At 41.4% G+C, this 57,671-nt stretch carries 58 protein-coding genes, 2 pseudogenes and 1 other annotated feature (1 of these 61 only partly in view); of the genes and pseudogenes, 23 read left to right on the forward strand and 37 right to left on the reverse strand.

Features of this window, described 5'->3' with window-relative positions; all coding sequences use genetic code 11:
* Positions 1–281 precede the first annotated feature (281 nt).
* The 3 genes from IEX94_RS10440 to acpS all read right to left on the reverse strand — a co-directional run bounded on the left by IEX94_RS10440 (position 282) and on the right by acpS (position 3,281).
* Positions 282–1,292, reverse strand: coding sequence for a LolA family protein (locus IEX94_RS10440; RefSeq protein WP_156855995.1), 1,011 nt, complete (start codon positions 1,290–1,292; stop codon positions 282–284).
* Positions 1,293–1,340: 48 nt separating this feature from the next.
* Positions 1,341–2,855 carry an NAD(P)H-hydrate dehydratase gene (locus IEX94_RS10445; RefSeq protein ID WP_188857118.1) on the reverse strand — a complete coding sequence of 505 codons (1,515 nt, stop codon included), beginning with the start codon at positions 2,853–2,855 and terminating at the stop codon, positions 1,341–1,343.
* A 63-nt stretch (positions 2,856–2,918) separates the two neighbouring features.
* Positions 2,919–3,281, reverse strand: a complete 363-nt coding sequence (acpS, locus tag IEX94_RS10450; protein WP_156855997.1) for a holo-ACP synthase — start codon at positions 3,279–3,281, stop codon at positions 2,919–2,921.
* 121 nt (positions 3,282–3,402) lie between these two features.
* Between acpS and IEX94_RS10455 the strand changes: the two genes are divergently transcribed.
* The 3 genes from IEX94_RS10455 (at position 3,403) to IEX94_RS10465 (ending at position 6,154) form a co-directional block, all read left to right on the forward strand.
* A complete protein-coding gene (locus IEX94_RS10455; RefSeq protein ID WP_188857119.1) occupies positions 3,403–4,176 on the forward strand; it encodes a rhomboid family intramembrane serine protease in 774 nt (257 codons plus the stop codon).
* 87 nt (positions 4,177–4,263) lie between these two features.
* On the forward strand, positions 4,264–4,743 hold the full coding sequence (locus IEX94_RS10460) for a PH domain-containing protein (protein ID WP_188857120.1): 480 nt from the start codon (positions 4,264–4,266) through the stop codon (positions 4,741–4,743).
* A complete protein-coding gene (locus tag IEX94_RS10465) occupies positions 4,733–6,154 on the forward strand; it encodes a PH domain-containing protein (RefSeq protein WP_229782666.1) in 1,422 nt (473 codons plus the stop codon). Before IEX94_RS10460 ends, IEX94_RS10465 begins: the two co-directional genes overlap by 11 nt.
* A 60-nt stretch (positions 6,155–6,214) precedes the next feature.
* On the opposite strand, the gene cshA is transcribed toward IEX94_RS10465, so the two are convergent.
* Positions 6,215–7,648 (reverse strand): degradosome RNA helicase CshA, encoded by a 1,434-nt coding sequence (cshA, locus tag IEX94_RS10470; protein WP_229782667.1) that lies wholly within the window; start codon positions 7,646–7,648, stop codon positions 6,215–6,217.
* Positions 7,649–8,147: 499 nt separating this feature from the next.
* Between cshA and IEX94_RS10475 the strand changes: the two genes are divergently transcribed.
* Both IEX94_RS10475 and IEX94_RS10480 read left to right on the forward strand, forming a co-directional pair.
* A complete protein-coding gene (locus IEX94_RS10475) occupies positions 8,148–9,056 on the forward strand; it encodes a DMT family transporter (protein WP_188857122.1) in 909 nt (302 codons plus the stop codon).
* Positions 9,057–9,076: 20 nt separating this feature from the next.
* A complete protein-coding gene (locus IEX94_RS10480) occupies positions 9,077–9,940 on the forward strand; it encodes a DegV family protein (RefSeq protein WP_188857123.1) in 864 nt (287 codons plus the stop codon).
* 129 nt (positions 9,941–10,069) lie between these two features.
* Here the strand turns inward: IEX94_RS10480 and IEX94_RS10485 are convergent, their stop codons facing one another.
* From IEX94_RS10485 to IEX94_RS10515, 7 genes are all read right to left on the reverse strand, one after another.
* The gene (locus IEX94_RS10485; RefSeq protein ID WP_156856115.1) at positions 10,070–10,762 is read right to left on the reverse strand and encodes an alpha/beta hydrolase; all 693 of its coding nucleotides are present in this window, start codon (positions 10,760–10,762) and stop codon (positions 10,070–10,072) included.
* 71 nt (positions 10,763–10,833) lie between these two features.
* Complete coding sequence (locus IEX94_RS10490) at positions 10,834–11,193, reverse strand: YppG family protein (RefSeq protein ID WP_188857124.1); 360 nt, start codon at positions 11,191–11,193, stop codon at positions 10,834–10,836.
* An 84-nt stretch (positions 11,194–11,277) separates the two neighbouring features.
* The gene (locus IEX94_RS10495; RefSeq protein WP_188857125.1) at positions 11,278–11,529 is read right to left on the reverse strand and encodes a glutaredoxin family protein; all 252 of its coding nucleotides are present in this window, start codon (positions 11,527–11,529) and stop codon (positions 11,278–11,280) included.
* Between the two features lie 245 nt (positions 11,530–11,774).
* Positions 11,775–12,512 (reverse strand): PepSY domain-containing protein, encoded by a 738-nt coding sequence (locus IEX94_RS10500; protein ID WP_156856006.1) that lies wholly within the window; start codon positions 12,510–12,512, stop codon positions 11,775–11,777.
* Between the two features lie 25 nt (positions 12,513–12,537).
* On the reverse strand, positions 12,538–12,921 hold the full coding sequence (locus IEX94_RS10505) for a PepSY domain-containing protein (RefSeq protein ID WP_188857126.1): 384 nt from the start codon (positions 12,919–12,921) through the stop codon (positions 12,538–12,540).
* A gap of 108 nt (positions 12,922–13,029) precedes the next feature.
* Positions 13,030–14,394, reverse strand: coding sequence for a sensor histidine kinase (locus IEX94_RS10510; protein WP_188857127.1), 1,365 nt, complete (start codon positions 14,392–14,394; stop codon positions 13,030–13,032).
* Positions 14,391–15,083 (reverse strand): response regulator transcription factor, encoded by a 693-nt coding sequence (locus IEX94_RS10515; RefSeq protein WP_188857128.1) that lies wholly within the window; start codon positions 15,081–15,083, stop codon positions 14,391–14,393. Before IEX94_RS10515 ends, IEX94_RS10510 begins: the two co-directional genes overlap by 4 nt.
* Before the next feature lie 101 nt (positions 15,084–15,184).
* On the opposite strand from IEX94_RS10515, the gene IEX94_RS10520 reads away from it, so the two are divergent.
* Positions 15,185–15,814, forward strand: coding sequence for a VOC family protein (locus tag IEX94_RS10520; protein ID WP_188857129.1), 630 nt, complete (start codon positions 15,185–15,187; stop codon positions 15,812–15,814).
* 284 nt (positions 15,815–16,098) lie between these two features.
* Here the strand turns inward: IEX94_RS10520 and IEX94_RS10525 are convergent, their stop codons facing one another.
* The 3 genes from IEX94_RS10525 to IEX94_RS10535 all read right to left on the reverse strand — a co-directional run bounded on the left by IEX94_RS10525 (position 16,099) and on the right by IEX94_RS10535 (position 18,564).
* Positions 16,099–16,419 carry a thioredoxin family protein gene (locus tag IEX94_RS10525; RefSeq protein ID WP_156856011.1) on the reverse strand — a complete coding sequence of 107 codons (321 nt, stop codon included), beginning with the start codon at positions 16,417–16,419 and terminating at the stop codon, positions 16,099–16,101.
* A gap of 48 nt (positions 16,420–16,467) precedes the next feature.
* A complete protein-coding gene (locus tag IEX94_RS10530) occupies positions 16,468–17,280 on the reverse strand; it encodes a DUF368 domain-containing protein (RefSeq protein WP_188857130.1) in 813 nt (270 codons plus the stop codon).
* Positions 17,281–17,391: 111 nt separating this feature from the next.
* Positions 17,392–18,564: a CapA family protein gene (locus IEX94_RS10535; protein ID WP_229782668.1), complete on the reverse strand. Its 1,173-nt coding sequence runs from the start codon at positions 18,562–18,564 to the stop codon at positions 17,392–17,394.
* A 333-nt stretch (positions 18,565–18,897) separates the two neighbouring features.
* Here IEX94_RS10535 and IEX94_RS10540 point away from each other — a divergent pair, with 333 nt between their 5' ends.
* Positions 18,898–19,131, forward strand: a complete 234-nt coding sequence (locus tag IEX94_RS10540; RefSeq protein ID WP_229782669.1) for a hypothetical protein — start codon at positions 18,898–18,900, stop codon at positions 19,129–19,131.
* A gap of 430 nt (positions 19,132–19,561) precedes the next feature.
* Positions 19,562–19,900, forward strand: a complete 339-nt coding sequence (locus tag IEX94_RS10545; RefSeq protein WP_188857132.1) for a hypothetical protein — start codon at positions 19,562–19,564, stop codon at positions 19,898–19,900.
* A 408-nt stretch (positions 19,901–20,308) separates the two neighbouring features.
* Here IEX94_RS10545 and typA read toward each other — a convergent pair whose 3' ends face one another.
* The 3 genes from typA to IEX94_RS10560 all read right to left on the reverse strand — a co-directional run bounded on the left by typA (position 20,309) and on the right by IEX94_RS10560 (position 24,500).
* Entirely contained in the window at positions 20,309–22,123 is a 1,815-nt protein-coding gene (gene typA / locus IEX94_RS10550; protein ID WP_156856014.1) for a translational GTPase TypA, read from the reverse strand.
* A gap of 328 nt (positions 22,124–22,451) precedes the next feature.
* Positions 22,452–23,810, reverse strand: coding sequence for a sensor histidine kinase (locus IEX94_RS10555; protein WP_188857133.1), 1,359 nt, complete (start codon positions 23,808–23,810; stop codon positions 22,452–22,454).
* Positions 23,811–23,813: 3 nt separating this feature from the next.
* A complete protein-coding gene (locus IEX94_RS10560) occupies positions 23,814–24,500 on the reverse strand; it encodes a response regulator transcription factor (RefSeq protein ID WP_188857134.1) in 687 nt (228 codons plus the stop codon).
* A 346-nt stretch (positions 24,501–24,846) separates the two neighbouring features.
* Here IEX94_RS10560 and IEX94_RS10565 point away from each other — a divergent pair, with 346 nt between their 5' ends.
* Entirely contained in the window at positions 24,847–26,193 is a 1,347-nt protein-coding gene (locus IEX94_RS10565) for a S1C family serine protease (protein WP_188857135.1), read from the forward strand.
* Positions 26,194–26,321: 128 nt separating this feature from the next.
* Here IEX94_RS10565 and IEX94_RS10570 read toward each other — a convergent pair whose 3' ends face one another.
* Positions 26,322–26,987, reverse strand: coding sequence for a TraR/DksA C4-type zinc finger protein (locus IEX94_RS10570; RefSeq protein WP_156856117.1), 666 nt, complete (start codon positions 26,985–26,987; stop codon positions 26,322–26,324).
* A 168-nt stretch (positions 26,988–27,155) separates the two neighbouring features.
* Between IEX94_RS10570 and IEX94_RS10575 the strand changes: the two genes are divergently transcribed.
* Positions 27,156–28,031: an NAD(P)-dependent oxidoreductase gene (locus IEX94_RS10575; RefSeq protein WP_188857136.1), complete on the forward strand. Its 876-nt coding sequence runs from the start codon at positions 27,156–27,158 to the stop codon at positions 28,029–28,031.
* 57 nt (positions 28,032–28,088) lie between these two features.
* On the opposite strand, the gene yxiS is transcribed toward IEX94_RS10575, so the two are convergent.
* From yxiS to IEX94_RS10595, 4 genes are all read right to left on the reverse strand, one after another.
* Entirely contained in the window at positions 28,089–28,388 is a 300-nt protein-coding gene (gene yxiS, locus IEX94_RS10580; RefSeq protein ID WP_156856118.1) for a protein YxiS, read from the reverse strand.
* A 216-nt stretch (positions 28,389–28,604) separates the two neighbouring features.
* Positions 28,605–28,802 (reverse strand): cold shock domain-containing protein, encoded by a 198-nt coding sequence (locus IEX94_RS10585; RefSeq protein ID WP_156856019.1) that lies wholly within the window; start codon positions 28,800–28,802, stop codon positions 28,605–28,607.
* A 333-nt stretch (positions 28,803–29,135) separates the two neighbouring features.
* Positions 29,136–30,101 carry an oxygen-dependent tRNA uridine(34) hydroxylase TrhO gene (gene trhO, locus IEX94_RS10590; protein ID WP_188857137.1) on the reverse strand — a complete coding sequence of 322 codons (966 nt, stop codon included), beginning with the start codon at positions 30,099–30,101 and terminating at the stop codon, positions 29,136–29,138.
* Between the two features lie 146 nt (positions 30,102–30,247).
* Positions 30,248–31,855, reverse strand: coding sequence for a long-chain fatty acid--CoA ligase (locus IEX94_RS10595; protein WP_188857138.1), 1,608 nt, complete (start codon positions 31,853–31,855; stop codon positions 30,248–30,250).
* Positions 31,856–32,024: 169 nt separating this feature from the next.
* Between IEX94_RS10595 and IEX94_RS10600 the strand changes: the two genes are divergently transcribed.
* Positions 32,025–32,504 carry a glutathione peroxidase gene (locus tag IEX94_RS10600; RefSeq protein ID WP_188857139.1) on the forward strand — a complete coding sequence of 160 codons (480 nt, stop codon included), beginning with the start codon at positions 32,025–32,027 and terminating at the stop codon, positions 32,502–32,504.
* 96 nt (positions 32,505–32,600) lie between these two features.
* Here IEX94_RS10600 and IEX94_RS19790 read toward each other — a convergent pair.
* The 8 genes and pseudogenes from IEX94_RS19790 to IEX94_RS10635 form a co-directional block, all read right to left on the reverse strand.
* A pseudogene (locus tag IEX94_RS19790) lies at positions 32,601–32,787 on the reverse strand (DUF6366 family protein).
* 130 nt (positions 32,788–32,917) lie between these two features.
* Complete coding sequence (gene ddlA / locus IEX94_RS10605; RefSeq protein ID WP_188857140.1) at positions 32,918–34,018, reverse strand: D-alanine--D-alanine ligase; 1,101 nt, start codon at positions 34,016–34,018, stop codon at positions 32,918–32,920.
* 390 nt (positions 34,019–34,408) lie between these two features.
* Complete coding sequence (locus IEX94_RS10610; protein ID WP_156856025.1) at positions 34,409–34,801, reverse strand: type II toxin-antitoxin system death-on-curing family toxin; 393 nt, start codon at positions 34,799–34,801, stop codon at positions 34,409–34,411.
* Between the two features lie 3 nt (positions 34,802–34,804).
* Positions 34,805–35,056, reverse strand: coding sequence for an AbrB/MazE/SpoVT family DNA-binding domain-containing protein (locus IEX94_RS10615; RefSeq protein WP_229782670.1), 252 nt, complete (start codon positions 35,054–35,056; stop codon positions 34,805–34,807).
* Between the two features lie 267 nt (positions 35,057–35,323).
* The gene (locus IEX94_RS10620) at positions 35,324–35,749 is read right to left on the reverse strand and encodes a YgaN family protein (protein WP_188857141.1); all 426 of its coding nucleotides are present in this window, start codon (positions 35,747–35,749) and stop codon (positions 35,324–35,326) included.
* A gap of 470 nt (positions 35,750–36,219) precedes the next feature.
* Positions 36,220–37,659, reverse strand: a complete 1,440-nt coding sequence (gene proS / locus IEX94_RS10625; RefSeq protein ID WP_188857142.1) for a proline--tRNA ligase — start codon at positions 37,657–37,659, stop codon at positions 36,220–36,222.
* Between the two features lie 339 nt (positions 37,660–37,998).
* Positions 37,999–38,225: a binding site (T-box leader), on the reverse strand.
* A gap of 55 nt (positions 38,226–38,280) precedes the next feature.
* A complete protein-coding gene (thiD, locus tag IEX94_RS10630) occupies positions 38,281–39,114 on the reverse strand; it encodes a bifunctional hydroxymethylpyrimidine kinase/phosphomethylpyrimidine kinase (RefSeq protein ID WP_188857143.1) in 834 nt (277 codons plus the stop codon).
* 46 nt (positions 39,115–39,160) lie between these two features.
* Complete coding sequence (locus IEX94_RS10635; protein WP_156856030.1) at positions 39,161–39,643, reverse strand: DUF456 domain-containing protein; 483 nt, start codon at positions 39,641–39,643, stop codon at positions 39,161–39,163.
* Positions 39,644–40,238: 595 nt separating this feature from the next.
* Here IEX94_RS10635 and ehuB point away from each other — a divergent pair.
* From ehuB to IEX94_RS10655, 4 genes and pseudogenes are all read left to right on the forward strand, one after another.
* Complete coding sequence (gene ehuB, locus IEX94_RS10640) at positions 40,239–41,114, forward strand: ectoine/hydroxyectoine ABC transporter substrate-binding protein EhuB (protein WP_188857144.1); 876 nt, start codon at positions 40,239–40,241, stop codon at positions 41,112–41,114.
* 139 nt (positions 41,115–41,253) lie between these two features.
* Positions 41,254–41,916: an amino acid ABC transporter permease gene (locus IEX94_RS10645; protein ID WP_188857224.1), complete on the forward strand. Its 663-nt coding sequence runs from the start codon at positions 41,254–41,256 to the stop codon at positions 41,914–41,916.
* Positions 41,913–42,614 carry an ectoine/hydroxyectoine ABC transporter permease subunit EhuD gene (gene ehuD, locus IEX94_RS10650; RefSeq protein WP_188857145.1) on the forward strand — a complete coding sequence of 234 codons (702 nt, stop codon included), beginning with the start codon at positions 41,913–41,915 and terminating at the stop codon, positions 42,612–42,614. Before IEX94_RS10645 ends, ehuD begins: the two co-directional genes overlap by 4 nt.
* Positions 42,615–42,632: 18 nt before the next feature.
* Positions 42,633–43,372: pseudogene (locus IEX94_RS10655) on the forward strand (amino acid ABC transporter ATP-binding protein).
* Positions 43,373–43,441: 69 nt separating this feature from the next.
* Here the strand turns inward: IEX94_RS10655 and murB are convergent.
* Together murB and IEX94_RS10665 are read right to left on the reverse strand one after the other, a co-directional pair.
* A complete protein-coding gene (gene murB, locus IEX94_RS10660) occupies positions 43,442–44,356 on the reverse strand; it encodes a UDP-N-acetylmuramate dehydrogenase (RefSeq protein WP_188857146.1) in 915 nt (304 codons plus the stop codon).
* A gap of 255 nt (positions 44,357–44,611) precedes the next feature.
* Positions 44,612–45,409, reverse strand: a complete 798-nt coding sequence (locus IEX94_RS10665) for a histidinol-phosphatase HisJ family protein (RefSeq protein ID WP_188857147.1) — start codon at positions 45,407–45,409, stop codon at positions 44,612–44,614.
* A gap of 228 nt (positions 45,410–45,637) precedes the next feature.
* On the opposite strand from IEX94_RS10665, the gene hisZ reads away from it, so the two are divergent.
* Genes hisZ through hisC form a run of 8 tightly spaced genes read left to right on the forward strand, consistent with a single transcriptional unit; the run spans position 45,638 to position 52,559 of the window.
* On the forward strand, positions 45,638–46,864 hold the full coding sequence (gene hisZ / locus IEX94_RS10670; protein ID WP_188857148.1) for an ATP phosphoribosyltransferase regulatory subunit: 1,227 nt from the start codon (positions 45,638–45,640) through the stop codon (positions 46,862–46,864).
* A gap of 1 nt (position 46,865) precedes the next feature.
* A complete protein-coding gene (gene hisG / locus IEX94_RS10675; RefSeq protein WP_188857149.1) occupies positions 46,866–47,501 on the forward strand; it encodes an ATP phosphoribosyltransferase in 636 nt (211 codons plus the stop codon).
* Positions 47,498–48,778 (forward strand): histidinol dehydrogenase, encoded by a 1,281-nt coding sequence (hisD, locus tag IEX94_RS10680; RefSeq protein WP_188857150.1) that lies wholly within the window; start codon positions 47,498–47,500, stop codon positions 48,776–48,778. The genes hisG and hisD overlap by 4 nt, the downstream gene beginning before the upstream one ends.
* The gene (hisB, locus tag IEX94_RS10685) at positions 48,778–49,362 is read left to right on the forward strand and encodes an imidazoleglycerol-phosphate dehydratase HisB (RefSeq protein ID WP_188857151.1); all 585 of its coding nucleotides are present in this window, start codon (positions 48,778–48,780) and stop codon (positions 49,360–49,362) included. The genes hisD and hisB overlap by 1 nt, the downstream gene beginning before the upstream one ends.
* 17 nt (positions 49,363–49,379) lie before the next feature.
* On the forward strand, positions 49,380–50,108 hold the full coding sequence (hisA, locus tag IEX94_RS10690; protein WP_188857152.1) for a 1-(5-phosphoribosyl)-5-[(5-phosphoribosylamino)methylideneamino]imidazole-4-carboxamide isomerase: 729 nt from the start codon (positions 49,380–49,382) through the stop codon (positions 50,106–50,108).
* A complete protein-coding gene (gene hisF / locus IEX94_RS10695) occupies positions 50,098–50,862 on the forward strand; it encodes an imidazole glycerol phosphate synthase subunit HisF (RefSeq protein ID WP_188857153.1) in 765 nt (254 codons plus the stop codon). Before hisA ends, hisF begins: the two co-directional genes overlap by 11 nt.
* Position 50,863: 1 nt before the next feature.
* Positions 50,864–51,505, forward strand: a complete 642-nt coding sequence (gene hisIE, locus IEX94_RS10700; RefSeq protein WP_188857154.1) for a bifunctional phosphoribosyl-AMP cyclohydrolase/phosphoribosyl-ATP diphosphatase HisIE — start codon at positions 50,864–50,866, stop codon at positions 51,503–51,505.
* On the forward strand, positions 51,498–52,559 hold the full coding sequence (gene hisC, locus IEX94_RS10705) for a histidinol-phosphate transaminase (RefSeq protein WP_188857155.1): 1,062 nt from the start codon (positions 51,498–51,500) through the stop codon (positions 52,557–52,559). The genes hisIE and hisC overlap by 8 nt, the downstream gene beginning before the upstream one ends.
* A gap of 395 nt (positions 52,560–52,954) precedes the next feature.
* On the opposite strand, the gene IEX94_RS10710 is transcribed toward hisC, so the two are convergent.
* From IEX94_RS10710 to IEX94_RS10730, 5 genes are all read right to left on the reverse strand, one after another.
* Positions 52,955–53,668, reverse strand: coding sequence for a SurA N-terminal domain-containing protein (locus IEX94_RS10710; protein ID WP_156856043.1), 714 nt, complete (start codon positions 53,666–53,668; stop codon positions 52,955–52,957).
* Positions 53,669–53,822: 154 nt separating this feature from the next.
* Complete coding sequence (locus IEX94_RS10715; RefSeq protein ID WP_188857156.1) at positions 53,823–54,818, reverse strand: siderophore ABC transporter substrate-binding protein; 996 nt, start codon at positions 54,816–54,818, stop codon at positions 53,823–53,825.
* A 527-nt stretch (positions 54,819–55,345) separates the two neighbouring features.
* Positions 55,346–56,101 carry an iron ABC transporter ATP-binding protein gene (locus tag IEX94_RS10720; RefSeq protein WP_188857157.1) on the reverse strand — a complete coding sequence of 252 codons (756 nt, stop codon included), beginning with the start codon at positions 56,099–56,101 and terminating at the stop codon, positions 55,346–55,348.
* Positions 56,095–57,045 carry an iron chelate uptake ABC transporter family permease subunit gene (locus IEX94_RS10725; RefSeq protein WP_156856046.1) on the reverse strand — a complete coding sequence of 317 codons (951 nt, stop codon included), beginning with the start codon at positions 57,043–57,045 and terminating at the stop codon, positions 56,095–56,097. Before IEX94_RS10725 ends, IEX94_RS10720 begins: the two co-directional genes overlap by 7 nt.
* Positions 57,035–57,671 carry the 3' portion of an ABC transporter permease gene (locus IEX94_RS10730; protein ID WP_156856047.1) on the reverse strand. Its footprint extends 317 nt past the window's final position, so 637 of the gene's 954 nt are visible here — the last part of the coding sequence; the start codon falls outside the window, past its right edge — the gene reads right to left on this strand; the stop codon is at positions 57,035–57,037. The genes IEX94_RS10725 and IEX94_RS10730 overlap by 11 nt, the downstream gene beginning before the upstream one ends.

The raw sequence follows: 57,671 nt of genomic DNA on the forward strand, positions 1-57,671 counted from the left end.
AATTTTCTTCCGTGGCCGACTAAGAACGCTCTCGTATGTGGCAACGTCTGACATTAACGTCCTGTGCGTCGAGGCTTCGGCTGTCCCTTAGGATGCGCATCCGTCCGCCGGGCAACTGAACGGTAATTAGAACGCCAATAAAATGAATGCACAAAATACTTACGCTGAATGAAAGTGTTTGGCATGGAAGCGGTGTATTTTGCAAAAATATTCCCTTAAGATGAGTAACAGTTTGTCTTACTGTATCAATCTTAAGGGGATTATTCAAGTACATTTGGGATTCATTTTATTTCTTGGCCTTGGACGGACTGGGCAACTTCAATTAATTCTTCTTTCGTTAGACTGTCACTTGCCAATGTGTAATCAATGCCTTCATGATTCCAATGGAGTGTGTCGTCCGTCAATGCCCCGATTGTAAAACCGAGATTCACAATTTCCCCATTTACTGCTTCAGGTGTCATTAGTGTTGGAACATCGGTACGCATCTCCTGAACGAGGGTGAAATCCTTCTCACCGCCATACGTCAAAATGACTCGTTTACCGTTATCGAGCTCCATTTCTTTCCGGTCAACTGCTTCTGCACCGGCTGTATAAAGCGGATGAAGTACGGTAAAGACTTCCTCTTCATTACTGCTGAATGTCGGAGCGTCACTGTTTGTTTCCATATTTTTCTCCATGGCAAAATCATCCGACTCAAAGCTTACCGCTGTATCAAATGCATGAAACTGGACTTCTACGACTGCTTTATCATCGACATCCAATACTTGCACTGCAGTTGGATAGAATGTTTTCTTGTCAAAAAGAATCTGCTGGTACGGCAAGTTCGTATTGTTTTGGTAATTTGTTTTTGTCTTAAACGCATAATGGGTTTCCGTTGCTTCAAAGCTTGCTTCCTCGTCATCTAATATGTCTTTGACGAGCGAGTGGTAAAGGTAAGGCTGGCTGCTGTTTTCCGGCCATTCTGATTGGAATTTGAAACTTCTTTCAAGGGCTGGAGTTAACACAAACACTCCGTCTTCATTTTTCAATATGATTTGACTACCCTTGTCATCTTCCTGAGAACCGAGCTTCACGCGATAATAATCCTCTTTCTGATGCCAAATATCAATCGTAAACCGCTGTTCTTCCTGTCCTGTCTTCATCGTCATTTCTGCTTCTGCTTTATAACCATCCATTTCCTCCAACGTGTCGGACAGTTTTTCGACAACATCTTCCTCCGATTTCTCTCCACATGCTGAAAGGATGACAATACTGATGACGATGAGGAATATTCCAAGATAGCGCTTCTTCATACACATATCTCCCTTGTCTCAATTAACAAAGGGAACAAATCACGTTTATCAGGAAATCATACGATATACTTCACGAATCCAAGCGATGATATCTGTCGCTGTTAGATCATAGACACTATGCTTATGCTGTACTGCTAAATCAGCACTTGTACCATGAAGGTAACAAGCATTGCAGATGGCGGAAAAAATGGTCTGGTTTTGTAAAATCATGGCGAGCATTATCCCTGTGAGTACGTCACCGCTACCGCCTTTTGCAAGACCGGGATTTCCGGTTGCATCAACCACCTGCTTACCGTCCGGGCTCGTAATAATGGTGTACTTCCCTTTTAACACGACATAGACTCCGTAGTCCTCTGCGAAGTTCTTCGCATGCTGAAAAGGGGATGTTAACGTTTCTTCTATCCGCAGCTCGAGAAGCCTGGCCATTTCTCCAGTGTGAGGCGTTACAATTGTCACAGCATCTCTCGACTTCAGTATGGGGAGTAAATTGCTTAAATGATATAATCCGTCGGCATCAACCAAAACGGGACAAGTCGCTGCCTTTAGCACCTGCTTTATTAGCTCCTCCCCCTGCTTACTACGGCCCATTCCGACACCGGCAGCGATTGCGTCATACGCTGATACATCCAAGTGATTATCCCAGACTAACAGCCCGTCTTCTTCCTTCAATATCTTAAACATCGCTTCTGGTATCCGGGAAGCGATAATTGGGATAATTTCCTGCAACGTTCCTGCAGTTACTAAGCCTGCTCCTGCGACAAGCGCTGCCTCCGTAGCCATCGTAATCGCTCCTGGCATCCTTGCACTCCCACCAATGATAAAACCCTTACCATGGTCCCCTTTATGTGCGTACGCCCGTCTCCTTGGAAGGGTTGCTTGGAACTGATCGCTACCGTATAAGCTGCGGGTCGTATATTTCTCCATCGTCCGCTTGGAGAAGCCAATCTCAACGACTTTCCATTCCCCGTAATAGCTGGCCGTGTCCGGTAAAACCGCAGTCATTTTCATAGCTCCGACAATAAACGTGTAATCCGCTTGTACAGCCACAGTAAATGGCACTCCTTCATCAGCCGGTAACCCGGACGGAATATCAACAGAAACGACCCGGGCATCAGATTCGTTTATCCGTTTGATCACGTCTTGATACGGCTCACGCAGCGCACCCTTCTTCCCGATTCCAAGTAAAGAGTCAATAATAACGTCTGAGTTTTTAATGATTTCTTCTACACCGTGGTCTATGAGAGAAAATATTTTCCCATTGCTGTTCAAATAAATTTTCTTATGCAGCAAGGCATCTCCCTGAATCAACTCATCAGGAACCACTTGGAAAACCCGTACATCATAACCATGTTCCATCAAATACCTTGCAATGACAAAACCGTCTCCACCATTATTTCCTGCTCCAACGAATACTGTTATCCACTCTGTTCGCTCAAAAAGAGAGATGATGTTGCGAAATATCTCCCTTCCGGCATTTTCCATAAGCACGTGCCCCGGCAAACCAATTTCCTTCATCGTATGCCTGTCGATATCGTACATTTCCTTTGCGGTGACTATAAACATGAAGTCCCCTCCTGCCCGCATTAAAATACTATGAGACAACCACTCCGTTTATGCAGATTCTCTTTACCCATTCTTTTGAACAACGACTTGTGCTACGGCATATTCCTTACTATGGCTGATTGATAATAGAAAAACATACCCTTCATAGCCCTGCACCATAAGTTGTGGCGCCCCGCTCTCATCATGGATTATTTCCATGTGCCGGAAGCTCAATTTCCCGATCCCAGTCCCGAGCGCTTTTGCACATGCCTCTTTTGCCGCAAATCTTCCAGCTAAATATTCTATCTGGCGTCTCCGGTTGGCAAATTGTTTATATATTGTTAACTCCGAATCAGTCAACACCCGTGCCGCAAGTCGGTCTCCCTTTTTAAGGCTTGACTCTATTCGGCCTAGTTCAATAATATCTATTCCAATTCCTTTAATCATTGGCTTTTGCCTTCTCTCCTTCAATGATAATAGCTAATGTTGGTCATAACTCGTATTATTAATTATTATAATAGTACCTGAACATTATAGGAAATTAAACTTATTTAGGAGGCTTCTTCTATTGTTTATCCGGAACGAAAGAAGTTTAAAAGAATTTATAAATCTTTACCCCGTCGTCTCGACCCTTGTTATCATTCACATCGTCCTTTGGTTAGTGATGGAATTTTTTCAATCTGGGATCGGTTGGATTGTTTATGTATTTGGAGTTGGTAATAACTTATCCGTTGCAATGGGCGAATATTGGCGCTTAGTTACCCCAATCTTCCTCCACCGGGAATTGACACATGTGTTATTCAATTCCTTTGCCCTCGTCATCTTTGGGCCAGCGCTTGAGTTGATGCTTGGAAAATTCAAATTCATCCTTGCTTATTTAGCCGCTGGGGTTATTGCAAATATAGCGACGTTTTTAATTGAACCTTTACAATACACACATTTAGGTGCTTCTGGAGCGATCTACGGATTATTTGGTATGTATATATTCATGGTGGCTTTCCGCAAGCATCTCATTGACCAAGGTAGTTCGCAAATGATCAAAACTATTTTCATCATCGGAGTACTTATGTCCTTCGTCGGAACGCGAATTAATATCGTCGCTCACTTAGCAGGCTTTGCTGGAGGATTCGCGATTGCACCACTCTTTTTGAAAAACATCCGCCCTTTCTCGCCGTGGCATGCTTATCAGCGCAGCTATCCAGATGATGACCGGGAGATACAATTTAATCCGAATCGCTGGAATAAAAAAAGAATAATACCTGAAAGCATCCGTAAAAACTGGCTCTGGATTATCATCGGTATTCTTGCAGTCATTGGATTTTTCAGCAGATTTTCCAACTGAATTTAACTTAACTTCCTTCTTCTTTTGAAACTTAATTAGCACCTAATCGTATTACTAGTAACCATCGTAATGGAAGGATGTTGCACAATGAGACAACCACCGAAGCATGCAATCGACCCGCGGGCAGTCGACGTTTGGAAAATCAGCGCCGCCATTTACCTTGGCATACTTTGGCTGATTCTTCTTACGTCGGTAGTCTTTGCGATTCTCTGGGATTGGTCGTTCGTTTATATAACTGGAGCAATAATTATAACTGTTTTATTAAGTTACCTTTTCATTTTCTTATTTCCTAAACTTAGGTATCGGCGCTGGCGCTATGAGATCTTTGAACAGGAAATTTATATCCAGCACGGAATTTTCATCCGTACGCGAACATTAATCCCGATGATACGGGTACAACACGTCGATACAGAACAAGGCCCGATTATGAAGAGATTTCATGTTGCGAGTGTGTCGATTTCCACCGCAGCGACAACGCACATCATCCCTGCTTTGTCAGAAGAAAATGCTTCTGATTTGCGGGACCGGATTTCACAACTTGCAAGGGTGGACGAAGATGATGTTTGAGGAAAGACGCCTGCACCCTGCAGCCATTATTTTTAACATATTAAAAGTAATTAAAGAATTATTTTTCTCGCTGCTAATCGTTTTAGTCGCTGGAAACTTTCTCATATTTTCTATTGCACTTGGGGCATTTAGTATACTCGCTTCGGTTTATGGCATTCTCTCGTGGTACCGTTTTTCTTATTATGTTACCGATGATGAGCTATGGATTGAGTACGGTATATTTAAACGAACGAAACGGTCTATTGCGAAAAACCGGATCCAATCGATTGATTTAACCGAAAGTGTGATCCATCGTATATTCAAACTGACCCGGGTCCAAATTGAAACAGCAAGTGGCGGAGAGAAGGCAGAAGCTGCCCTTTCAGCTGTTTCGCTTAAAGATGCGAAAGAACTCCGGGAAGTGTTAAAAAATAGCGGAAAAGCAGGTACCTTAGTTCCTGAAGAAATGTATCTTGCACAGAAAGAAATTTCCTTTTCCCGCTTGCTCCTAGCCGGAATCACTTCCGGTGGTCTTGGCATTATTATCGGTTTCATCGTCGTTGGGCTCTCGGAATTTGACGAACTCATACCTGAAATGGTGTATAACTACACCTATGAGTGGTTGGTAACTGCAAGTATTATATTCATTGTTCTTATTATTCTTGGTGTTCTTGCCACCATTTGGCTATTAAGTATTCTCTGGACACTCCTTCGCTACGGGAAATTCACTATCAGGAGAACGGAGGATGAATTATTCATTACGCGGGGATTGCTTGAAAGAAAGCAATTGACAATTCCCTTGCACCGGATTCAGGCGATTGGTATTGAAGAAAACATCTTACGTCAGCCATTTGGTTACGCATTTATTTTTGCAGAAATTGCCGGCGGAAATACAGATGGGAAATTAGCGGATTCAACGATCCTATTCCCATTGCTGCATAAACGAGAAATCGCCGCCTTTCTTGATGAATTTGCTCCAGACTTCAGCTGGCAGGAAGAAGAAGTCGAATGGACGAAGCCACCACCCGCTGCATTACCGTATTACTATGTCCGTTCAAGTGTATTATTCTTACTGGCCAGTATCGCCGTCTTTATCTTTTTCCGGTCGTTTGCTTGGATTCCGATTGCTTTGTTCGCGCTCTCCCTAGGCTTGGGCTGGCTCTCTTATAAGGATGCGGGCTTTTACCTTAAAGGGAACAGGTTGTTACTCCGATACCGACACGTGAAGCGCACTACCGTACTCATTCAGCAAAAACGAATACAAGCCTTCGAGAAAAAGAATCATGCACTCGAAAGAAAATGGAGCCTCGCCTCCATGAAAATATCTATTCTGAGCAACACCGGGGGCAAACACTATCACGTGAAAAATTTAGAAGAAGAAAAAGTTAACCAACTGGGGGACAGAATTGCTTATCGAAATAAATTGGAATAAACGCTAGTATCTAAAAAAACGGTTTGGAGCTATATTGCTCCAAACCGTTTTTATTCTTAGTTAGTCTCTTTTACGACGTTTTTGGAAATTACCTTTACGGTTACGTCCACCGTAGAAGCGTTTGTTTTTCGAGCGATGTCCGCCTTTGCCTTTTGAATGGAGTGCTTTTTTCACACTCACTGGTGCAACCGAAGAAATCCGGACTGGTGTGTCTCTTCTTTCTTTCGTCAACAGGCTAATTGCCGCTGCAATAACGGTTACCGAATCGTGATCTTCCAACAGGTCCTTCGCAGCTTCTTGATATGTCGTTAAATCACGCTTATCAATTGTTTTCTGGATTCTTTCGATTGTAAGTTGCTGTTGTCCACGTCTAGCATCTTGAATCGTCGGTGGTGCGAGACGCTTCATCTTACTCTTCGTCGTCTTTTCAATCAAATGTAAATGTGCCATTTCTCTTGGCGTTACAAAGGAAATCGCTTCACCTGTTTTACCCGCGCGCCCTGTACGCCCGATACGGTGTACATAACTCTCCGGATCTTGCGGGATATCAAAGTTATAAACGTGAGTCACGCCGGAAATATCTAATCCACGTGCAGCTACGTCTGTTGCAACTAGCACGTCGACACGACCGTTTTTAAACTTGTTCAATACAGACATCCGCTTTCCTTGAGTCAAGTCGCCATGAATCCCTTCAGCACGATAGCCTCTAGCCTGTAAACCTTCCGTAATTTCATCGACCCGCTTCTTCGTTCTTGCAAACACAATTGCAAGCTCTGGAGAATGAATATCGACATGATTGTTCAGCGTATCGAACTTGAATTTCTCCGGTATTTCAATGAAGTACTGATCAATATTTTCAACCGTCATTTCTTTCGCTTTAATTTTTACTTCTTTCGGTTGCTTCATCAATGTTGTTGCGATATCGCGAATTTCCTTTGGCATCGTAGCGGAGAATAGCAACGTTTGACGTTCTTCTGGAATGCCTTTTAAGATATCACGAATATCATCGATGAACCCCATGTTCAGCATTTCGTCCGCTTCATCCAGAACTGCAACTCGTACTTGATCCGTCCGAATAGTTCTTCTCCGCATATGGTCAAGCAATCTTCCTGGTGTTGCCACGACGATTTGCGGGCCATCTTTCAGTGCACGAATTTGCCTGTCCATATGTTGACCACCATATATTGCCAATGCACGAATGCCGACAAATCTTGCAATGCGATTGATTTCCTCTGCGACCTGGATAGCCAATTCCCGCGTCGGAGCCACAACTAACCCCTGTACCTTGCGAAGTTTAGTGTCGATTCTTTCAATCATCGGAATACCGAACGCAGCGGTTTTCCCTGTACCTGTCTGAGCTTGACCGATTACGTCATTGCCCGCTTTCGCAAGAGGAATGGTCTCCGTTTGGATTGGCGTTGCTTCTTCAAAGCCCATTCTTTCCAAAGCCTTCATAATCGGGGCCGCGATATTTAATTCATTAAATTTTGCCACTTAATGTCTACTCCTTCTGTAAAAAAAATTTAGTTATAAGAGGCCACTAGTCCTTTACTTCAGATTTATAAATCCTATCTATACATATACCCATTGCCATTATCAGATATGCACGGTTAAAACGTACAAGGGTTTATCATTCAACCAGGAAAAGATTTATCACGTACCAATTATTGTTTCTCTAAAAGAACAATTAGGCTTCCCTTCCATCTTCGGGGCCTCAAATTACTGTTTGTCTTATGATACCACATCTTTGTCACCATTTTCCACAATGCTCCGTCATAAATACTTATTTAATATATAGTGATCTAAATTAAACTTTGCACTTACGCTGAATGAAAACAATATTATGGATTACAGATTATCTTTCAAACGGCGTGAAATAAATGAATTTTTCCATGAATCATGGTAATATAAGATGATAATATATTGAAAGTAGAGGGGCGTTATGGACCTAGCCATCCCCTCTGGAAAAGGTGTCAATTAAAGGAGTTTTTCTATGCGTCTTCCTGCATTTAATCCGAAAGCAGCTCTCTTTATTGGAGTAACTGCTGTATCCACTTCTGCTATACTCGTTCGACTTGCTGAAGATGCACCTGCAGCTATGACTGCTTTCTATCGTTTATTCTTCGCCGTTATCATGATGGCGCCATTTATATTAATTAACTACCGACATGAATTCAAACAAATCTCTAAAAGAAACTGGATACTTTCTATACTCGCAGGCATATTTCTCGCCGCGCATTTTATTTTTTGGTTTGAATCATTAAGTCATACATCCGTTGCAAGTTCCGTTGTGTTTGTTTCCATCCAACCGGTCTTTGCCTTCCTCGGGACTTATTTATTGTTTCAGGAACGCTTTTCCTATGGTGCCATCATCAGTATGATCATTACATTGTTTGGAAGTCTGATTATCGGTTGGGGGGATTTCCAACTCGGAGGAAACGAACTACTCGGTGATGTGCTCGCCATTTTAGGAGCAATAGGTATCACAGGATATTTTCTGATTGGACAATCTGCAAGGAAGAGCTTGTCTCTAATGACGTATACATTCATCGTATATGGGGTTGCTTCCGTCACTTTATTTATATACAACCTTGGCTTACAGCACTCATTCACCGGTTATAGTGCAACGAACTGGTATGCATTCCTTGCACTTGCCATCATTCCAACATTCTTCGGCCATTCAATTTTCAACTGGTGCTTACGCTGGTTAAGTACAACAACAGTGTCCATGGCCGGATTATTGGAGCCCGTTGGAGCTGCCCTTTTAGCATATATTTTCTTAAATGAAGCTATTACTTGGTCTCAATTTTTAGGTGGAACGATCGTTATCTTCGGCTTGTATTTATTCATCATCAGCACATCGAAAAAAACGAACGTCACCATTTCTCAAAGGAAAAAATAATCAGTTAGGCGGTAATCAGGATGAGAATTCAACTAATGACAGACGGTGGAGCAGACATTCCACAACAGTTAATCGAACAAATGCAATTAGAAATTGTCCCTCTTTATTTAAATTTCAGCGATGGCGAATATAAAACTGGTCATTCATTGAAGCTTGCGGATTTCCATCAGAAGGTAAAGAAGCTTAATGAAGTTCCACTTTCCGCTGCACCAAGCCCGAACGACTTTTACGAAGCTTATAAAAAGGTGCCGCAAGATAAGCCGATTATTATGCTGAGCCTTTCCAAGGAATTAAGTAGTACGTATCAAAATGCGGTCACCGCTAAAAACATGCTTGAAAAAGAAGAACCAGCGCGTAAAATCGCTGTCATCAATACGAAAACAGCTTCAGGCGGAATTGCCCTTTTGCTTCATGATTTATACAATAAAATTCAAGCAGGCTATACATTTGAACAAGTTGTACAGCATACGGAAGAACGAGTTGGAGATACAATTACTTTATTTGTCCTCCAGACGTTAGATAACCTTGTCCGCGGTGGCCGGATTTCAAAGGTAACCGGTAAGATTGCAAAGACGCTCAGCATTAAATTGCTTATGCGTGGTAGTGAACAAGGAGAAATAGAAGTAACAGAACGCATACGTGGAGAAAAACGTGCAGTGAACCGATTTATCCAACAAATCGGAGAGTATACGAAAAATGCGGAAAATAAGAGCTTATTCATGACCCACTGCAACAGTGAATCCCGGGCAACAAAACTATTGAACGAAATAAAAGAAAAATATTCCTTTAAAGAAACGTTCCTAACAGACACCGGTCCCATCATCGCAACTCACGGCGGAGATGGCGCTATCGTAATAGCTTTCTTTAAAGACAGAAAAAAATAACAATAGCGCAAGCACCCTGGGCTCAGAGCGGACGTGGCTAGTCCTAGAAACTGAGTTATCACAGCATTTTTATTTTATACTTTCTTACTATAAATAAACCGGATGGACGTAATTTTGTGTCCATCCGGTTTATTTTTTCTTTTCAAGAAAGTCATGGACCATCAGATTGATCGTATCCTTATCCTCACCTAAACAAAGCAGATGTCTCGATTGATCCAAGAGCACAATCTCCTTGTGCTCCGAATCAATCTCCTTATCCAAATAGTAAGCTGTCTTATAAGGTACCATCCCATCAAGTTGGCCGTGCGCAATCAATACAGGGGTCTCGACTTCTTTCAAAAATCGTCTCGTGAAATTAATAAGCTTTACAAATTCGATATTCGCTTTTATCGGCACTTGACCAAATTTCCGCTTATAATGATTGTACATTTGATTGTTTTCTAATCCGCCCTTCAACCCATCACGGATTACTTCTTGAACATCCGTCCCAATCTGTTTGAAATCCAAATACTTCCCCGCGGTTGCCAGTAATACTAATTTTTTTACCTTATACTTCGCCGCTAGATAAGCAGCAATCATCCCACCCATCGAAAAGCCGATTAAATAAATTTCATCATATTTCTCCGATAGCTGCTGCAAAGCTTCCTCTGCCGCAGAAATCCAATCCTTGTAAGTGATGTCCTCTAAGTGTAGTTCAATCCCATGTCCTGGCAATGTCGGCAGTTCAACATGCCAATCCGTATGTTCACGCAAATATTTCGCTAACGGGCCAAGCTCATAAGGACCACCTGTAAATCCGTGAATCAATAAACATCCTATCATCCGCATCCCCTCGTTCTAACCATTCCTTTCTTTTATTATCTGCTCATCGACCCCTATTTATCCGACCTAACTTATCTGAATGTCCTGATCAAGGAGCTTAACTGTCTCACAATCGGAGAAACTTGATGATATGTGCTCGCTAACTGATTAATGGTTGTCATCGTTTTACTAAAGTCCACTTGTCCATTTGCATCGGTAAAAGCACGAAGAAGGCCGGCTTGCGTCTGTTCCGACGACGGATTGCCATACGCTTCCTGACTTTGGCTTTGACTTTGACTCATCAAATTAAGTGGTTGTGGCGGTTTTGCATAGCGTTCATAAGGTGTTATATGTGATATAGGTGTATAGGGAGAGTTTGGTATATTGGGTGGTTGCTGGCGAGCAAATGGTGGTGTGTTTCGATTAGCGTACAGATACGGATGCCGCCTCATTCTATCGTCCATTTGGAACACCTCTTTATCCAAACATTGATTCATACTATAAATTATGCAGCTAGGGGAGCTTTTGTTATTCGTTTAGTTTTCGACTTTCCTAAGCGTGTGGTGTATCCGTTCTTTTTGAAAACCTAATATCGAAAGTTTCTCCCCTTTTACAAACATTGCTGGTGTACCGTAAACCCCTTTCTTCTGCATTTCTGTCATATAATCCCTATTCTGGGTTACATTTTTTATTTTGTAAGTAACGTCGTACTTTTTGACGAGATTTACTACTTTTGTGCAATACTGATTATTGTCACTCACATAAATGATTACATCATAGTTGTCCATCTAAAATTCCTCCAAAAACTTCCCTTATTTCTTTCTTTTTTATACCTTTTTGATACCCGATTAAATATAAAATGAAACTTCATTCAGTGGGGTTTCTTATCTCCCACACTGAATGTTAGTTGAACAGAAAATATTTCGCTTAAAACTCATCAAATAAACAATAGTCAACGCCTATACGTTGCATAAAAGGGTAACAAAAAACACGGTACTAAGTTGCTGCACCGTGCTTTTCTTCTTTTTTGCAATTAATCATCTAAATCTATATCAACAACGAGCACTTCTCCCGTGTAGGCATCGATTTCGATTTCTGCCTCTCCTTCGGGGCTCTCAATTTCGATTTCATATATTAAGCGACCATCTTCTCTATCCAAATCTATATCATCCACCACACCGGAGAACTGTTTTAATGCAATTTCAATTGCTTTTTCTTGACTGATTGTTGATTTCCGCTCATCGGATTGCTTCTTGGAATCATCATTGGGACCTTTTTTTGCTTCGTTATCTTCTTTTTTCGCTTCTTCTGCATCCTCTTGTTTTGGTGCAGTTACCGTTTTACGCTCGGTCTCTTTTGTATCTTCAGTTGCTTTTTCTTTCATTTCCAAGTCTGTTTCTTTTTTATTTGTAGCTGATGCTTCTCTCTTATCTCCATTTTCCTTCTGCTTATCCGTAGTCATATCTTTCTTTTCATCTGCTTTAGCTAGCCATTTTTCTTCCAGCTTTAATACCTCACCCGAGTTCCCGTCAATTACTAATTCATATCCTTGCCCGTCGATGACAATCTCCACTTCATAGATAGGATTTGTCTCTTGTTCATCTAACTTAAGTGCAGTGATTTCCCCGGGATATTGGGCCTCCACTTTTTCCGTAACTTCTTTCTCGGTTAGGTCAGGTCCGGCTGAAACCGATAAATTTTGACTGAAAATAAGCCCTAATACAGTGGCAATCGCCATAGCCCCAATTGCCATTAGCAATTTTTTATTCATTATGACCCCCTCCTAGCTTAGCTAATTAGTCATCCCAGCTGTCATCATCTTGTTCGATTTCCACTTCGATAATCTCACCTGTCATTGCATCAAGTTCGATTTCTGCTTCATGCGTACCATCTCTTAATTCAACCTCATAAATCAATCTGCCGTCATCCTTGTCGAGTTCAATTTCCGTCACTTTACCTTCGAATTCGGTTAAAGCAATTTGCTTTACTTCTTCAATCGAAAGCACACCTGCAAATGGATCCTGATTTTCCACTGTTTTTTCCTTCGTTTCTTGTACTTCTTCCGTTTCACTCGCTGCAACAATCGGCTCTGTCGGTGCAGCGTTCGACTGATAAGCAGTAAAACCAATGACCAATGCTATCGTCAATGTCCCAATTCCATATCCTAACTTTTTATTCATTTTATTTCCTCCTTTGATCTCTGCTTTTATCATAGCTCGGGCAGATAATAGGAGGATGTGAGGAAGATTAGAAAATGCTGAGAAACGAATCTTTACGGAGAGTAAACGTTATTTTTCATCGGGCCCTTCTTTCATAACCGGTAAAACCATTGTAAAAGTCGAGCCCTCCCCTAGGGTACTGTCCACAGTTAGCTTTCCTTGATGGTCTTCGGCAATTTCCCTAGCGATAGACAGGCCGAGCCCACTGCCACCGGTCCCTCTGCTTCTTGCTTTATCGACCCGGTAAAACCGCTCGAATATCCGTTCCTGATCTTCTGGAGCTATTCCACTTCCATAATCTTTCACAGAATAAATCACGTCACCATTATAAGTAAATAGACTTACTGTAATTTTATCTTCACTGTATTTCAAGGCATTTTCAATTAAAATATAAATAATTTGTTCGAGCTGCCCAGCATTCCCTAAAACATGTATCGTTTCGGTATTTTTATGAAATTCGATTTCCCTATTATAAGCCTGCTTGAATGTTGTAATCGAATGCTCGATCAGTTGAACAAGTTCGACACGTTCGTGGACAACATTTTCTTTATTTTTCGCCAAAGATAAAAGTTGCTCCACTAGCCGTTTCATCCGGTCGGCTTCCGAATCAATTACTTCAATTGATTCGTCCAGTAGTTCAGGGTTGTCCTTCCCTCTTCTTGCAAGCAGCTGGGCGTAACTCTTCACAATCTGTATCGGAGTTTTCAATTCATGGGAAGCGTTGGATACAAAGTCTTCCTGTCTTTCGTAGTTATCCTTTAGCTGATCAATCATTTCGTTGAAGGTAACTTCCATTTCATAGAGCTCATCCTTGGAACGGTCTCTGTGATCGATCTTCTCCCATTTCCGCTCCTTAATGTTCGTTTTCATCGTCCGTGTCAGTTCTTCAATAGGATTGAGAAGGAAACGGCTCAGGATATTACTACCGATAACCGTCGGGATGAGGATAACGAGTGATACGATGATAAGTACGTAAAATAAAATTCGCATCGTATTCGTAAGAGCCACTAAATTATCAGACATCTGCAGCGTGACAACACTCCCATCATGCCAAATGATCGGCTTAGTTACAACAGCGACATGGACACCGCGCTCTGGCCGTTCAATTTCATGAGTCTCCGCAGTCTGGAACGCACCTTCCAATGTCCGATAAGCCTCTCCTTTACGTTTAAATTCTATTGCCCGCTGGTCACTCGAGAACACCTTCACCATCCCATTTGCCGGTAGAAAAGCATTGATTACTTCACTCGCCTCTTCCCGGCTCGTCGTCTGTGAGAGATGCTCGATCAGAACATCAGTCTGCAAGGATAGTTCCGTTAATTGGCCATCCGTTGCATTTTTATAAAAGAGAAAATAGATGAATGTATTGACAAGGATGAGCATACTTAGAATGAGCACACTGGAAAACAAGCGGATTTTCGTCCTTAATTTCATTGTTCAAGGTCCTTTATCGTATAGCCTACCCCGCGCACTGTTTGAATAACCGCGGCCTCAAAACCTTTATCCACTTTTTGCCGCAAGTAGCGGATATAGACGTCGACAACATTTGTATCACCGTAATAATCGAACCCCCAAACTTGTTCAATCAGCTGCTCCCTTGTCAGGACAATGTTTTTATTTTGCAATAAACAGACGAGCAGATCGAATTCCCTTGGTGTAAGATCGATTTGCACTTCGCCTCTTGAAACTTCTCGGGCGCTCGGATTCACTCTCAAATCAGCAACAGTAAGGTCCTCGTTATTCTCCTTCTTCGCTTTCGGCCGGCGTAAAAGAACGCGGATCCGCGCTAATAATTCCTCAATCTGGAAAGGCTTCGTAATATAATCATCCGCCCCAAGGTCGAGACCACTTACCTTATCATGAATTTCATCCCTTGCTGTAAGTAGAACGATTGGTGTTTCCTCATCGAAACGACGGACTCTCCGCAACACTTCAAGACCGCTTAATTCAGGAATCATAATATCTAACAAGACAAGATCCCAGTTCTCTTCTTCTATAAGTCGCAACGCATCTTTCCCATTATCTGCGACACCTGTTTCATAATTTTCATATTCGAGTTCGAGTTGCAGCACTCGGCTTAATTTTTGTTCATCTTCAATAATCAGGATTTTAGGTTTTGCCATATTCACACCTGCCAATTTTAAGATTAATTACTTTCTATTATACGCATAAATGCTTATCATGACGATAAGCAGAAGTTTTCATTTTACAAAGGAGGATTAGCATGCTAGCAATTGATCATCTTGTAATCGTTTCAAAGAATCCCGAAAAGGATGCCCAGCAGTTTGTTGAACAGCATCATGCAATCGCTATGGAAGGTGGAAAACATGAGAAATGGGGAACGTACAACTTCCTTGCTCACTTCCAAAATGACAGTTATATCGAATGGCTCGGAATTTTCGATGAGGAACTTGCTAGGAAAAGCAATCTCCCATTAGTGAGAAATACAGTTGATTCCCTCGATCAAGGAAGGACCGGACTCCTTACCTTTGCTTTACGGACGAGTAATCTAGATGCCCAGCTGACCTATTTTAAAGAAAATCAGATCCCGTATAGTGGTCCGTATCCAGGAATGCGGAAGAAAATTGACGGTTCAACTCTATCTTGGAAAATGCTTTTTCCCGAAGACGCGGAGAATTTTCCATTTCTAATTGAATGGGGCGCAACAGAGAACAAGCCAGACGACGCTGCGAAAATCAATCCGCGTAATTTGAATGAGATCACAATCCCAACTGATCCATCCAAGTACGAGGATGTCTTTCAGCTGAAAGTGCGTGACGATACAATCCAATTGGAGAATGGAAGACTTCTATTTACAAACGACGAGCAGTCTAATTTTAATTTAAGTGAATAAGGAGAAAGATAAGGAATCGTAATAAAGAAGCTTGCAATCAACTCAATTGTTAATCGCAAGCTTCTTTATAAATGATAAGAAAGTATAAAATAAAAATGCTTAGATAACTTAGGTATCCGGGGCTAGCCACGTCCGGCTCCAGCGCCCAGCAACTAGCAAACTTCACACTCCTCCAATCGATAAGTCAACATCAACTCACTGCCGTTCGTTGTGTTTCCTTTATCTCATTCCGGAGTGCTCCAGTTTGTACGTTGCTTAACGGGCGCTTCCGCCTTTGTTTAATATTACCCTAATTGTTGTTGTAAAAATTCCGTTACTTCTTCTGGAGTCTTCGTATAAGCACTGTGCTGATGCGCTAGTTTTTCCCCATTTTGGAAAATTAGTACGCTCGGAATTCCCATTACTTCATACTTTTCAGCAATTCCTTCTATCTCATCAATATTCACTTCGTACCAGTTATAATTGTTGAACTCATCCATTACCTGGCCCGAGAACATATCAAAGCGTCTGCAATCCGGGCACCAATTAGCGAAGAACTTAATAATGACCGGCTCCGCACTTTGTATAACTTCATCAAATCTGGCTTGCGTTGTGATTAGTTCCATCTGAATTCTCCTTTTATACCCTCTTTAAATTATTTTCTTATATTGTAACTATTTATACTCTATTCGTCCAAGGATATACGCTGTTAAAAGCCCTGTGAAAAATGTAAGAACACTAACAAAGAACATACCAACCGTTTGTGGTATTCCCGGGAAAACGACGAAAACTGAACCTGCAACAAGTCCTATTGCGGCGGCAAATGTAATAGTGAAATAGTTTCGTAAAAAATAGCCGACAATTCTGCTCATGATGACAAAGCCGATCGCAATCCCAAGCCCAGTCACAATGATGATATCAAATTTTAAATTACTGACGGCAGCAATGATTGTCGGATATACACCAAGAACAAGAAACAAGAATGAGCCACTTATCCCTGGAAGAATCATTGCCGAGCTGCCGATTATACCTGAAACAAATAGATATGCATATGTTTTCGGGGTAATATTCGTAATAATTTCCCCTTCTCCAACATTCACAAGCCCTATTGTAGCAATAATGATAACACCGACCAGCATCACACCGATATGCTGCAGACGAAATGAATTCTTCGCATCAGCTTTATAAAATAAATAAGGCAGGACGCCAAGAATCAGTCCGAGGAAGAAAAATAATGTCGGCATCGGATGGTGGATAAACAACCATTCGATCACTTTCGCAAATACGAACAACGCTGCTACCATGCCAATCCCAAGCGGAATGAGAAATCCCAAATACTTCTTCCAGTCCTTACTAAAAAAGCCGTTAATTGCTTCAATCAACCGCTCATAAATTCCAAGTAAAAGTGCAATGGTACCGCTACTGATTCCCGGGACGACCTCTGTAGCACCCATCAATATCCCTCGATATATATTTTTCCATTCCATGCGATGAATCTCCTTAACGTATGTAAATTTAAATACATTTTACATCATACCAAAAAAGACTTGGCATGCCTATCTTAAGTGTGACCTTTCTTGGGACAGGCCACACTTCCCTTACTTTTCTTCTATGAATCTAAGCTCTGGCATCCACTGAGACATATGCATTTTTATTTCTTCATAATGCCGATCTGCTTCTTTCAATTCCTTATTTGTTAAGGAATACATCGGTACAACCTCATAGTCTTCGAAGTCCTCATGGAATGTGACATACGTCGGCAAGAGAGTGGGTGAATGAATTTCAATACTCTCCTTTTCCTTATAAGTTGTCTTCGTCACGGTAAAGGTAAACATCCCGCCAATCCGCTTATATAACCCCTGTTGATTCGAAAGGAAATTACCTAGACTATAAATGACGAGCGTTTTGTTTCCATCTTTTCCTTCTACCCATGCAGCCGGCTGTAAAACATGTGGATGATGGCCGATGACTGCATGGACACCATGGTCAGCTGCAAATTGAACGAGCTCCTTCTGTTCTTCATTTGGCATCCGCTCATATTCATTTCCAAAATGCAGGTTTAAAACGATAATATCTGCTTCAGCTTCCGCCTCGGCGATATCTTCTGCCATCTGCTCTTGATCGATGAGATTGACCAGATAAGGCTTATCCTCTGGTACTGGAATTCCATTTGTCCCGTACGTATAATTGAGGAATGCAACAGAGATCCCCTCATCCGTTTCGATTACACGCACCTTTTTTCGATCTGCTTCATCCTTATAGGCACCAACATACATCATATCAAGATTTTCCCAATGGTTAATTGCTTGCTGAATCGCTTTTTCCCCGCGGTCTAGTGTATGATTATTTGCCAGCATGACGACATCGACCCCGGCGTCCTTCAACGCATTACCAATCTCTTTCGGGCTATTAAATGCCGGATAGGTGGATAACCCAAGTTCTACCCCGCCGATCATCGACTCTTGGTTTGCCGTCGTAATCGTCGCCTCACTTAAATAAGCTTCCACCTTTTCAAGCATCGGGGAAAAATTAAATGTGCTTCCTGTCCAAGCATCGACATAGACTGGTTCATGTAATAATACATCTCCAATAGAAGAAATCGTAATCTCTTCCACAATCACACCTGGGATTGGCTCTTTGAATATCAACTCGCTTTCCATTCCGGTTACCGTTTTCCCCGTACCTGTAACTTTTATCGTCATATTACATGCGCTAAGCAAACTAACCAGACATAGAATGAGTCCAACGATCATACAATCTTTTATTCTCAAACTTCTTTTCTCCATTCATTTTTTATCACGCATTAACGGTCTGTAATACCCCCACCTCTAAAGAACAAGAGGGAAGCCCCACATGTGAAGGTGGGATATACAGTCCGTAAATCCCTGATTCGGTTCAACTAACATTCAGTGAGGAAGGTAAGGATACCCCTACTGAATGAAGTTTCACTTTATTAAGCATATGACTGAACAACTATTATTTTACTGCTTATAGGCTATTTGCTCAATAGAAGGGAGGAAAATAAAATATCAATAAATTTTAGCTTCATAATGATAAACTGGATGGAATTGGATATAGTATAATAAGAGGAGACATTTCGGTTTATGATGTGCAGATTATTAACAAAGGGATTATTTAATGGGGGAATCGTGGTGAAACGATATTTATCTGGAATTTTAATTGTAGCAAGTGTTCTCATCATTATTATTGGCAATATGTTGGACCGATACTGGAGTGGCATTGCAGCATGGGGAGTTGCCATCATCTTACTTATTTTCGCCGCCTATTTTACAAAACACATCCCGAATGATAAAAAGAAAAAGCCGAAAGAGCAGTGAAGGGATGCTGGGTGAAGTAGTTTTAATCCTGTTAAAAATTCATCCTTGAAAATAGGGTGGTTTTTTTATGCCCGGAAGAAAACAGTGGAGTTGGGAGTTAGAGAAGCCCCGGGTTCACGGGACATTAGTTCATACTTTTTTAATACTAAAAAGGGAAGTTCTTTCATGATAATTCATGGAAATATTAATATCGGTATTTTAAAAGTCAGCGTGCGGATCAACACTCCTCCAATTAACAAATTATTTAAGAGGAACTTAAATTGGAAAAACTTTTTGAAATTAAAGGGTTTGACTTTGAAAATGAAGAAATGACTAGTGTATGGTATATAGGGGATTTTACTATAGAGAACAATTTTTTATTTAATTTTTCTTAACATTATATTATTATTTATACATAATCATGTCATTGGCCTTTGAGGTGGTGAAAAATATGCGGAAGAATATTTTATTAAGTAGTATATTTCTGTTGCTAGGTTTTTCATTATTAGTTCTTATACTAGTTCACTATTATCCTGAACTTTCATTTCGTCCCGACCCTGAAAAAGTGGGGATTTTCAACAGGATAGGAATTCAAGTTAGATACCCATTTTTAGTTGGTGTTCTAAGTTTCATTTTTGTTATTGCATTAAATAGAATAAATTCATTATTTTTCCGTAACCTAGGTATTATTGGATTAATAGCTTTACTCACTCCGTTTATACTCATTTATTTGTTTAACTTCATTAGTTCTTTTTTTGATTTATATGATACCTTGTTCCTTGGTTTGTAATATTTCTCATAAAAAGATGTAGAAGAAATTTCTACACCTTTTTATACTATGCAGTTTTATTCCTGTTTAACAAATTCTAATATTACGTCTACATATGCTTGTGCAAGTTGTATACCTCCGTCATAATTCCATCCCACCCTAATATCATATTAACCTAAAAGCGTTTCTCTCATAGTTCCGATTATCGCGTATGTGGTGTCTAAATAATGAACTGTCCCGAATTAAATCGCTAATTATAAAACGTTGAAAACCGACTACTAACTGCATTTCCCTCATGGAAATCTTAATATTGGTATTTTAAAAGTCAGTGGGGGTGGAGCCAATGTCCCTGCTCTTAAACCGGGACAGTTGCTCTGACCCCAGTGTCCCCCTTAATACGTATGTTCGGGTTGTGTCGGGGAGTTTTATTTATTTTTTCGCTGCTTTTTCTCTTTCGGATTTATTTAAGATTTTTTTCCGGAGGCGGATGGATTCTGGGGTAACTTCGCAATATTCGTCATCATTCAAGTATTGCAATGCTTCCTCCAATGACATCTTTCTCGTTTTTCGGATATTTGCTGTTTGATCTTTTGTTGATGCGCGCATATTCGTCAAATGCTTTTCTTTTGTAATATTTACGGTCAAATCATTATCCCGGTTATGCTCGCCGATAATCATACCAGCATATACTTCCTGTCCTGGTTCAGCGAAAATAGTACCACGGTCTTCCAAATGTAAAATACTATAAGTGGAAACTTTACCATTTTCCAGTGCAACTAGTACACCTTCGCGTCTTCCACCAACATTACCTTTAATAACTGGTTCAAAGGCTTCGAATGTATGATTCAAAATTCCATAACCACTCGTCTGGGACATGAATTCAGTCGTATACCCAAGCAGACCCCTTGATGGCACTTTAAATTCAATACGAACTTGGCCATCTCCATAGTTCACCATATCGAGCATTTCCCCTTTACGCTCTCCTAGGGACTCCATCACCGTTCCTGTATATGCTTCTGGAACATCAATTTGCACACGTTCCACCGGCTCGCAATCTACACCATCTATTTCTTTAATAATTACTTCTGGTTTCGAAAGCTGGAGTTCAAAGCCTTCTCTTCGCATGTTCTCAATCAGGATCGACAAGTGCAGTTCACCGCGTCCAGAAACTATCCAAGCGTCCGGCGTATCAGTCGGATCAACACGCAGACTTACATCTGTTTCAAGTTCCTTCATGAGCCGTTCTTCAATTTTTCTAGCGGTAATATATTTTCCTTCTTTACCGGCAAACGGGCTATTATTCACAAGAAACGTCATTTGCAGTGTCGGTTCATCGATTCGTAACCATGGCAGGGCCTCCGGATGATCTTTCGGGCAGACCGTTTCCCCGATATTAATATCTTCTAATCCAGAAACAGCTACAATCTCACCGGCACTTGCTTCTTCAATTTCAATCCGTTTTAAACCGAGAAAACCGAACAGCTTGGAAATCCGATATGACTTGTTCGTTCCGTCCTGTTTCATTAGAACGACTTGCTGACCGACATGGATTTTCCCTCTAGCAACCCGACCGACACCAATTCTTCCGACATAATCATTGTAATCAAGCAATGTCACTTGGAATTGTAATGGCTCATCGGAGTTATCAATAGGGGCAGGGATATGTTTCATAATCGTCTCGAAAATTGGATCCATCGTTTCCTCTTGTTGATCCGGTTCAAGACCTGACGTACCATTTAAAGCTGATGCATAGACGACAGGGAATTCCAATTGCTCATCATCCGCTCCTAGCTCAATAAACAAGTCAAGCACTTCATCGATTACTTCTTCCGGTCGTGCGTTAGGTCTGTCGACTTTGTTCACGACGACCATTGGCCGCAGTTTTTGTTCGAGTGCTTTTTTGAGCACGAAACGGGTCTGAGGCATCGTTCCCTCGTAAGCATCAACGACAAGTGCTACCCCGTCCACCATTTTCATAATCCGCTCGACTTCTCCACCGAAGTCCGCGTGACCTGGTGTATCGAGAATATTTATCGTTGTATCCTCATATTTAACAGCAGTATTCTTCGCTAATATTGTAATTCCACGTTCACGTTCAATATCACCTGAGTCCATTGCACGATCATCGACCTGCTCATTTTCCCGGAATGTTCCAGAGTATTTTAACAGTTGATCGACAAGCGTTGTCTTCCCGTGATCAACGTGGGCAATAATTGCAATATTACGTATATCTTTTCTTTGCATAACGTCCGCTCCTCTTTTTTAAGGGATGAATCAAGCCCTTATTATAACATATTATCGAGTTCGAGTATATTTATCGGAATTATAACGCTTTTTGCAAAGGGTTAGTGACCTAAAAAGTAAAAACAACTCCTGGAAAGGGATTCGAGTCTGTCCCTCTAAATCTCTAGGAGTCGTCTTGCCAGGAAACTGATAAGCTCGATCTATATCTTTCGGCAACAGAAAAAGGCTTCGTAAGGAACTGTTCTCCCTTATCTCTACCCTTTTATAACAAAATAATACAATATTGGTCAAAAAACCCCGAGGATATCCCCGAGGTTTTGCATTTTTCTTAGCCTTGTTTCTCTCTTTTATTACTCACTACTGGCAACATAATGATAAATCTCGCTCCTTCTAAATCCGGCGAGCGGTCGACACTGATCTTGCCGTCCGATTGTTCAATAATTGCCCGGGCAATAGCAAGGCCAAGTCCGCTTTCGCCACTTTTCCCTTTAATGAAACGGTGAAAAATATGTGGAATTAAGTCTTCTGCAACACCGTCTCCGTCATCTTCTACTGTAATCATGAGTTGCTTATGCTCGGTATATGCATGGATACGTATCCGGCTCTTCGCATGGCGGATTGCATTGACGACAATATTGGAAAGGGCGCGCAGCATTTTCTCCTCATCTGCATAAATCTGAATATCCTCTTTAACTTGTTTGTCCACTCTGATATTATTTTCCGTTAACATTGGGAAGAGCCGATCAATGACTGCATCAATTAAAACATCCCCAGACAGCATGATGGGCTCGTACGTTTTCTCTGTATCAAGCTTGGCGAGCAGAATCATTTCATTAATAATGACTTTCAGCCGCTTCACTTCCTCAACCATCAGCTCTAGTCCCTTATCTTTTTCTTCTCCTTCAAACACACCGTCTTTAATCCCTTCCGCATAGCCTTGAATTGTCATGAGCGGTGTTTTCAATTCATGACTCGCATTCTGGAAAAATACTTGCTGGGAACTCATATAACGTTGTAGTTCATTCGCCATTTCAAACACACTTTGTTCCACTTCTTTAATTTCCCCTGTTGCCTTAATCCGCTCGACATCATCGAACTGACGCTTCTCAATCTTCTTCAATTGCCGCTGGAGAAGTGTTAGTGGTGTTACAAGTGTATTTGTTAAATAATAACTTAGCCAAATTGCGAGCAAAGCACCAATAAGAAAGATGAGAAATAACCTCTTGATGAAGTTTCGCTGAATCTCATGTAGGTCAGTCATCGGTGTCAATAAAATTAATTCGAGGCCGAGAGCGTCCGGGTTAAAAAGGATGCGGGATGTGACAAAACGGTCATTGCCAAGTTGCCACATCGTCTCTTTCGTGTTGGCAAAATTATTTTCCTGGAAAAATCCAGCAACGACCGAATTGGGCATCGTGGAGAACAATACGGTATCCATATTCCGGTCATAAAGGAACAATTGAAGCTCCTGGTCATTTAAAAATTGATTAAATTCATGGATATCCTTTGTCGTTCCGTACTGCTCGGTTAAAAAATTTGCAAGCAGTTCACCGGTTTCCTCCAGCTGTCTCTGCTCATCCTGCACAAGAATATCTAATATTAAAGAGTAAATGAGATAGCCGGTCACCGTTAAGACGACGATAAGCAGCCCAGTAAATGCTAGGGTTAATTGTGAGCGTAGTTTCATCGCTTATTCCTCATCTTTTCGCAATCGATATCCATAGCCCCATACGGTTTCAAGTGGGATATCCGGTATTTTTTTACGGATCCGTTTCACAAGATCATCCACCGCCCGGTCACTTCCGAAATAATCATTGCCCCAAATGTTTAGGAGTAATTCTTCCCTTGAAAAAGCCCGGTTCGGATTTTGCGCGAATAAGAGCAGCATATCGTACTCTTTTGTCGTTACCTCAAATTCGTCACCAGCCCAGAATATCCTCCGTTCATCAAGGTAAATCAGTAACTCCCCTACCTTCATCCGCTCAAGAGGCTGTTGCTCCATTTGCTTGCCGAGGCTCGTTCGTTTAAATAGCCGCTTTACACGGGCAACAAGCTCCCTAGGACTAAAAGGCTTTGTAAGATAATCATCCCCACCAAGCTCAAGACCAAGAATCTTATCGATTTCATCATCTTTTGCAGAGATGATGATGATTGGTACTTCACTTTCCATGCGGATTCGCTTACAGAATTCATAGCCATCCATCCCTGGAAGCATAATATCAAGAATCCACATATCAGGCGGATTCGTTTGCCACACTTCCCAGCCCTCTTCCCCAGTTGACATGATGATGACATCATAGCCTTCTTTCTTGAGGTAGGCACGCACAATACTTTGGATATTTTTATCATCTTCTACTACACCAATTGTGTAACTCATTTCTTGTCACCTTTTCATTCGTTTTACTTATCTTCATTTTCACATAGAATGTATTAAAATTATACTAAAAAGCTGTCAAAAATCATCTTCCACATTTTTTCCACAATTACGCCTAAGCTTTCCCCTTTCTAATGGGTATAATAAGAAATGTAAGGAAGTGGTTGACACCATCTACTCCTTAGAACTTCCCCTTTTATTTGATATATTTGGAAGCCGCAATCACATCCCTATTGCGGTCTTCCTATGTAGAGTTGCTGAGGTCAAGATTTCTTTTCAGCAGCTCTCTCTTTTCTTTTACTTATATTCATAATAATTGATAGAATACTTAATAGAAAGGGTGATTTTGATGAATTTTGAAGACAAAAGACCAAATCATTCACAGGAGAGCGGCGAATATAAGCAGCCTTCAAACGAATCTCCGGACACAGAAAATGTTCTAGAAGAGCAAGAATATGAAGATGTAAGTGACAATGAGCAAACTTCTACCCCGGCGCAAGCTCCATTAGATGGGAAGAACGGGAAAAAGAATAAAAAATGGAGCGGCTGGAGCGCACTTGCCGGCGGACTAATCGGTGGGGCAGTTGCAGCAGTGATTGTCGCAATGTTGTTTGTAAACAATATTATCCCACTGGACGGTAACACACAAACGAGCCCGGTGACGGAAAATCAAAGCAGTGAAGCGGCAGCAATCATCGATACTTTTTCCTCTGAAGACGCGGATAGCTCAACAAACATCCAGGAAGTATCCGATGCAGTAGTTGGAGTCGTTAATTTGCAACAACGAAGCATTTGGGATGGCGATGAAGAAGCTGGAACCGGATCTGGAATTATTTATAAAAAAGAAGATGGAAAAGCATATATCGTAACGAACCAACATGTTGTTGACGGTGCAGAAAATGTGGAAATTGTACTTGGTGATGAGGAACGGATTCCAGCGACTGTGCTTGGCGAGGATGCATTGATGGATCTTGCTGTACTTGAGGTCGACGGCGAATTAATCGATACTGTTGCGACATTCGGTACGTCGGAAAACCTTGCCGTTGGTGAAACCGTGCTTGCAATCGGCAACCCGCTCGGATTAGATTTTGCCAATACGGTAACGAAAGGAATTATTAGCGGTCTAAATCGTTCGGTTCCAGTTGATACGAATGGTGACGGACAACCGGACTGGGTAACAGAAGTGTTACAGACAGATGCTGCCATCAACCCAGGTAATAGTGGTGGGGCTCTAGTTAATACAAACGGTGAAGTGGTTGGGATCAATTCGATGAAAATTGCTCAAAGTGCCGTTGAGGGAATTGGTTTTGCCATACCAGCTGATACTGCTTTACCGATTATGGAACAACTGGAAACGGAAGGAACAGTCACAAGACCACTGATCGGGATCAGTACAGCTGCTTTATACCAAGTACCACCGGAATATCGCGGGAACATTGATCTTCCCGATGATGTAGAAGGTGGCATGGTGATTGCTAGTGTCGAACCCCGTTCCCCAGCTGATAAAGCCGGTTTACAGCAGTTCGATGTAATTACGAAGATCAACGACGAACCAGTAACTTCAATTCTTGAACTGCGGAAGTATTTATACTCTGATACAGCAGTAGGTGAAGAGATAAAAATCGAATTTATCCGCGATGGCAAAGTAGAGACGACAGAGCTTGTGCTACAAGAGCTCGATGAAAATGCTGCATAATTAATTAAGACATAAGACCGCCTCGGTTTCGAGTGCGGTCTCTTTTTGTGATGTTTGTGTTACGATGTTGGGGACGTGTTGATAGCGAAAACTGTGAACTTAAACAGTCCTCGTAACATTTCAGTATCTCACTCCGACTTCTGATTCCTGAAATGATCTAACGCTTGCTCATCATACTTACCGTCCTCACCTGCTGATATATAACCTTCTATACCCTCAGGTCCCGCATTGTTTTCATCACTATTCGGATACATTTCGTTATAACTATCCTGATCGTCATATAAATCAGAAGGCCCGTCTGAGGAACCGTACCTGCTTACCTCCTGCCAAGCATCCTCTCTATCATAAGCAGTATTATCCACATCCCTTGCTTCCTCGGAACGGATGTTACTCGACATCACTTCTTCCTCAACCGGCCGCTCCCGTGAGAAAGTCTGTTCACTCGCATGCTCCATGCACTTGTCCGCAGTCGGAACAGCCTCCAACCGCTCATACGGAATATCTTGGCCACAAACGGCGCAAATTCCGTATGTACCCTCTTCCATCGCATGAAACGCTTTATTTATATCTTCCAGTTCTTTTTCCGCATGTTCATTCAAGGCAAGGTCTTTACTGCGCTCAAATAATTCCGTTCCCTGATCGCCTGGATGATTATCATAATTAGACAGTTCCCCGCTTATCTCCTGGGAAAATTCATATTTCAAACCAAGCTGGTCTTTCAATTGATCGATTAATTCATGTTCTCGCTCATGTAAGATGTCAAACATTTGTGAAAGTTGTTTGTCGGTTAGCATATGCATAGCTCCCATCTTTCTCATTTTTTACGGAAAATTCCTATCCTTTTAGTAAATTTCATAAAAATTGATGCTTTTTTTGCTATAATGAGCTACATATACTATATGTAAAATGAACAGAATGATTCGGGTTAACTACTGCCCAAATGATGGAAAGGGGAAGAACGAATGACACAAAATACACTCAAAAATATTGGTTTTATCGGAACAGGAGTTATGGGAAAAAGTATGGCTTCTCATGTCTTAAAAGCTGGCTACAATGTAACCGTCTACACACGGACCAAGCATAAGGCTGAAGAACTGCTTGCTGAGGGAGCGACTTGGGTGGATACCGTGAAAGAACTAGCAGCAACTGTTGATCTAGTTATCACGATGGTTGGTTACCCAAGTGACGTCGAGGAGATTTATTTTGGAGAGGAAGGTATTTTACAAAATGCGCGTGAACATACATACGTCGTTGATATGACAACATCAAAGCCATCTCTAGCAGTAAAAATTTATGAAGAAGCAAAGAAGCGGAACATCCATGCGCTTGATGCACCTGTTTCCGGTGGTGACATTGGGGCGAGAAACGCGAAGTTAGCGATTATGGTCGGAGGAGACCAAGCTGCATTTAACAACGTGCTGCCGATTTTTCAGATGATGGGTGAAAATATTATCCACCAAGGGGAAGCTGGAGCAGGGCAGCACACGAAACTTGCCAATCAAATTACAATTGCAACGAATATGATCGGTGTAGCTGAAGCACTTGTTTATTCGAAAAAAGCCGGTCTCAATCCAGAGCGAGTTCTGGACAGCATCAGTACCGGAGCGGCAGCAAGCTTCTCCCTATCACAACTTGGTCCGCGTATGTTAAAAGGCGATTTCGCACCAGGTTTTTACGTAAAGCACTTCATTAAGGATATGACGATTGCACTTGAGGCTGCTGAAGAAATGGGATTGTCTACACCAGGACTTAAACTCTCCCTCGAACTGTACAAAGAACTAGCGGAAAAAGGGGAAGAAGACAGCGGCACACAAGCATTGATAAAGCTATTTGAATAACAATCACGAGCGGGTGGATTAGCCAGTTGCTGTTTCACCCGCTCCTTTGCATGTCTTTCAATTATCCAGTTTTTCGCTCTCCTCTTGAACAACGAATGCTAAATCATCATTGCCGAACAGCTGAAGGACTTGGAGAACCGTTACAGTTGGAATCTCATCTGCTTCATTTTTGGGGACGGTTTCCTCTACCACTTCATCCAAGATTGCGTTATTCAGCTGATTTGGATAGGCCTTATTATATAATTCCTGGGCATCCAGATTATTATTCACACACCACTGCGCGAAAATAAGAATCATCATCCGTTCGTCGTTCTGATAATTTTCAATGACACGTTTTTCCATTTCTTTTGCATTCATGTCTTTCGCATCCATAATATTCATTCACCTGCTTATCAATATTAACAAAGGCGCTAAAGCCGGACGTGGCTAACCCTTGATACCTAAGTTCTCACGGTATTTTTATTTTATCATGCATTAACGGCCTGTAATACCCCCACTGAATGAAGTTTCACTTTATAGTTTCTTATATTAAAAAAAGCTTACCTCCACTGGAAGTAAGCTTTTGTATTTGAATTATAAACGAACTACGTTAGCCGCTTGTGGACCACGGTCGCCTTCAACGATTTCGAACTCAACTTCTTGACCTTCTTCTAAAGTCTTGAAGCCTTCAGCTTGGATAGCTGAGAAGTGTACGAATACGTCATCGCCATCTTCACGCTCGATGAAACCGAAACCTTTTTCTGCATTAAACCATTTTACTTTACCAGTCATTTAAATGACCTCCTTTTCAATTTCGTGCAAAGTAATTGAATCTGTAATACTTTTACACCACTTGAAAAAGAGATCGTAAAGTATTTTTATTCCAATTCCCATTTGCACCTTCTACTTTACATGGTCGCTCGGAAAAAAGCAAGTATTTTTTATTACTCTCCTTTAAGAATCCGTTAACATTTCAGATTTTTTGCATTTATTACGCCAGATTTATTACCATTTTTTTGGAAAACCGTTTAATTAAATAGCGTTAACCATAGTGTACTTATTGCAAAGGAATTAATACGTGATAAAAATAAGAACTCCCTTATATCAGGAAGTTCTTATTTTTTATTAAGCATGCTGTTTTTCTTCTTCAAGTGCACGCAGGCGTTCTGCGACTTCTTCTTCAGACAGGTTATGCTCTTTCACGTAAAGGTTGCGCGGAGTGACACGGCACTCATGGGAGCAGCCGCGCAGATACTTGTGCTCATTCTCTTCAGAGCAGAGCATTTGTCTATTACATTCCGGGTTAGCACAATTGACATAGCGTTCGCACGGCTGCCCATCAAAGAAGTCTTTTCCGACAATGACATGTTCTTTTTGGTTGACTGGAACAGAAATTCGTTCATCAAATACATACATTCTTCCGTCCCAAAGGTCACCCTGCACTTCCGGGTCCTTCCCATATACAGCGATTCCGCCATGAAGCTGAGCAACATCCTCAAAGCCCTCACGAACGAGCCAACCTGAGAATTTCTCACAACGGATTCCACCAGTACAATACGTCAATATTTTCTTCCCTTCGAACATGTCGCGGTTCTCACGGACCCACTCAGGCAGTTCGCGGAAAGTTTCGATATCCGGACGAATAGCGCCGCGGAAATGACCGAGATCATATTCATAATCGTTACGAGCGTCAAGAATGACCACGTCATCACGTTCCATAGCCGCACGGAACTCTTTCGGCTCCAAATATTCGCCAGTAAGCTCATGCGGATCAATATCATCCTCAAGACGCAATGTCACCAGTTCTTTACGTGGGCGGACATGCATTTTCTTAAACGCGTGACCTTCATGCTCATCAATTTTGAACATCATGTCTTGAAAACGTTCATCTGCATGCATCATATCCATATATTTTTGAGTTTGTTCAACTGTTCCGGATACTGTACCGTTGATTCCTTCTTCGGCAACTAAAATCCGGCCTTTCAATCCTACTTCTTTACAGAACTTCAAATGTTCTGCTGCGAAGGTTTCGGGGTCTTCAATGTATACATATTTGTAGTACAGCAAGACCTGATATTTTGATTTCTCCATTGTGTGTTACCACCTATCATTTATATTTGCAAGATACAAATGTTTGGTGTTTGTGTTATTTATCATCTTGCATAAGAACTAGTATAACAAAAATAAGGAAAAATAAAAAGTGGGTTAGCACTGCTATTTCGTGCCAACCCACCATCTTATAATGCAAGCTGCTCTTCAACTTGTTCTCGTAATGCCCGCTTTAAAAATTTTCCAACTGAAGTCTTTGGTATTTCATCCATAAACAATACTTCATCCGGTAACCACCACTTGGCAAATTGTGGCTCTAAATATTCGAGCATCTCCTCTTTCGAAAGCTGTACACCATCGTTTAATACAACACACGCGACAGGGCGCTCCTGCCATTTTGGATCAGGGATGGCAACAACTGCTGCTTCGAATACATCGGGATGTGCCATAAGCGCATTTTCCAAATCAACCGATGAAATCCATTCGCCACCACTTTTAATCAAGTCCTTCGTTCGGTCAACAATCTTCACGTAGCCTTCTTCATCAATCGTTACGACGTCTCCAGTGTGGAGCCAACCATCAACAAAAGAACTTTCACTTCTGTCATCCTTATAGTAAGAGTCAGCAATCCACGGCCCGCGAATGAGTAGCTCGCCCATATCCTGCCCATCCGCCTTCACCTCGCCATTATCATTAACAATTTTTACTTCAACACCTGGAACAACCCTTCCTTGAGTCGCCCGCAATTTTAATTTTTCTTCATAAGAAAGATTTGCCTGGTAGCTCTTTAATTTAGCAACCGTGACAACCGGGGTCGTTTCTGTCATACCATACGCATGAATAAAAGGAATACCGTGTGTTTCTTCAAATGCTCGAATCATTCCTTCTGGTGCAGCGGAACCACCACATAACACAGCACGTAAACTGTTTAAATTATAATTTCCTTGTTCCAATTCTTTTAAAAGTCCTAACCAAATCGTCGGTACTCCCGCTGTGATCGTTACCTTGTTATCTTCAATCAATTCAGCTAGTATTTGGGGCGTCGGCATTGGCCCAGGGAGAACTTGTGATGCCCCGAGCCAAGTCGCTGCAAAGGGGATTCCCCAAGCATTGACGTGAAACATCGGAACAACTGGCATCGCAATATCCTGCTCGGACAGTCCAGCCGTATCTGCAAGGGACAGAGCCATGCTATGAAGGTAAAGTCCCCGGTGCGAATAGATGACCCCTTTCGGCTTGCCAGTTGTAGCGGACGTATAACATAATCCGGCTGGATCATTTTCTAAAATATCATCGCGGAACGGGAATGTTTCATCACCACCCGCAAGCAATTCCTCATAGGAATAAATCGGGTCTAAAGCAGATTCTGGGAGTGTATCGTCATCAGTCATGACGATAAATGCTTCTACTGTATTAATGTCATCTTTAATTTGCTCTATTAATGGAAGAAGATCAACATCAATCAGCAATACTTTATCTTCGGCATGATTAATAATGTGGATTAAATGTTCTTTCGATAAACGCAAATTGATGGTATGCAAAACAGCACCAATACTCGGGATCGCTAAATATGCCTCCAAGTGACGGTGATGATTCCAAGCAATCGTACCAACCTTGTCCCCTCTCGCAACACCTAATCTGTCCAATATACTGGCTAGTGACCGTGTGCGAGAGACAAATTCTCCATATGTGAATGTACGTATCTCTTTCTGGGTTCGAGAGATGATTTCCTTCTTCGGAAAATATTTTTCAGTGTGCTGAAGCATTGCTGGTAAAGTTAATTGTATATCCATCATGATTTTCATTTCCCCCTTTTTTAATACAACCTAAATGAATGCGCTTACAAAACCTATTCTAAGTATTCATTACAATTTGTCAAGTTGGAAATGTTCTTTAAAATAGCTTAAGTTGTTTTTGACAGTTGTTATGGTGCTTGCTATCCTTCTTGTAAGGAGGCTGATGTTCATGAGTGTATATGAATACCATGCAAAAACAATTCGCGGCGAGGATAAGTCCCTCAGAGACTATGAAGGAAAAGTGCTACTTATTGTAAATACAGCAAGTGAGTGTGGATTCACGCCACAACTTCAAGGTTTACAGAGGCTGTATGATGAGATTGGCAATGATAATTTTGAAATCTTAGGTTTCCCTTGCAACCAATTCGGTGGTCAGGACCCTGGATCAGACGACGAGATTGCTGAATTCTGCTCCGCCAATTACGGTGTTTCTTTCCCCATGTTCAGTAAAATTGATGTAAAAGGAGAAAACGCTCATCCGTTATTCAAGCATTTAACAAGTGAGCAAAAGGGAATCTTAACAGAAGATATAAAATGGAACTTCACAAAATTCCTCGTTAATAAGCATGGTGAAGTAGTAGATCGTTTCGCCCCTCAGAAAGAACCGGCGAAATTGAAAAAGGAAATCGAGGAATTAATTGATGCTTAATTTTTACATCGTGTAAATAGCCTGTTTTACAAAAGTGCTCCGATTACATTCTGAGCACTTTTGTATCTCTGAAGGGACTGTATTTTATATGAACATTCATCTCAATAGAAAATATGCACCAACAAGAATGAGGATGAGGATAAGAATTCCAGTACCCTTCCAGCCTAAACCACCGACAAAATCAGCAAGATTGCCCCCCCTGTATACTGCTGGATGATTTTTTTAATTCCTCTTGTCTCAGCTTTTCTCTTCTCATTTCAGGGGTTTCTTTATCCTTGTTCATATTAAATTCACCCTCCCTATCCACTTATGCGTTAGCCTTACCACTTAAGTTTCAAAATCCAATAACTCCAACAAAAAACACACCCTATTTCTATCTAAGATGTGTTCTTCGCTTTAATTAATTTAAATTACTATTCCGTTTCAAACGAACTTTCAAGTCCCGCATCCCGTTCATGACGTTGAATTGCCAACTCAATCAACCGGTCGATAAGCTCGCTGTACGGAATGCCGGAGAGCTCCCATAATTTAGGATACATACTGATTTTAGTAAACCCTGGAATCGTGTTGATTTCATTAATAATAATTTCATTTGCTTCCGTTAAAAATACGTCAACCCGCGCCATTCCTTCACAATCCAATGCTTGGAAAGCCTTAACTGATACATCCTGGATTCCTTTCACTTGGTTGTCATCTAATTTTGCCGGGATTTCCAATGTTGCTCCACTTTCATCGATATACTTCGCTTCATAGGAATAGAAGTCATTGGTCGCAACAATTTCGCCTGGAATGGAAGCTTCTGGATACTCATTTCCCAAGATAGAGCATTCGATTTCTCTGCCTTGGATTGCCTCCTCAATTAAAATCTTGTGATCATATTTAAAAGCCTCAGCTACAGCCTCTTCAAACTCTTCCGCCGACTCGACTTTACTAACACCTACCGAAGAGCCCTGGTTTGCTGGTTTAATAAATAATGGCAGGCCAAGATTTTTTTCTATTTCTGCAAAAGAGATATTTCCTTTCGTTGCACGGGTGAACGTGTAAGACCCAGCAACTTTGAGACCTGCATCCTTTAGAAGGCGTTTTGCAACATCCTTATCCATACTGATTGCTGAGCCTAATACGTTCGAACCGACAAAGGGAATATTTGCAACACGCAGCATTCCTTGAATACTTCCATCTTCCCCGAGCGTTCCGTGCAGGATTGGAAAAATAACATCGAGCTGATCAAGGGCTGCCGAGCCATTAGCCTTCATTAACTTTTTATCCGCTTCACCCGGTACGAAGGCAACCCCTTCATTTGATTTATTCAAGGCAATCAACTTCGGATCGTTGGCATTTAACAGAAACTGTGACGAATCATGCAAATGCCATCTTCCCTCTTTATCGATTCCGATTAATGTAACATCATATTTATCTTTATCCATTGCTTCTAATACATTTTTTGCCGATTGCAACGAAACTTCATGTTCCGCTGATTTCCCGCCAAAAATCAAGCCAACTCTTTTTTTCATGCTCTAATCCTCCAAAATGATTTCATTAGCTATATTTATTCTATAGCCCAGCTATACGTGCATGCATCTTTTAACACAATTATACTTTTATATTTTATCATTAGGTGACCTAAGTGACAAAGGGGAATAAAGTGAAACTTCATTCAGTGGGGAATCTTTTCCTCCCCACTGAATGTTAGTTGAACAGAATCACGCATTTACGGACTTGTATACCCCCACCTTCACATGATAGGCTTCCCTCATGTTTAGAGGTGGGAATATTACAGACCGTTAATGCGTGATAAAAAAAATAACCACCTAGTATCAATTAGTGTGGTTAACTCCATATTAATATCTAATACAGTATTTAATCATTCGGACTAGACGGTTAATTACCACCTATATTCTTAATTACCTTGGTTCAATGTGCTTTTCTATCCAATCCGCAATATCCTCAATTTCCGGCTTTTTAACCACTAAATAAACAGTATAATCTTCAGCTTCTTTTTGACTAGCTTTAAATTGGTATCCATTTACCCATAAAAACTGTTTCATGCATGCGAAACTCGTTCTTTTATTACCATTATGGAAAGCATGGTTTTGCGAAATACTAGCATACAAAGCCGCAGCCTTTAACCATATTGTAGGGTATGCATCTTTACCAAACACTGTTTGTTTTGGTCTTTCTATTGCACTAAACAGCATATTTGTATCTTTTACGCCTATTTGTTCTTCTGGGGTATAACGTTTTATCACGGCAGCATTTATAAAAATAACTTCCCTGTCAGTTAGATATCGGACCATTATTTATCTGTCTGAAAGGTTTCTCAGTGTATCATCATAGTTTTCAAAAAGGTCTTCTAACCCTTCTAAAAACTCCTGGTCTAAAAAATCCATATTTACAGGTCTTTTTATAGACACACTGCCGTCATTCTCCAATATAAATTTAACATCATCACCTTGCTTTACTTTTAAGTGATTCAATACTTCCTGTGGAATCGTTACCCCAACGCTATTACCAATTTTAGTAATTTTCCTCTCCACTTCACTCACCGCCATTTCTTCTCCTCCCATTCTTCTCGAAAATGGCAAAGTTTAAACCGCAAAAAAAGCTTTACAGTACTTACTGTAATAACATTACATCTAAATTATAACTCAGAAGTGCAAAAAATACAATTTTTTTTATTAAGATTTGTCAAGTATTTTAAATGGAAGTTTTATTTCGCAAACTCAGCTTTGAATAAATAAACGACATCAAAACACTGCATGAAGGCGAGCTTGTGTTGGTGGATATTGCATACTCTGATGATGAATTTGGAATATCTTCTATTTCAAACTCGTTTTATGAAGACCCCGAAGCGAATATGGAGGAGTTAAAGGAGTATCTCGGGTTGTGAGAGAAGACACACCATCTTCATCACCTACCCCAATATGGAATGTTTGCTGCTCGTCAACTCCATCTATTTTGGTTGCGAAAATAATCAAACCCGTTTCGTCTACCGGTGACGTTAGATAACCTAGCTGATCATCGACTAATTCCCCTTGCTCATATTTTTCTACCCACATGGATACTTCCTCATAGTCCTCGTTATTGAAGTCAAACAGGAACGATTGGTTTGTTAGCGTAGAGAGTATAGTTTCCTCCCTATCACTTACATCAACTGCTGCAATAATATTAGAAGCGTTGTCATCACAAGCACTCAATGTTCCTACTAACAAAATAAACATCAGAATTCCCAAAAGTTTTTTCATTAGAGAATCACATCCTTCGTTTCCGTTTTCTACTTTACTGCTTGAAAATATTAAAAGTTATCCTCTCCACCAACAATGACAGAGCGGTGAGAGCTCGTATAATTATCATAGCGGTTAGAGATTATCATTGTAAACAAAAAAGGTAAGCCGACCAGGTCAAAACCTGATTGACTCACCTTTAAACAGTCGATGTCACTTTTGATTTACATTCAGCTCCATCGACCAGGAACTGTCCGAACTTCCTGCACCTACATTCGATAAAGAAGACTTGCCGAATGATCTATATGAGGCTTAGTCGCCCTTATACCCTTGTGGTGAAAGTCAACATCGGCTCAAGGAGAAAAGGAAGGCCGACTAAGAACGCGGGCCAAGGCCCAACTCACGTCTCCCCCTAAAGGGGCATGTTTCCTTTATCTCATTGCGTCGAAGTCCAATTCGGCCGTTCCTAAACGGGCGATGTCACCTTTGATTTAATAAGCCTTCGCCCAAATAACCATCTCTTTCGCTGGTTTACCACAGCACACACAAGTTTCCGCTAACTTCTCTTGTTCAAAAGGAATACAGCGGGAGGTTGCGGTTGTTTCTTCTTGGATCTTCTCTTCACACGCTTCGTCTCCACACCACATTGCTTTTAGGAAACCGCCTTTTTCCTCAAGCATTTCTCTAAATTCTTCCATCGTTGTAACAGAAGTTGTCTTCTCGTTACGATGTGCGAGTGCCTTGTCGTAAAGGTTTTGCTGGACTTCATCAAGCAATTCCGGTAGACGCTTTTCCAGATCAGCAAGTGCGACAAATTCCTTCTCACCGGTATCACGGCGTACAAGGACAACTTGCTCCTTCTCAATATCTTTCGGTCCTAGTTCAATACGAACTGGGATTCCCTTCATTTCATATTCATTAAATTTCCAGCCTGGCATCTTGTCGCTTGCGTCAATATCGACACGAACAAGACCTTTGAGCTGATCACGCAAGTCATACGCTTTATCTAGTACGCCTTCCTTATGTTGTGCAACCGGAATAATCATCGCCTGTGTCGGAGCAATCTTCGGAGGTACAACTAAGCCGCGGTTGTCCCCGTGAACCATAATCAATGCTCCCATAATTCTTGTGGATAGCCCCCAAGATGTCTGGTGAACGAATTGACTATCCCCGTTCTCATCCAAGTACGTAATATCAAAAGCTTCTGCAAAGCCAGAACCGAAATGATGGCTCGTTCCAGATTGCAATGCTTTCCCGTCATGCATTAACGCTTCAATCGTTAACGTATATTTTGCTCCAGCAAATTTTTCACTCTCTGTCTTCTTTCCCTTATATACCGGGATCGCCATATAGTTTTCAACTAAGTCTGCATAAGTATCAAGCATTCTCGCTGTTTCAATTTCCGCATCTTTGTCTGTTGCATGTGCCGTGTGCCCTTCCTGCCAGTGGAATTCAGAAGAACGCAGGAATGGACGAGTTGTCTTCTCCCAACGCACGACGTTCGCCCACTGGTTATAGAGCTTCGGAAGATCGCGATACGAATGAATGTGCCTTGAATAATATTCACAGAACAATACTTCAGACGTTGGGCGGACAGCGATTCTTTCTTGCAGTTCTTCATCTCCGCCATGGGTCACCCAAGCTACTTCCGGCGCGAATCCTTCCACGTGATCTGCTTCTTTCTGCAGCCAGCTTTCTGGAATAAACAATGGGAACTGCACATTCGTATGGCCCGATTCTTTAATCATGCGATCCAATTCATCTTTAATATTTTCCCAAATCGCATACCCGTATGGACGGATAATCATCGTCCCTTTAATTAAACCGTAATCGACTAACTCGGCCTGTTTCACAACATCGGTATACCACTGTGCAAAGTCATCTTCCATCGCGGTAATCTTTTCCACAAAGTCTTTATTCTTTTTAGACAAATGAAACACCTCTTTACGTTATTTTAAGTATGTGTTCAAAAAGGAGGATAAAAAGGACCGAGGTCGGCTAAGTTCGCAACGTCCTGTTGCAATGCCGACACTAGCACGTCCTGTGCGTCGAAATTCGAGGCGGCGAAAGCTCCCGGCACCGGAATGTACGTTAGTAGGTACATGAGGAGCGGAAAAGCGAGCCAACGAGTTTCCACAGGAGGTGGTGAGTTCTACGTTGTCCACAGGACGTGGACGATCTTAGTAGAACCTCCCCTTTCGCGAAGTTTCATTTTTACCGGACTTTTTGAACAACCTCTTTTACCAATAAAAAAAGACCCCTATCATATAAAAAGGGACCTTCGTGTGGTGGTACCACCCTTATTTGCATGAAAAGTCATGCACACTTCCTTCGAATAACGGCTCTACACCGCGCACATCTTACAGACTGTCTCTTCGTCTATACGAAGTGCGAACTCAGACGGCAGGTTCTAACTTCTGTCTCCCGGAAATTCGCACCGACCATTTCCTCTCTGAAAAAGACAGCAAATTGTACTATTCCGCATCAACGTTTCCACATATTTTCTCTTTTCTAATATATAGAAAGTAGGGGGTAAAGTCAAGCTATCCCCCCTACTGAACCTTCTCTACTTTAATATCGAACGCATCGCCGTATTTCCGCTGGGCAGCATGATAGGTCGGCCCAACCATTTCGGTATACGTGAACCCATGATTGATTGCTGTTGTTACAAATTTCTTCGCATGCTCCACTGCATCTTCCACGGTTTCGCCCTTCGCAAGGTAAGCTGTAATTGCCGCAGAGTAAGAGCAACCCGCTCCGCTCGTATTAACTGTGTCAATACGCGGCGCTTCAAATAAAGTAAGTGTCTTCCCGTCATATAATACATCGACAGCAGGCCCATCCAGCCGGCCACCTTTCACGAGCACATACTTAGAACCAAGCTCATATAAGTCAATCGCTGCTTGTTTCAATGCTTCCACATTTGTTATCTCTCGCTCACCCAGCAGAAATCGCGCTTCTGGAATGTTCGGTGTAATAATGGTTGCAAGTGGGATAAGCCGCTTTTTCAACGCCTCAATTGCATCATCTTTCAAAAGCTTTGAATCAAGTTTCCCGACCATAACCGGATCAATAACAACCGATTTAATATCCGATTGTTCAATTAACCCTGCGACCACATCAATTACTTCTTTAGAGAATAACATCCCCGTTTTTAAGGCATCCGTCCCAACCTGGCGCATCGCAGTATCAAATTGTGCTTCGATTGCTTCTATCGTCTGCGGATGGACGTTTTTCCCTGTTTCCGGGTGTTTCCCAACGATAGCTGTAACAACACTCATTCCATAAACATCAAGTTCTTGGAATGTTTTTAAATCTGCTTGGATTCCCGCACTCCCGCCTGCTGCAGAACCCGCGATCGTAATAACTCTTGCAGGATATTCCATAAAGCATTACTCCTTTAATTTCAACTATCAATTATTTTAACACACGCTAAAAAATAATGAGAATAAAAAACCAGACAATCATTACGAACTGTAAAATCACTTTTGCGAACGATCCACCCAAAAATCCGATCAACGATCCAATCGAAGCCCGGAATGCCTCATTTACCGTGCGCTTCATCAACATTTCTACGATGAACACAACAAGAAATGGGACATAAATAATTCCAAAGGGCGGTGTAATAAAGGAACCGATAATAACAGCAACGGCAGCCGCGCGTTCCCCTGCTTTACTGCCCCCGAACCGTTTCACAAAGTAACTGTTGGCAATGATATCGGAACTGATTAGCAGAATCGTTATCACAATCATTGCAAGCCAAAATAACGTATTCAGTTCGCCACTGTCAATACCAAAGTGAAAAATTATGAAACCTAACCAGATAAGTAGTACGGATGGAATAATCGGAAATACAATCCCGATGAAGCTACCGATAAATAATAAGACGATGACGATCCAAAGGATAATTTCCATGAAAGGACACTCCCATTCTATCTATTAACTACGGTGTAACTGGCTAGTAACAGCCCGATTGGTTCAACTCAACAAACTTCAGTGGATTAAAAAATGCACATTAAATGAAAGTCCAATTTATTACGCACTAACGGTCTGTAATATCCCCATCTCTAAAAATGGGTTAAGCTCAAGATGTGAAGGTGGGGGATATACAGTCCGTAAATCCCTGATTCTGTTCAACTAACATTCAGCCGGGGGAGATAAGGAAACCCCCACCGAATGAAGTTTCACTTTAACTTTTTTCTTATTTCAATCTTAATGACTCTTAGCTTCTCTGTCCATATTATTTTTATTCTCTTAAAAGTAAATCTCGGGGAAACCTGCGTAAATGAGATGATATGGAAGGATGTTTTTGTATATCCAAATGAGGTATGGATTATTCCGAAATTTGAAGGCTAACCGATTTTTTTCTCATTTTATCATGTTTGAGAGAAAACATGTTTATCGGTACCATTGTAACAACATTAAAATATAGAGTGCTTTTTTACCCGATGTTTTTATTATGAACAAAAGGGAATAGAAGTATCAAAATTCTTAGGAGGTCAATAGCAACGTGAAACGATTAGGGGTTTTAGTTTTAGTGGGCTTATTAGTTTTACTTGCAGCATGTGGTTCTGATAATGGAAATGGTGACGGTGCAGGTAAATTAGAAGCATTAAAAGAAAGCGGTACCGTAACAGTCGGCTTCGCTAACGAAGCACCATATGCTTATGAAGATAATGGTGAATTAAAAGGGGCTGCCGTAGATATTGCACAAGCAGTATTCGAAGAGCTTGGTATTGAAAATATGGATTCACAGTTAGCTGATTTCAGTCAATTGATTCCAGGTGTTCAAGCTGGACAATTTGATGTTGTAACAGCCGGCATGGCAATACAACCTGCACGCTGTGAGAACGCACTATTCGCCGAACCGGAAATGCAATACGGGGAAGGCTTAGTTGTACCAGCAGGAAACCCGAATGATATTCATAGTTACAAAGATATAGCGGATAATCCAGATTTAACTGTCGTGGTCATGGAAGGCGCAACAGAGATTGGTTTCTTACTGGATGAAGGTGTTAGTGAAGATCAAATCACGACTGCTTCAGACATCCCATCTACTTTCTCGGCCGTTCAAGCTGGTAGAGCGGATGCAACAACCGGCACCGAAATGACGGTAAGAATGGCGCTTGAATCGTTTGATTCCGATGATCTTGAGTTTGTAGAGTCATTTGAACAACCCGATATTGAAGGTGTGCCAAGTTACGGCGCTGCTGCCTTCAGTCTAGATAATGAAGAATTACGTGATGCTTACAATGAGGTATTAGCAGAATTAAAAGAAGATGGAACCGTTGCAGAGCTACTTGAAGCGAATGGATTTAATGGTGAAACAAACTTTGTAGCAGATGGAGAAGTGACGACAGAGCAAGTGTGTAATGGTGAAGAGTAAACGTATCCGTTCACTTCAAGAACGAATAATGCAGTAACTTCATAAGGTCCGGTTCCTATCCAGGGCTGGACCTTTATTTTTTCGCGTGAATATGGAAGCGTACAACAATCTATTACAAGATAAATAAGGAGTGATTATCATTAATGCAGTAATCGAGGTTTTTCCTCAAATTGCACGAGGTCTTGGTGTAACCATTACAGTTCTAATTGCTGCGTCCCTATTAGCCTATATAATGGCCTTTGTTGCCGGACTCTCTAAACTATCAAATAATGTATTCATTCGTAAAGCGACCGGGTTTTACGTGGAAATCTTCCGTGGAACCTCACTTATTGTTCAATTGTTTTGGCTTTACTATGCAATTCCGATGCTATTTAATATACCACTCGGTACCAACTGGTGGATCGGGGTCATCGCAATCGGACTGAACTATGGTGCATATCTTTCAGAAGTGGTTCGCTCGTCCATCGTTGCAGTAGATAAGGGACAAACAGAAGCGGCTATTGCCCTTAACATGACAAGTTTCCAACGTATGCGACTTATTATTTTTCCGCAAGCAGTTCGCATGATGCTCCCTGAGTTTGGTAATTATACGATACTCATGTTGAAAAGTACTTCGCTCGTTTCCTTGATTGGTTTACGGGATATCCTCTATTATGGAGATATTATCCGAAGTACGAATGCATCGATTACCCCGCTTGTTTATACATTAGTACTCGTGCTCTACTTCCTCCTTGCTTTACCATTAATTTGGTTGACAAGGAAAGGAGAAGGTATTGCAAAGAAAGGGGTAGCTAGTTCATGAACACAACCTATTGGAGTTGGGATAGATTTTTTGAAGCACTCCCTTTCATTTTAGACGGTTTAGGCTTGACAATTTTCCTAACCATTTCCTGTTTCATATTTGCGCTCGTCTTTGGATTCGTTTGGACATTCTTAAGAAGAATACCGAATCGACCATTTAACTGGATTGTATCGTGGGTCATGGAATTTATCCGTACAACCCCGCCACTTGTACAGTTATTCTTCATTTATTATGCATGGCCGGTCATGCCTCTAGTCGGTACAACATTAAGCCCAGTGCAAAGTGCTATTCTTGGTCTAGGACTTCACTACAGCACCTATATTTCCGAAATCTATCGCTCAGGAATTGAAAGTGTTGAAAAAGGACAATGGGAAGCAGCTCAGGCACTTAACCTTAGCACCCTCGATAAATGGAGAAAAGTCATTTTACCACAGGCGATTCCGCCAACAGTACCGATGCTTGGAAACTACTTTATTATTTTATTTAAAGAGGTACCACTTGTTTCAACAATTAGTGTCGCTGAAATCTTATTGTTAGCGAACACATACGGAGCGAGGAATTGGGCTTATCTAGAGCCACTTACAATTGTAGGTATTATATTCCTGCTTCTAAGCTATCCTTCCTCCATACTGATTCGGAAGCTGGAAGATAGGATGAACACAAGATTCGATAAAAATGCATTAGCCAAAAGTTCATAGAGGAGAAGTGATGAGAAAATGACTGCACCTATTGTACAATATCGGGATGTTTGTAAATCATTTGGCGATGTTGAAGTATTAAAAGGTATTAATTTAGATATCAATCCAGCGGAAAAAGTTGCAGTAATCGGACCGAGTGGTTCCGGTAAAACAACGATCATCCGCTTATTGATGACACTCGAAGAACCAACCTCAGGAGATATTATCGTTAGCGGGGAAAATTTATGGAAAATGGAAAAGAACGGGGATATGGTACGCGCTAATGAGCACCATTTACGTAAAGTACGTGGTGACATTGGCATGGTTTTCCAGCATTTTAATCTATTTCCGCATATGACAATTCTGGAAAACTGTATGACGGCTCCGATTCATGTAAAGAAAGAAAACAAAGAAGAAGTACGAAAGCGTGCAATTGAAATGCTTGAAAAAAAAGCCAGCTCTCTGGTGGTCAAAAGCAGCGTGTCGCGATGGCAAGGGCTGTTGTCATGCGTCCGAAGATCATGCTCTTTGACGAGGTCACTTCAGCCCTTGACCCCGAGCTTGTCGGCGAGGTGCTGGAAGTGATCCGCGACCTTGCCCAGCATGAGGATATGGCGATGGTGCTCGTGACGCATGAAATGGACTTTGCATTAGATATCGCGGATAAAGTACTCTTCCTTGATGAAGGTGTCATTGCAGAGCAAGGATCAGCAAAAGAAGTAATTGAGCATTCACAAAATGAACGATTACAAAGCTTTTTAAGCAGATTCCGCAGCTAACTTGACTGCGAACACAAAACCACCAGATGCCAGCAATAATAAGGCATCCGGTGGTTTTTTATCGTTATGTTACTGTTTTTCTTCTCCTATAATCCGGACTTCCCTTTCAAGGGCTACTCCGAATTTCTCATATACTGTCGCTTGCACATGTTCGATCAGCTTAATATACTCGTTTGCTGTTGCATCATCGACATTCACGATGAAACCGGCATGCTTTGTGGAAACCTGTGCGCCGCCAATCTGGACGCCTTGGAGATTGCTGTCCTGAATAAGCTTTCCAGCGAAATAACCGGGCGGACGCTTGAAAACACTCCCGCAAGATGGATATTCGAGGGGTTGCTTCGATTCCCGCTTCTCCGTCAAATCATCCATTACAGCTTTTATCTCCTCATAAGCGCCTTCCTTTAAATCAAAAGTCGCCTCAAGAACGATATAGCCGTTATCCGGAATGTTACTTGTACGATAATTTAGATCCAGTTCGTCCGCTTGCAATGTCTTCAGTTCCCCGTCTTTCGTGCAGACGAGGGCACTTCTAAGGACGTCCTTCACTTCCCCGCCATAAGCACCTGCGTTCATATACAACGCACCACCGACAGAACCAGGGATACCGCAAGCAAATTCAAGTCCAGACAGCCTTTCTTGTAATGCATACCTGGAAGTATCAATAATTCTTGCACCACTTTCCGCAATAACCGCGTCACCTTCTCGTTTAATCGAACAAAGTTTCTGCAAGTTCATGACGATCCCACGGATGCCACCATCCCGGACAATCAGGTTCGACCCATTGCCAAGTAAGGTGAAATCGACATCTTCTTTATTCGCAAGGCGCACAATCTCCTGCACTTCACCATAGTTCTCCGGCGTCACATAATAATCGGTTTTCCCACCAAGTTTTGTATACAGATGTTCCTTTAATGGCTCATCTTTTAATACATTTTCTTTTGCTGTTATACGAATTAATTTATCATAAATCGAATCCTTCATCGTCAATGCCTCTCATCCTTTTATCACAAATTCCTTTTACGTTAATCACGCATTAACGGTCTGTAATATCCCCTTATCTAAACGTGAGGGAAACCTAAAATGTAAGGGGGATTAACAGTCCGTAAATACCTGATTCTGTTCAACTAACATTCAGCGGGGGTGGTAAGGATACTCCACTGAATGAAGTTTCACTTTATCAAATTTTACTCGCTTCTATAGTGTAAGATATTGTGATAAATCTTGCCACAAAAATCATTAAATTATTTGATCAATCCGATGAAATTCAGGCCTGCCAGCCGTATACGTTGCAACATATTCAAATCCGGCCTCTTTCAAATTCAGAAGTGCTTCCGGAAATGCAAAAGCCAACGTATCCGGCACGTGGGAGTCGGAACCTAAAGTAATGATTTCCCCGCCACATTCTTTATACAGCTTTAATATATCAAGGCTCGGCATACCGCTATCAAGCCCGTATCTTGTACCGGATGTATTAATCTCAATTCCTTTCCCTGCCGGAATAATTTCCGCAAAGATTTCCCGGATAATTTCATGGAAATTACGCTTACTTTTCTCCGTCGTATAGCGTTTCACCAGGTCCAGGTGCCCGAGAATACTAAATTGCTTATATTCCTTTATACAGTCAAGCAGCTCCTGGTAGTAAATCTCATATGCCTCGTCCACTGTCTTCCCTTCGAAAAACGCTCCAGAGTGTAAATCTTTCCTTTCTGTCGCATGCACCGAAACAATGACGAAATCAAACACTTCTTCCTTCATCATGCTTTCATATTGATGAAGAACATGCGGTTGGAGTCCAATTTCCACTCCTTTTTTAACCCGCATCCTTCCTTCGTATTTCTCCTGAAGCTCTTTAATCTTCCTATCATACTCTTTTAAGTCAAATTCGAAAATCCAATCTTTATCTGGATAATCATAATCGATATGATCGGTGAAACAAATTTCTTGAAGTCCTAAGTCAATAGCTTTTTCAATTGTTTTCTCCATTGGTGTGTCACAATCTGCGGAGAATGTACTATGCATGTGATAATCAAACACGAATCCTCGCTCCTTTATTCTTGTCCTTCTGTTAATCTATTATTTTATCACGTATTAACGGTCTGTAATACCCCACTGAATGAGTTTCACTTTATAATAATTTACGAAAGAATGAATTGACTTTCTTCTTCATAATTATTATAATACTATATAACTTTAATTAGATGAAGTGATAAAGCATTAAATTGATACAATAAATAATAATGTTTCAGAGGGAAGGAGATTTGCATGCGACAAAATAAGGAGAAATTAAGCAACCAAGCGGTCCAGAGTTATAAAATCAAAAGCCAGCTCATCCGTAAATTAAGAACAAGGTTCGCCACGTACGGTTATGAACAAGTGCATACACCTGCTTTTGAAGACTATGATACGTATGCCTCCATTCAGAAGACAGTGAATAAGGATGAAATGATTAAGGTGATTGACCGCAGCGGGAAAGTGCTCGTTCTCCGCCCTGACGGCACAATACCAATTACTCGATTGACTGCCTTAGACCGAGAGATTAATGGGAGTGAACAGCGGCTATTTTATATTTTCAATGTATACGGGGAACAGAATAGTAATGGAACGAATAAAGAGAGCACACAAGCTGGCGTCGAGTTGTTCGGTAACAAGCGACCAGAAGCGGATGCGGAAGTCATCGCCTTAGCCGTCCATACATTAAAGGAAATCGGTTTTGACAATTTTAAACTGGAAGTCGGGCATGCAGGATTCTTCAAGGAATTGGTGGATCAGGCAAACCTTGCGGAAAATGAATTACAGCAATTGCAGGAATTAATCCAGTCAAAAAACTTGGCGGAAATGGAACCATTTTTAAAGCAGCTCCAAATTCGTGATGAATTACAAGAAGCACTCTACGCGATTCCCCTACTTTATGGAAATCCGCAAGCAGTTCTGGAGGAAACGAAAGCGATTATTAAAAACGAACGCATGCAAGAAGTTTTAAATAATTTAAAAGATGTAATAGAGGTCCTTACCGATTATGACCTGTTAGAGCATTTGACACTAAATCTCGGGTTAATCAATAATATGCATTATTATACCGGCGTTATTTTCCAAGGATTCGTTGAAAACATTGGAAAACCAGTCCTAATGGGCGGGCGTTATGATCAGCTTGCGGAACAATTCGGTAAAGCAATGCCGGCGATCGGGTTTGCCTATAAGGTCGATGTCGTCCTTGAAGCACTTAAGCAGCATCAACTAATCAAAGACGATAACAACCCGCCATTACAAATTTACTATGTTCCAGAAGAAAGACGAAATGCATTTTCGGCGGCAAAACTACTCAGGGAACAAGGCTATGCTGTCATTACAAAGCCATTTGCCAAGAATGCACAACAGGCTGGAATCCTCTTTCAATCAAATGGGAGAGTTATTGTAAATGGAAATGAGCAGCAAGTGGAAACAAATGAGGAATTGCTTAACCTTGCAGAACTAGCAACAGGAGGTGTCTAATATGGAAAAACTCACCATTGCCCTCTCAAAGGGGAGGCCAGCAAAACATACAATCGAAACACTAGAAGCGGCTGACATGCAGTTCATTGATTTCCATGAAAAGAGTCGGAAACTCGTATTCTACAATGTCGACGAGTCAATTAAATTAATCTTTGTAAAAGCGGTCGATGTGCCGACCTATGTGGAAAGAGGTGCAGCTGACATCGGGATTGTCGGTAAAGACAATATCTTAGAATCGAGAGCAGAAGTGTATGAACTGCTTGATCTTGGTATCGGAAAATGTAAATTTTCTGTTGCGGGCTTCCCCAATTATTCGATAGACGCGAACCGGCCACTCACCGTAGCAACGAAATATCCCAATGTTGCCGAGAAGCATTTCAGCCGGAAGGGACAGGAAATTGAAACAGTGAAATTAAATGGTTCCGTTGAGCTGGCTCCGCTTATTGGTCTAGCTGATGTTATTGTCGATATCGTCGAAACCGGCAACACGTTAAAGGAAAATGGACTCACGGTACTGGAAGACATTGATGATATTAGTACCCGCTTAATTGTAAATAAAGCTAGCTTCGCGACAAAAGCGACGGAAGTAAGAAGCTTTATCGATCAACTAAACAATGCATTGGAGAGAACACCATGAAAATAATCACTGCAGAAGAGTTTGCTAAAAAGTGGAACGACCGAACAGAGATTGACACAAATGAAGCGGCTCTCGATGAAACGGTGCTCGAAATTATTCGCACGGTTCGAGAGAAAAAAGATGCTGCTTTATATGCGTATACGGAGCAATTTGACGGAGCAACGCTTGATGACCTCCTCGTACCCGAAGAAGAATTTTCCGAGGCTGAAAAAATTGCAGCGCCAGAGCTTGTCACTGCTTTAAAAGAAGCCGCAGAAAATATCCGCAATTACCACTCAGAGCAAAACGAAAAGTCATGGATGATTTCACAGGATAAAGGGATTCTACTCGGTCAGAAAGTAACCCCAATTGAACGTGTTGGTGCTTACATCCCTGGTGGGAAAGCCGCCTACCCATCGACGGTATTAATGACGATTATTCCAGCGCAAATCGCCGGAGTGGAAGAGATTACAATTACGACGCCGCCGGACAAAGACGGAAAAGTGAATCCGTACGTCCTTCTTGCTGCGAAACTCATTGGGGTGGAAAGGATTTATAAAGTTGGCGGTGCCCAGGCTATTGCAGCGCTCGCTTACGGTACAGAAACTATAAAACGAGTCGATAAAATCGTCGGACCAGGAAATGCATATGTCGCCCGGGCGAAAAAATGGGTATACGGCACCGTCGGCATCGACATGATCGCCGGACCAAGTGAAATTTGCGTTATTGCGGATGCAGAAGCGAATCCCCGTTATGTCGCGGCTGACTTGTTATCTCAAGCAGAACACGATGAATCTGCAAGTGCCATTTGTGTTACGACAAGCAAAGAACAGGCAGTGGCTATTCAAAAGCAAGTTGCCGAGCAAACGGAAAAATTAGAACGGAAAGAGATTATCCAAGCATCAATTGAAACGAACGGAAAAATAATCATTGCGAAAGATTTGACTGAAGCGGCAAATGTATCCAATAAAATCGCCCCAGAGCATTTAGAATTGATGGTTGAGCACCCTATAGAACTCTTGCCAAAAATTAAGCATGCCGGAGCAATTTTCTTAGGAAACTATTCCCCCGAACCGCTCGGAGATTATTTCGCCGGACCGAACCATACGTTACCAACAAGTGGAACAGCCCGCTTCGCCTCCGGACTCGGTGTCTATGATTTTGTTACACGCTCAACAATCATCAGCTATCCACAAGAGGCGTTCGTTGCTGCAAGTGAGTCGATTAAGACATTAGCAACAGTAGAAGGATTAACAGCCCATGCCAATTCCATCCAAGTGAGAAAGGACGAATTATGATGCGCACATTTGAAATATCAAGAGATACATCAGAAACAAAAATCAACCTCAAATTGAATATCGACGGAAAAGGGAATAGCGAAATCGTTAGCGGTATCGGCTTTTTTGACCATATGTTAACCGCGATGACGAAGCATGGATTATTTGACTTAAAAGTAAAATGTGATGGAGACTTGGAAGTAGACCAGCACCATACTGTAGAAGATATCGGTATCGCGCTTGGCCAAGCATTCCGGGAAGCACTCGGAACGAAAGAAGGAATCACGCGATATGCGCACGTAACATCGCCAATGGATGAGGCATTAGCAACTGTTGCCCTCGATATTAGTAACCGTTCCTATCTCGTCTATAATGTAGAAGGTTTAAAGGACAAAGTCGGTAATTTTGATACTGAGCTGGTGGAAGAGTTTTTCCAGGCCTTTGCAAGTAATTCTGGAATTACGCTACATATCAATCTGGCGTATGGACGGAACAGCCACCATATTATTGAAGCAATTTTTAAAGGATTCGGCCGTGCTCTAGATCAAGCAACATTGAAAAATGCACGTATTGAAGGAATTCCATCAACCAAAGGTGTCTTATAGAGGAGAGGAGATTATTCATGATTTTATTCCCAGCTATTGATATTCTTGGCGGCAAATGTGTCCGCCTTACGCAAGGTGATTATAATAAAGAGAAAATTTACAGTGAACAACCAGTCGAGGTAGCAGCTGACTGGGAGCAAAAAGGGGCAGCATTCATCCATATCGTCGATCTCGACGGTGCGAAAACTGGAAGGTCTGTTAACAAGGAACTGATTGCTGAAATCGCCCGAACTGTTTCCATTCCCATTCAAGTCGGTGGTGGCGTTCGTTCCATCGAAGTCATTGAAGATTATTTAGAAAATGGTGTGAGTCGTGTCATCATCGGCACAGCCGCCATTCAAAACAAAGTGTTTTTACAAGAGGCGATTGAGCAGTTCGGTGAGAAAATTGCTGTCTCTATCGATGCCCGCAATGGTTTTGTTGCAACAGATGGCTGGACAAAGGAAAGTACGGTAAAAGCACTCGACCTCGTGAAGGAGCTTGAGGCAACCGGTGTGAAGACGATCGTTTATACGGATATTTTAAAAGACGGAATGCTGCAAGGACCGAATTTCGAGGAGCTTGAGGCAATCAATGAGGCAACTACCATTGATGTCATTGCTTCCGGCGGGGTGACGACGGAAGCAGATGTACGTAAATTGGCGGAGAAAGAAATGTACGGAGCGATAATCGGCAAAGCTCTATATGACGGCACTCTTGATTTTACTCGCTTAGTCGATCCGGTTGGTAAAGAATATGTCGACTAAAAAAATCATTCCCTGCCTCGATGTGAAGAACGGCCGAGTCGTCAAGGGACAACAATTTCAAAACATTCAAGAAGTCGCCGAGCCCGTAGAACTTGCTAAGCGCTATAACAAGTCCTTAGCAGATGAGCTTGTTTTATATGATATTACAGCCTCCGTTGAGAAGAGAAATATTTTCCTTGATATCGTTGAAAACATCGCCGCCGTCATTGATATTCCGTTTACAGTAGGTGGTGGTATACGCACCGTCCAGGATATTGAAAAAGTTTTACAAGCTGGAGCGGATAAAGTATCGATCAATAGTGGAGCCATTGGAAATCCAGCATTCATTCAGGAAGCAGCAGAAGCATTCGGCAGCGAGAAAATCGTCTTTGCCCTTGATACAAAAGAAGTCTCTCCAGAAAAATGGAACGTTTTTTCCAGCGGAGGACGAAGCGATACTGGAATCGATGCGATCGAGTGGGCCATCAAAGGAGCGAACCTCGGAGCCGGTGAGATTGTTGTCAATGCGATTGATGACGACGGTGCAAAAACAGGTTATAATCTCGCGCTAACGAAAAAAATTGCGGAAGCCGTGGCTGTTCCCGTTGTTGCTAGCGGCGGGGCGGGAACATACGAACATTTTAAAGATGCTTTGACCGATGGCAGAGCAACTGGTGCCCTTGCAGCTTCAGTCTTCCATTACGGTGAAATTGATATCCCAGAACTTAAAGCATATCTCGAACAAGAAAATATAGACGTAAGGAGAGGTAACTAAAATGAGCGTGCAACCAGATGATTTAACCTATGACGATCAAGGACTCCTTCCTGCCATTGTACAGGATGCAGCAAGCGGGAAAGTACTGACCCTTGGCTTTATGAATAAGGAATCCCTTGAGAAAACATTGGAGACGGGAGAAACATGGTTTTATTCAAGATCCCGAGAAACCCTTTGGAATAAAGGAGAAACATCCGGTAACAAACAACTCGTACAGAAAATCAGCTATGACTGTGACAAAGATGCCTTATTAGTACAGGTACAGCCTTTAGGACCTGCTTGTCATACGGGTGAAGATACATGCTTTTATCAAACAATGACCGAGACGGAATTACCAATTTTCGATATCATCCCACAAGTGATTGCAAAGATTAAAGATCGCAGGAACAATCCAGTACCAGGTGCTTACACGACGTATTTATTTGATAAAGGGATCGATAAGATGCTGAAAAAAGTCGGCGAGGAATCGAGTGAAGTCATTATCGCGGCGAAAAATGAGGATAAACGTGAACTGACGGCAGAGATTTCCGACCTCCTCTATCACCTGCTCGTAGTGATGGAAGAGTCTGGTGTGGCACTAAGTGATATTAAAGCGGAACTCATGGAAAGACATTTAGAAAAGGAAGGACAAAATCGTGAGTAAGTTTTGGAGTAATGCAGTAAAACGAAGTAACCCATATATTCCAGGCGAACAAGTGAACAATCCGGAAATCATCAAATTGAATAGAAATGAGAATCCATATCCTCCCTCCCCACTCGTTCTTAAAGCGATTAAAAAGGAAGTCGGTCAATCACTTCGACTCTACCCCAGCCCGACTGTTGATACGTTGAGGGAGGAAATTGCTAACCTTTACGACTTAGGGAAGGAAAATGTGTTTATCGGAAATGGTTCCGATGAAGTACTCGCTTTTTCCTTTATGGCCTTCTTTGAACCTGGGCAAGCGATTCGTTATCCGGATATTTCCTATAGCTTCTATCCGGTCTATGCAAAGTTATTTGATATTCCGGTTGAAGAAATTCCCTTACAGGACGACTTTTCTATCAAGCCAAGTGATTATTATGATTCAGAAGGCGGTGTGATTTTCCCGAATCCGAATGCACCGACGAGTTTGTACCTTAACTTGGCAGGTATTGAAGAGATTTTGCGACATAATCAAGACCGCATCGTAATTGTGGATGAAGCTTATATCGATTTTGCCGAAGAATCCGCGGTTGGATTGCTCAAGAAATACGATAATTTACTCGTCATCCAAACAATGTCAAAATCCCGTGCCCTTGCTGGTCTGCGCTTAGGATTCGCCCTTGGCTCACCCGAATTGATTGAAGGACTCGTGCGTATCAAGGATTCCTTCAACTCCTATACAATCGACCGTTTAGCTATTGCCGGCGGGGTTGCAGCAATAAAAGACAAAGCATATTTTACAGAGAAGAAGGAAAAGGTTATTGCGACCCGAAGCTGGGTAACAGAAGAATTGGAAAAGCGCGGATTCACTGTTCTACCTTCCCAGACGAACTTTTTATTTGTCACCCATCCGGAGAAAGATGCGGCGCGGCTGTACGAACAATTAAAAGAAAATCTTATACTAGTCCGTTACTTCAACAAACCGGAAATCGCGAACTTCATCCGTATTACCATCGGGACAGATGAAGAGATGAAGACATTCTTTCATGTATTAAATCGGTTGGAAAACTTTTAATAAAGTGAAACTTCATTCAGTGGGGAATTCCTTCCCTCCCCACTGAATGTAAGTTGAACAGAATCAGGTATTTACGGACTGTATATCCCCCACTTTAACATTTTGGTTTTCCCTCATGTTTAGAAGTGGGGGTATTACAGACCGTTAATACATGATAAAAGATGCAGCACTCTTATGATTCAAGTGCTGCATCTTTTTTCTTAGATATGAATTACAAAATAGAAATACTGTGGATAAATAACTAAAGATGCTAGTATTAGCCACGTCCGGCTCCAGCCCCACACTCCTCCAATCAATAAGTCAACATCAACTCACTGCCGTTCGTTGTGTTTCCTTTATCTCATTCCGGAGTGCTCCAGTTTGTACGTTGCTAAACGGGCGCTTACGCCTTTGTTTTAGATATGTTTTTCAATTTCTGCTTCTTCTTTCAGTTCAGCAATTCGGTTTTCAAGAAGTTCACTTTGCTTTTGCTCAGCAAGTGACTGTCTGATCATATCTTCAACTTCTTCCAGTTCACCGACTTCTTCACTTTCTTCTTTCAGCAGATTATACTGTTCTTCTACTTCTTTGTCCGTTACTTCAGCTTCAAATTCCTCTTCAATGTACTTAATTGTAATTAAATCATTCGTCAACTGGGTACGGAATTCTTCTTCGGATAGATCATATTCCTTAAGCAGTGTATCAATTGCTTCCTCTCCATTTGTCTCAATGATACTGTCAATTTCTTCTTGAGTATCCTCTTCGGTTACTTCAATTCCACTATCAAGAGCGTCTTGGCGAATTAATTCCTGTTCTGTGATAATGTCAATCGTCTCATTTTTTAGCGTATCAAGATCACTGACATCTTGCCCATACATATGGTACATTGTCTTTAGTTGTCTATATATATTATTGTATTGCTCGCCAGTAACTTCGTCGCCATTGATGCTCACAACGACTGTATCGGCGTCAACTTTCTCGTCTTCGGTGATTTCAACTTCTTCCTGTTGCTGTGCTTCATTTTCTTTTTCAGCTGCTGGGTCATCGGCTTTATCTGCGTCATCTTTACCACAAGCTGCTAACATAAGTGTTAGAACAAGCGTGAAGATGAGCAGCATTTTTTTCTTCATAAAAATATTTCCCTCCTAATTGGTCTTTCTCTAGTAAACCACAAATCGGTACCTGATTTCAATTAAAAAAGCAACCTCTTCATCGATAGAAGAGGTTGTTTTTCAAGTAATGGGTTGAATACCTAGGAAAATCTGTAATGAAATGGATATTTGTTTATTCGATTGTTTCGTCGATTTGTTTAGCCATTTCAGATACGGATACAAGTCCGCCGCCTGATAGGTACCAGAACTCTGGGTTCAAATAATGGATATTGTCATTTTTATATGCGTTCGTATTTTCTACTAGCTCGTTTTCAACAAGTTGTTTCGCACTTTCTGACTCGGAACCACCAACAACAGCTCCACGGTCAATGACATAAAGAATATCCGGATTCTGTTCCATAACGTACTCAAAGGAAACATTCATACCGTGAGTCGATGCTTCAATGTTTTCATCTATCGGTTTAACTCCGAATACATCGTGGATAATACCGAAACGAGAGCTTGGACCATAGGCACTGATTTTGTCATCATTAGCTAAGATGATTAATGCTTTTTCGTCACTTGCTTCAGCTCTTTCGTTCAAATCGGCAATAATGTCATCAATTGCTGTCAATTCCTCTTCTACTTCTGCTTCTTTATCAAAAATCTGACCTACCGTTTCCATGTTATTTTTGAATGAATTCATGTAATCTCCATCATCTACACCAAGGTGAATGGTTGGTGCAATTTCAGCAAGTTGATCATATAGGGAAGCTTGACGACCCGAAATAATGATTAAATCTGGATCAATCTCAGAGATCTTCTCAAAATCTGGCTCTTTCAGGCTACCAATATTCTCATATTCATCTGATTCGAAAGTATCCAAATAGCTTGGAAGTGTACCACCTTTTGCCACACCTGTAACACTTTCTACACCAAGTTTATCTAATGTATCTAGGATACCAAAGTCAAATACTACAACTGATTCTGGGTTTACAGGAACTTCTGTTGTATCTAGTTCATGCTCAACTGTAACTGTTCCAGCGGCGGCTTCTCCCCCTCCGCCTCCTATTTCTTCTGTATCGGTGTCTGTATTTGTTTCAGCACCTTTATTATCATCATCCGAACCGCAAGCGGCTAGGAATAGAAGGATCAATCCAATCATTAAAGCATACGTAAATTTCCTCATAAGTAGTTACTCCCTTTTGTACAATTTTTAAGCTTATTTAAAAAGCTTATATATAATTATTAACTATAGCTATATCATTCCATGCAGTAGTAGGGAGATAAAGTGAAACTTCATTCCGTGGGGAATTCCTTACTCCCACTGAATATTAGTTAAACAGAATCAGGTATTTACGGACTGTATATTCCCACCTTGATATTTTGGTTTTCCCTCTTGTTTAGAGGAAGGGGGTATTACAGACCGTTAATACGTGATAAGGGTAATATTTATTTTTCATTCGACTCCACATGTCCGTTTCTCTATAAACATATATCATTACTATACATCCTTGCCCCCTTTTCTCTCATGGATTCGAAATCGGAACAGGAGTAATCATTTTATTTGAAGCAAAATCATTTACCTCATCCGTAAAATACGATAAGATAAAGATAGTCATGTTCCCTTGACACGAATTTTTAGGTTGCCGCCTATTGTGTCAGGGGGATTTTTTTCACCTTTTCTACCCCATGCTTCATGTTCAAATATAACTATTAGTAATAAAAACAAATTCGCTGGCTGTCAATTTCTCGAATGTCTATGTCCATATCGTAAATTTCTTTCAGGACACATCGGTCAATGACATCACAGGCACGGCCTTGCTTTACAATCTTCCCGTCTTTTAGTGCAACAATATGATCAGAATAACAGGAAGCAAAGTTGATATCATGAATGACAATCACAATTGTTTTTCCCATCTCATCGACTAAGCGACGCAGGGTTTTCATGATTTGGCTTGCGTGACGCATATCCAAGTTGTTCAGTGGCTCGTCAAGCAGGATATATTCGGTATCTTGGGCAACCGTCATCGCGATATGTGCACGTTGACGCTGACCTCCAGAGAGCTGGTCTAAAAATTTATCTTGAATCTCTTCAAGTTCTAAATAAGCAATTGCTTCATCGACTTTCTCCCAGTCCTCTTTTTTCAACTTTCCTTGTGAGTAAGGGAAGCGGCCAAAGGAGACAAGTTCACGAACAGTAAGTTTCAAGTTGATTGTATTTGACTGTTTTAAAATCGAAATCTTCTTCGCTAATTCATTATTCTTCGTTTTGAATACATCTTTCCCGTCAATGGTAATGTCACCATCATCTTTTGCAATTAAGCGGCTAATCATTGAAATAAGCGTACTCTTACCTGCACCATTCGGGCCAATGAAAGAGGTGATCGTGCCCTTTTTAATCTTCAGGGACACATCTTCTATAATCTGCCTGCTACCAAACGATTTAAAAACATTTTTCAAATCTACCATGATTTATTCTCCTTTAACAAAAGATAAATGAAGTAAACTCCACCAATAAAGTTAATGATGACACTTACAGTCGTACTGAAAGTGAATACTTTTTCCACAAGGAACTGCCCACCAAGTAAAGCGATAATACTAATGAATACAGAACCTAATATAATGTAAAAATGACGATATGTCTTCATCAATTCATAAGCTACGTTAACGACGAGTAGGCCAAGGAATGTAATCGGCCCAATTAATGCAGTTGCGACAGAGATGAGAATCGCTACGACGATGAGGAGCCGTTTCACAACATAGTCGAACGGTACACCTAAATTAATGGCATCGTCCTTCCCTAAAGCGAGAACATCCAAATACTTGTAAAATCTCTTAAAATATAAAAGCACAAGTGCGATGATGAGAATCGAAATATAGACGAGGTTGCGATCCACATTATTGATACTCGCAAACATCCGGTCCTGGGCAATTCCGAATTCATTCGGATCAATCAAGACCTGCATAAAGTCAGTGAAACTTCCAAAGAATGTACCGAGAATCATTCCGACTAATAGAAGGAAGTAAATATTATTACCTTCGCCTCTAAATAGGAAGCGATACAACACAAGAGAAAATAATATCATTGCACTTATAGATATTAAATAATTTAGGCCACTATTCATCATGACGATGGAATTAGCACCAAAGATAAAGATAATAACGGTTTGTATGAGCATGTACAGGGAATCTAGTCCAAGTACACTTGGTGTTAGAATCCGGTTGTTCGTAATAGTCATAAAGACGACGGTAGCAAATGCAATCGCTCCGCCAGTCAGAATGATCGCTCCTACTTTCATAATTCGTCTCGGGAGGATGTAATCAATATTTCCAGTCAGATCATAAAATACATATAATAACGCGAGTGATACGGAGATGATGGCTAGAATGATTGTTTTTGATTTATAACCCATATTTCTTTCTCCTTAGCAGCAGGTAGATGAAAATTCCACTACCTATCACCCCAACGGTTAAGCTGATTGGAATTTCATATGGATAAATAATCAACCTGCCGATCACATCACAGAAGAGGACGAACACTGCCCCTAACAATGCGGTATGAACTAATGTGTTTTTCAAATGATCTCCCTGGTAAATGGCAACTATATTCGGGATAATCAAGCCAAGAAACGGAATGACTCCCACCGACAACACAACCGATGCTGTCACAAGTGCACTAATGATTAATCCGATATTGACGATTTGGCGATAATTCAACCCTAGACTCCTCGAGAAATCCTCTCCCATGCCCGCAATCGTAAATTTATTTGCATAGAAATATGCAATTAGTAGAAGGGGCACACTGACAAGCATTAGCTCATAATTCCCACTCATAATCATGGAAAAGTCACCCTGCATCCAAGATGACATGTTTTGGATCAAATCATTCTGATAAGCAAAGAAAGTTGATATCGAGCTTATAATATTACCAAGCATTAAACCAATTAATGGTATGAATATCGCGTCCTTGAATTTCACCCTGTCTAGGATCTGCATGAAGAGCAAGGTGCCAAGTAAAGCGAAGATAAAGGATACAAGC

Origin of the sequence: Oceanobacillus indicireducens (genome assembly GCF_014647195.1) — a bacterium.
Classification (GTDB): Bacteria; Bacillota; Bacilli; order Bacillales; family Amphibacillaceae; genus Oceanobacillus; species Oceanobacillus indicireducens.

Bases quoted from the DNA above. Each gene is read 5' to 3' on its own strand.
- IEX94_RS10525 (WP_156856011.1), bottom strand. From the start codon at position 16,419: ATGGAACTAATCACAACGCAAGCCAGATTTGATGAAGTTATACAAAGT.
- IEX94_RS10500 (WP_156856006.1), bottom strand. From the start codon at position 12,512: ATGAATAAAAAATTGCTAATGGCAATTGGGGCTATGGCGATTGCCACT.
- IEX94_RS10490 (WP_188857124.1), bottom strand. From the start codon at position 11,193: ATGAGGCGGCATCCGTATCTGTACGCTAATCGAAACACACCACCATTT.
- ehuD (WP_188857145.1), top strand. From the start codon at position 41,913: ATGAACACAACCTATTGGAGTTGGGATAGATTTTTTGAAGCACTCCCT.
- IEX94_RS10460 (WP_188857120.1), top strand. From the start codon at position 4,264: ATGAGACAACCACCGAAGCATGCAATCGACCCGCGGGCAGTCGACGTT.
- IEX94_RS10545 (WP_188857132.1), top strand. From the start codon at position 19,562: ATGCGGAAGAATATTTTATTAAGTAGTATATTTCTGTTGCTAGGTTTT.
- yxiS (WP_156856118.1), bottom strand. From the start codon at position 28,388: ATGAATGCAAAAGAAATGGAAAAACGTGTCATTGAAAATTATCAGAAC.
- hisD (WP_188857150.1), top strand. From the start codon at position 47,498: ATGAAAATAATCACTGCAGAAGAGTTTGCTAAAAAGTGGAACGACCGA.
- IEX94_RS10440 (WP_156855995.1), bottom strand. From the start codon at position 1,292: ATGAAGAAGCGCTATCTTGGAATATTCCTCATCGTCATCAGTATTGTC.
- IEX94_RS10720 (WP_188857157.1), bottom strand. From the start codon at position 56,101: ATGGTAGATTTGAAAAATGTTTTTAAATCGTTTGGTAGCAGGCAGATT.
- IEX94_RS10715 (WP_188857156.1), bottom strand. From the start codon at position 54,818: ATGAGGAAATTTACGTATGCTTTAATGATTGGATTGATCCTTCTATTC.
- IEX94_RS10585 (WP_156856019.1), bottom strand. From the start codon at position 28,802: ATGACTGGTAAAGTAAAATGGTTTAATGCAGAAAAAGGTTTCGGTTTC.
- IEX94_RS10515 (WP_188857128.1), bottom strand. From the start codon at position 15,083: ATGGCAAAACCTAAAATCCTGATTATTGAAGATGAACAAAAATTAAGC.
- IEX94_RS10565 (WP_188857135.1), top strand. From the start codon at position 24,847: ATGAATTTTGAAGACAAAAGACCAAATCATTCACAGGAGAGCGGCGAA.
- IEX94_RS10485 (WP_156856115.1), bottom strand. From the start codon at position 10,762: ATGATAGGATGTTTATTGATTCACGGATTTACAGGTGGTCCTTATGAG.
- hisG (WP_188857149.1), top strand. From the start codon at position 46,866: ATGGAAAAACTCACCATTGCCCTCTCAAAGGGGAGGCCAGCAAAACAT.
- IEX94_RS10575 (WP_188857136.1), top strand. From the start codon at position 27,156: ATGACACAAAATACACTCAAAAATATTGGTTTTATCGGAACAGGAGTT.
- IEX94_RS10505 (WP_188857126.1), bottom strand. From the start codon at position 12,921: ATGAATAAAAAGTTAGGATATGGAATTGGGACATTGACGATAGCATTG.
- typA (WP_156856014.1), bottom strand. From the start codon at position 22,123: ATGCAAAGAAAAGATATACGTAATATTGCAATTATTGCCCACGTTGAT.
- hisZ (WP_188857148.1), top strand. From the start codon at position 45,638: ATGCGACAAAATAAGGAGAAATTAAGCAACCAAGCGGTCCAGAGTTAT.
- IEX94_RS10510 (WP_188857127.1), bottom strand. From the start codon at position 14,394: ATGAAATTAAGGACGAAAATCCGCTTGTTTTCCAGTGTGCTCATTCTA.
- IEX94_RS10520 (WP_188857129.1), top strand. From the start codon at position 15,185: ATGCTAGCAATTGATCATCTTGTAATCGTTTCAAAGAATCCCGAAAAG.
- IEX94_RS10620 (WP_188857141.1), bottom strand. From the start codon at position 35,749: ATGAAAAAACTTTTGGGAATTCTGATGTTTATTTTGTTAGTAGGAACA.
- trhO (WP_188857137.1), bottom strand. From the start codon at position 30,101: ATGGAGAAATCAAAATATCAGGTCTTGCTGTACTACAAATATGTATAC.
- IEX94_RS10710 (WP_156856043.1), bottom strand. From the start codon at position 53,668: ATGAAGAAAAAAATGCTGCTCATCTTCACGCTTGTTCTAACACTTATG.
- IEX94_RS10595 (WP_188857138.1), bottom strand. From the start codon at position 31,855: ATGATGGATATACAATTAACTTTACCAGCAATGCTTCAGCACACTGAA.
- IEX94_RS10635 (WP_156856030.1), bottom strand. From the start codon at position 39,643: ATGGAAATTATCCTTTGGATCGTCATCGTCTTATTATTTATCGGTAGC.
- hisB (WP_188857151.1), top strand. From the start codon at position 48,778: ATGCGCACATTTGAAATATCAAGAGATACATCAGAAACAAAAATCAAC.
- IEX94_RS10530 (WP_188857130.1), bottom strand. From the start codon at position 17,280: ATGGAATGGAAAAATATATATCGAGGGATATTGATGGGTGCTACAGAG.
- thiD (WP_188857143.1), bottom strand. From the start codon at position 39,114: ATGGAATATCCTGCAAGAGTTATTACGATCGCGGGTTCTGCAGCAGGC.
- murB (WP_188857146.1), bottom strand. From the start codon at position 44,356: ATGAAGGATTCGATTTATGATAAATTAATTCGTATAACAGCAAAAGAA.
- IEX94_RS10570 (WP_156856117.1), bottom strand. From the start codon at position 26,987: ATGCTAACCGACAAACAACTTTCACAAATGTTTGACATCTTACATGAG.
- IEX94_RS10475 (WP_188857122.1), top strand. From the start codon at position 8,148: ATGCGTCTTCCTGCATTTAATCCGAAAGCAGCTCTCTTTATTGGAGTA.
- IEX94_RS10600 (WP_188857139.1), top strand. From the start codon at position 32,025: ATGAGTGTATATGAATACCATGCAAAAACAATTCGCGGCGAGGATAAG.
- hisA (WP_188857152.1), top strand. From the start codon at position 49,380: ATGATTTTATTCCCAGCTATTGATATTCTTGGCGGCAAATGTGTCCGC.
- IEX94_RS10555 (WP_188857133.1), bottom strand. From the start codon at position 23,810: ATGAAACTACGCTCACAATTAACCCTAGCATTTACTGGGCTGCTTATC.
- IEX94_RS10540 (WP_229782669.1), top strand. From the start codon at position 18,898: ATGATGTGCAGATTATTAACAAAGGGATTATTTAATGGGGGAATCGTG.
- hisF (WP_188857153.1), top strand. From the start codon at position 50,098: ATGTCGACTAAAAAAATCATTCCCTGCCTCGATGTGAAGAACGGCCGA.
- IEX94_RS10610 (WP_156856025.1), bottom strand. From the start codon at position 34,801: ATGGTCCGATATCTAACTGACAGGGAAGTTATTTTTATAAATGCTGCC.
- hisIE (WP_188857154.1), top strand. From the start codon at position 50,864: ATGAGCGTGCAACCAGATGATTTAACCTATGACGATCAAGGACTCCTT.
- IEX94_RS10465 (WP_229782666.1), top strand. From the start codon at position 4,733: ATGATGTTTGAGGAAAGACGCCTGCACCCTGCAGCCATTATTTTTAAC.
- ddlA (WP_188857140.1), bottom strand. From the start codon at position 34,018: ATGAAAAAAAGAGTTGGCTTGATTTTTGGCGGGAAATCAGCGGAACAT.
- IEX94_RS10495 (WP_188857125.1), bottom strand. From the start codon at position 11,529: ATGGACAACTATGATGTAATCATTTATGTGAGTGACAATAATCAGTAT.
- IEX94_RS10445 (WP_188857118.1), bottom strand. From the start codon at position 2,855: ATGTTTATAGTCACCGCAAAGGAAATGTACGATATCGACAGGCATACG.
- IEX94_RS10480 (WP_188857123.1), top strand. From the start codon at position 9,077: ATGAGAATTCAACTAATGACAGACGGTGGAGCAGACATTCCACAACAG.
- acpS (WP_156855997.1), bottom strand. From the start codon at position 3,281: ATGATTAAAGGAATTGGAATAGATATTATTGAACTAGGCCGAATAGAG.
- IEX94_RS10615 (WP_229782670.1), bottom strand. From the start codon at position 35,056: ATGGCGGTGAGTGAAGTGGAGAGGAAAATTACTAAAATTGGTAATAGC.
- IEX94_RS10560 (WP_188857134.1), bottom strand. From the start codon at position 24,500: ATGAGTTACACAATTGGTGTAGTAGAAGATGATAAAAATATCCAAAGT.
- IEX94_RS10725 (WP_156856046.1), bottom strand. From the start codon at position 57,045: ATGGGTTATAAATCAAAAACAATCATTCTAGCCATCATCTCCGTATCA.